General features: G+C 68.4%; 51 protein-coding genes (1 of these 51 cut by a window edge). 42 read left to right on the top strand and 9 right to left on the bottom strand.

Annotation, left to right across the window (positions count from 1 at the left end; genetic code table 11):
* Positions 1-91: 91 nt before the first annotated feature.
* On the bottom strand, positions 92-241 hold the full coding sequence (locus tag LFM09_RS13195) for a hypothetical protein (RefSeq protein WP_414096693.1): 150 nt from the start codon (positions 239-241) through the stop codon (positions 92-94).
* A 51-nt stretch (positions 242-292) separates the two neighbouring features.
* Positions 293-1,027 carry an SDR family NAD(P)-dependent oxidoreductase gene (locus LFM09_RS13190; protein ID WP_414096692.1) on the bottom strand — a complete coding sequence of 245 codons (735 nt, stop codon included), beginning with the start codon at positions 1,025-1,027 and terminating at the stop codon, positions 293-295.
* 93 nt (positions 1,028-1,120) lie between these two features.
* Here LFM09_RS13190 and LFM09_RS13185 point away from each other — a divergent pair, with 93 nt between their 5' ends.
* The 6 genes from LFM09_RS13185 to LFM09_RS13160 all read left to right on the top strand — a co-directional run bounded on the left by LFM09_RS13185 (position 1,121) and on the right by LFM09_RS13160 (position 7,685).
* On the top strand, positions 1,121-2,260 hold the full coding sequence (locus LFM09_RS13185) for a L,D-transpeptidase (RefSeq protein WP_414096691.1): 1,140 nt from the start codon (positions 1,121-1,123) through the stop codon (positions 2,258-2,260).
* A gap of 68 nt (positions 2,261-2,328) precedes the next feature.
* Positions 2,329-3,078 carry an alpha/beta fold hydrolase gene (locus tag LFM09_RS13180; RefSeq protein ID WP_414096690.1) on the top strand — a complete coding sequence of 250 codons (750 nt, stop codon included), beginning with the start codon at positions 2,329-2,331 and terminating at the stop codon, positions 3,076-3,078.
* Positions 3,075-4,322: a D-inositol-3-phosphate glycosyltransferase gene (mshA, locus tag LFM09_RS13175; protein ID WP_414096689.1), complete on the top strand. Its 1,248-nt coding sequence runs from the start codon at positions 3,075-3,077 to the stop codon at positions 4,320-4,322. The genes LFM09_RS13180 and mshA overlap by 4 nt, the downstream gene beginning before the upstream one ends.
* Positions 4,319-4,810: a YbjN domain-containing protein gene (locus tag LFM09_RS13170; RefSeq protein ID WP_414096688.1), complete on the top strand. Its 492-nt coding sequence runs from the start codon at positions 4,319-4,321 to the stop codon at positions 4,808-4,810. The genes mshA and LFM09_RS13170 overlap by 4 nt, the downstream gene beginning before the upstream one ends.
* A 60-nt stretch (positions 4,811-4,870) precedes the next feature.
* Entirely contained in the window at positions 4,871-5,722 is an 852-nt protein-coding gene (locus LFM09_RS13165) for a DUF4349 domain-containing protein (RefSeq protein WP_414096687.1), read from the top strand.
* 397 nt (positions 5,723-6,119) lie between these two features.
* Positions 6,120-7,685 (top strand): AMP-binding protein, encoded by a 1,566-nt coding sequence (locus tag LFM09_RS13160; RefSeq protein ID WP_414096686.1) that lies wholly within the window; start codon positions 6,120-6,122, stop codon positions 7,683-7,685.
* 46 nt (positions 7,686-7,731) lie between these two features.
* On the opposite strand, the gene LFM09_RS13155 is transcribed toward LFM09_RS13160, so the two are convergent.
* A complete protein-coding gene (locus LFM09_RS13155) occupies positions 7,732-8,268 on the bottom strand; it encodes a dihydrofolate reductase family protein (RefSeq protein ID WP_414096685.1) in 537 nt (178 codons plus the stop codon).
* 52 nt (positions 8,269-8,320) lie between these two features.
* Between LFM09_RS13155 and LFM09_RS13150 the strand changes: the two genes are divergently transcribed.
* Entirely contained in the window at positions 8,321-8,539 is a 219-nt protein-coding gene (locus LFM09_RS13150) for a hypothetical protein (RefSeq protein ID WP_414096684.1), read from the top strand.
* Here LFM09_RS13150 and LFM09_RS13145 read toward each other — a convergent pair whose 3' ends face one another.
* On the bottom strand, positions 8,540-9,172 hold the full coding sequence (locus LFM09_RS13145; protein WP_414096683.1) for a TetR/AcrR family transcriptional regulator: 633 nt from the start codon (positions 9,170-9,172) through the stop codon (positions 8,540-8,542).
* Positions 9,173-9,201: 29 nt separating this feature from the next.
* Here LFM09_RS13145 and LFM09_RS13140 point away from each other — a divergent pair, with 29 nt between their 5' ends.
* The 15 genes from LFM09_RS13140 to LFM09_RS13070 all read left to right on the top strand — a co-directional run bounded on the left by LFM09_RS13140 (position 9,202) and on the right by LFM09_RS13070 (position 21,071).
* Positions 9,202-9,381, top strand: coding sequence for a VOC family protein (locus tag LFM09_RS13140; protein WP_414096682.1), 180 nt, complete (start codon positions 9,202-9,204; stop codon positions 9,379-9,381).
* A gap of 82 nt (positions 9,382-9,463) precedes the next feature.
* Positions 9,464-9,673, top strand: a complete 210-nt coding sequence (locus LFM09_RS13135) for a hypothetical protein (protein ID WP_414096681.1) — start codon at positions 9,464-9,466, stop codon at positions 9,671-9,673.
* Positions 9,674-9,678: 5 nt separating this feature from the next.
* Complete coding sequence (locus tag LFM09_RS13130) at positions 9,679-10,425, top strand: phosphoglyceromutase (protein ID WP_414096680.1); 747 nt, start codon at positions 9,679-9,681, stop codon at positions 10,423-10,425.
* A gap of 177 nt (positions 10,426-10,602) precedes the next feature.
* Complete coding sequence (locus LFM09_RS13125; RefSeq protein ID WP_414096679.1) at positions 10,603-11,775, top strand: sensor histidine kinase; 1,173 nt, start codon at positions 10,603-10,605, stop codon at positions 11,773-11,775.
* Positions 11,772-12,452, top strand: coding sequence for a response regulator transcription factor (locus LFM09_RS13120; RefSeq protein ID WP_319989054.1), 681 nt, complete (start codon positions 11,772-11,774; stop codon positions 12,450-12,452). The genes LFM09_RS13125 and LFM09_RS13120 overlap by 4 nt, the downstream gene beginning before the upstream one ends.
* A gap of 27 nt (positions 12,453-12,479) precedes the next feature.
* Positions 12,480-13,460, top strand: a complete 981-nt coding sequence (locus tag LFM09_RS13115) for a hypothetical protein (RefSeq protein WP_414096678.1) — start codon at positions 12,480-12,482, stop codon at positions 13,458-13,460.
* Positions 13,460-14,731, top strand: a complete 1,272-nt coding sequence (locus tag LFM09_RS13110; RefSeq protein ID WP_414096677.1) for a hypothetical protein — start codon at positions 13,460-13,462, stop codon at positions 14,729-14,731. The genes LFM09_RS13115 and LFM09_RS13110 overlap by 1 nt, the downstream gene beginning before the upstream one ends.
* Positions 14,728-15,531, top strand: coding sequence for a sugar phosphate isomerase/epimerase family protein (locus tag LFM09_RS13105; protein ID WP_414096676.1), 804 nt, complete (start codon positions 14,728-14,730; stop codon positions 15,529-15,531). The genes LFM09_RS13110 and LFM09_RS13105 overlap by 4 nt, the downstream gene beginning before the upstream one ends.
* Positions 15,532-15,712: 181 nt before the next feature.
* Positions 15,713-16,609 carry a proline dehydrogenase family protein gene (locus LFM09_RS13100; RefSeq protein WP_414096675.1) on the top strand — a complete coding sequence of 299 codons (897 nt, stop codon included), beginning with the start codon at positions 15,713-15,715 and terminating at the stop codon, positions 16,607-16,609.
* Positions 16,606-17,388: a thioesterase family protein gene (locus LFM09_RS13095; RefSeq protein WP_414096674.1), complete on the top strand. Its 783-nt coding sequence runs from the start codon at positions 16,606-16,608 to the stop codon at positions 17,386-17,388. The genes LFM09_RS13100 and LFM09_RS13095 overlap by 4 nt, the downstream gene beginning before the upstream one ends.
* Before the next feature lie 23 nt (positions 17,389-17,411).
* Positions 17,412-18,221 (top strand): pyrroline-5-carboxylate reductase, encoded by an 810-nt coding sequence (gene proC / locus LFM09_RS13090; protein ID WP_414096673.1) that lies wholly within the window; start codon positions 17,412-17,414, stop codon positions 18,219-18,221.
* 129 nt (positions 18,222-18,350) lie between these two features.
* A complete protein-coding gene (locus LFM09_RS13085; RefSeq protein ID WP_030477960.1) occupies positions 18,351-18,563 on the top strand; it encodes a helix-turn-helix domain-containing protein in 213 nt (70 codons plus the stop codon).
* A 130-nt stretch (positions 18,564-18,693) separates the two neighbouring features.
* The gene (locus tag LFM09_RS13080) at positions 18,694-18,795 is read left to right on the top strand and encodes a 30S ribosomal protein bS22 (protein WP_015105422.1); all 102 of its coding nucleotides are present in this window, start codon (positions 18,694-18,696) and stop codon (positions 18,793-18,795) included.
* Positions 18,796-19,057: 262 nt separating this feature from the next.
* Positions 19,058-20,095, top strand: a complete 1,038-nt coding sequence (locus LFM09_RS13075; protein WP_414096672.1) for an NAD-dependent epimerase/dehydratase family protein — start codon at positions 19,058-19,060, stop codon at positions 20,093-20,095.
* A gap of 16 nt (positions 20,096-20,111) precedes the next feature.
* Positions 20,112-21,071, top strand: coding sequence for a lysophospholipid acyltransferase family protein (locus LFM09_RS13070; protein ID WP_414096671.1), 960 nt, complete (start codon positions 20,112-20,114; stop codon positions 21,069-21,071).
* Here the strand turns inward: LFM09_RS13070 and LFM09_RS13065 are convergent.
* Complete coding sequence (locus LFM09_RS13065) at positions 21,068-22,303, bottom strand: isocitrate lyase/phosphoenolpyruvate mutase family protein (RefSeq protein WP_414096670.1); 1,236 nt, start codon at positions 22,301-22,303, stop codon at positions 21,068-21,070. The genes LFM09_RS13070 and LFM09_RS13065 overlap by 4 nt on opposite strands.
* Before the next feature lie 65 nt (positions 22,304-22,368).
* Here LFM09_RS13065 and LFM09_RS13060 point away from each other — a divergent pair, with 65 nt between their 5' ends.
* Positions 22,369-23,022 (top strand): ArsR/SmtB family transcription factor, encoded by a 654-nt coding sequence (locus LFM09_RS13060; protein WP_414096669.1) that lies wholly within the window; start codon positions 22,369-22,371, stop codon positions 23,020-23,022.
* Here LFM09_RS13060 and LFM09_RS13055 read toward each other — a convergent pair.
* From LFM09_RS13055 to LFM09_RS13045, 3 genes are all read right to left on the bottom strand, one after another.
* A complete protein-coding gene (locus tag LFM09_RS13055; RefSeq protein WP_414096668.1) occupies positions 23,019-23,516 on the bottom strand; it encodes a DUF4232 domain-containing protein in 498 nt (165 codons plus the stop codon). The genes LFM09_RS13060 and LFM09_RS13055 overlap by 4 nt on opposite strands.
* Before the next feature lie 87 nt (positions 23,517-23,603).
* The gene (locus tag LFM09_RS13050) at positions 23,604-23,840 is read right to left on the bottom strand and encodes a glutaredoxin family protein (protein WP_414096667.1); all 237 of its coding nucleotides are present in this window, start codon (positions 23,838-23,840) and stop codon (positions 23,604-23,606) included.
* A 3-nt stretch (positions 23,841-23,843) separates the two neighbouring features.
* Entirely contained in the window at positions 23,844-25,319 is a 1,476-nt protein-coding gene (locus tag LFM09_RS13045; RefSeq protein WP_414096666.1) for an AMP-binding protein, read from the bottom strand.
* Positions 25,320-25,512: 193 nt separating this feature from the next.
* On the opposite strand from LFM09_RS13045, the gene LFM09_RS13040 reads away from it, so the two are divergent.
* The 19 genes from LFM09_RS13040 (at position 25,513) to LFM09_RS12950 (ending at position 41,428) form a co-directional block, all read left to right on the top strand.
* Entirely contained in the window at positions 25,513-26,106 is a 594-nt protein-coding gene (locus LFM09_RS13040) for a sigma-70 family RNA polymerase sigma factor (RefSeq protein ID WP_414096665.1), read from the top strand.
* A gap of 54 nt (positions 26,107-26,160) precedes the next feature.
* Complete coding sequence (locus LFM09_RS13035) at positions 26,161-27,249, top strand: DUF5667 domain-containing protein (RefSeq protein WP_414096664.1); 1,089 nt, start codon at positions 26,161-26,163, stop codon at positions 27,247-27,249.
* A gap of 41 nt (positions 27,250-27,290) precedes the next feature.
* Positions 27,291-28,187, top strand: coding sequence for an HAD family hydrolase (locus tag LFM09_RS13030; protein WP_414096663.1), 897 nt, complete (start codon positions 27,291-27,293; stop codon positions 28,185-28,187).
* Positions 28,188-28,244: 57 nt separating this feature from the next.
* On the top strand, positions 28,245-29,714 hold the full coding sequence (locus tag LFM09_RS13025; RefSeq protein WP_414096662.1) for a molybdopterin-dependent oxidoreductase: 1,470 nt from the start codon (positions 28,245-28,247) through the stop codon (positions 29,712-29,714).
* A gap of 130 nt (positions 29,715-29,844) precedes the next feature.
* Positions 29,845-30,402 carry a fasciclin domain-containing protein gene (locus LFM09_RS13020; protein WP_414096661.1) on the top strand — a complete coding sequence of 186 codons (558 nt, stop codon included), beginning with the start codon at positions 29,845-29,847 and terminating at the stop codon, positions 30,400-30,402.
* A 164-nt stretch (positions 30,403-30,566) separates the two neighbouring features.
* A complete protein-coding gene (locus tag LFM09_RS13015) occupies positions 30,567-31,322 on the top strand; it encodes a redox-sensing transcriptional repressor Rex (protein WP_414096660.1) in 756 nt (251 codons plus the stop codon).
* Positions 31,323-31,359: 37 nt separating this feature from the next.
* Positions 31,360-32,676 (top strand): glutamyl-tRNA reductase, encoded by a 1,317-nt coding sequence (locus LFM09_RS13010; protein WP_414096659.1) that lies wholly within the window; start codon positions 31,360-31,362, stop codon positions 32,674-32,676.
* The gene (gene hemC, locus LFM09_RS13005) at positions 32,673-33,608 is read left to right on the top strand and encodes a hydroxymethylbilane synthase (RefSeq protein WP_414096658.1); all 936 of its coding nucleotides are present in this window, start codon (positions 32,673-32,675) and stop codon (positions 33,606-33,608) included. Before LFM09_RS13010 ends, hemC begins: the two co-directional genes overlap by 4 nt.
* 18 nt (positions 33,609-33,626) lie before the next feature.
* Positions 33,627-35,159, top strand: a complete 1,533-nt coding sequence (locus LFM09_RS13000; protein WP_414096657.1) for a uroporphyrinogen-III synthase — start codon at positions 33,627-33,629, stop codon at positions 35,157-35,159.
* Between the two features lie 73 nt (positions 35,160-35,232).
* Positions 35,233-36,207: a porphobilinogen synthase gene (gene hemB / locus LFM09_RS12995; protein WP_414096656.1), complete on the top strand. Its 975-nt coding sequence runs from the start codon at positions 35,233-35,235 to the stop codon at positions 36,205-36,207.
* Positions 36,192-36,710: a hypothetical protein gene (locus tag LFM09_RS12990; RefSeq protein WP_414096655.1), complete on the top strand. Its 519-nt coding sequence runs from the start codon at positions 36,192-36,194 to the stop codon at positions 36,708-36,710. Before hemB ends, LFM09_RS12990 begins: the two co-directional genes overlap by 16 nt.
* 9 nt (positions 36,711-36,719) lie before the next feature.
* Positions 36,720-37,163, top strand: coding sequence for a hypothetical protein (locus LFM09_RS12985; RefSeq protein ID WP_414096654.1), 444 nt, complete (start codon positions 36,720-36,722; stop codon positions 37,161-37,163).
* Complete coding sequence (locus LFM09_RS12980) at positions 37,160-37,558, top strand: hypothetical protein (RefSeq protein WP_414096653.1); 399 nt, start codon at positions 37,160-37,162, stop codon at positions 37,556-37,558. Before LFM09_RS12985 ends, LFM09_RS12980 begins: the two co-directional genes overlap by 4 nt.
* Positions 37,555-38,163 carry a hypothetical protein gene (locus LFM09_RS12975; RefSeq protein ID WP_414096652.1) on the top strand — a complete coding sequence of 203 codons (609 nt, stop codon included), beginning with the start codon at positions 37,555-37,557 and terminating at the stop codon, positions 38,161-38,163. Before LFM09_RS12980 ends, LFM09_RS12975 begins: the two co-directional genes overlap by 4 nt.
* Entirely contained in the window at positions 38,163-38,582 is a 420-nt protein-coding gene (locus tag LFM09_RS12970; protein ID WP_414096651.1) for a hypothetical protein, read from the top strand. The genes LFM09_RS12975 and LFM09_RS12970 overlap by 1 nt, the downstream gene beginning before the upstream one ends.
* A gap of 5 nt (positions 38,583-38,587) precedes the next feature.
* Positions 38,588-38,941 carry a hypothetical protein gene (locus tag LFM09_RS12965; RefSeq protein ID WP_414096650.1) on the top strand — a complete coding sequence of 118 codons (354 nt, stop codon included), beginning with the start codon at positions 38,588-38,590 and terminating at the stop codon, positions 38,939-38,941.
* An 11-nt stretch (positions 38,942-38,952) separates the two neighbouring features.
* Positions 38,953-40,248, top strand: coding sequence for a glutamate-1-semialdehyde 2,1-aminomutase (gene hemL, locus LFM09_RS12960; RefSeq protein ID WP_414096649.1), 1,296 nt, complete (start codon positions 38,953-38,955; stop codon positions 40,246-40,248).
* Positions 40,245-40,874, top strand: a complete 630-nt coding sequence (locus LFM09_RS12955) for a histidine phosphatase family protein (protein WP_414096648.1) — start codon at positions 40,245-40,247, stop codon at positions 40,872-40,874. The genes hemL and LFM09_RS12955 overlap by 4 nt, the downstream gene beginning before the upstream one ends.
* Entirely contained in the window at positions 40,871-41,428 is a 558-nt protein-coding gene (locus LFM09_RS12950) for a TlpA family protein disulfide reductase (RefSeq protein ID WP_414096647.1), read from the top strand. The genes LFM09_RS12955 and LFM09_RS12950 overlap by 4 nt, the downstream gene beginning before the upstream one ends.
* Positions 41,429-41,933: 505 nt before the next feature.
* Here the strand turns inward: LFM09_RS12950 and LFM09_RS12945 are convergent.
* Positions 41,934-42,138, bottom strand: the final stretch of a protein-coding gene (locus LFM09_RS12945; protein ID WP_414096646.1) for a M64 family metallopeptidase. The gene runs 776 nt beyond the window's last position; the window shows 205 of its 981 coding nt (coding positions 777-981); its start codon lies beyond the right edge, outside the window; the stop codon is at positions 41,934-41,936.

The following is a 42,138-nucleotide window of genomic DNA, read 5'->3' as shown; positions in this document are numbered from 1 at the left end:
CGACGGGGTTCGCGAACCCCGTCGCGCCCGTCCTGCGTCAGCTGGACGTGGACCTGCTCACACCAGGTGTGCCCGAGTCACGGAAGCCTCACTAGCCCTCGCAGTCGGGAAGGGCCTGCGGAATACCGCACTCGGACACCGCCGCCGCACCCGTGTGCGCATCGCCCGCGGATGCGGCCGGCGCGAACGCGAGCACCAACACTGCCGCGGCCGCAACGGCCGCCGCGATCTTCCTGATCATGTTTCCCCCGAGGAACTCCCGGCGGAGCCCCCTGCCCCGCCAAGATCCACCCTAGAGATCGCGGTGCGCCCGCGTCGCCGAAGCTTGGGCCCTCGGCTTGAGCACGATCGTGTCGAGGTTCACGTGCGACGGCCGGGTGACCGCGAATGAGATCACGTCCGCCACGTCGTCGGCGGTCAGCGGCGTGATGCCTTCGTAGACCTTCGCCGCGCGCTCGGTGTCGCCACCGAACCGGTTCGCGGAGAAGTCCGTCTGGACCATGCCCGGCTGGATCTCGGTGATCCGCACCGGCTGCCCCAGCAGTTCGCCCCTCAGCGTTCGATGCAGCGCCGACTGGGCGTGCTTGGCGCTGGTGTACCCAGAACCGTTGTCATAGGCCTCATACGCGGCAACTGACGTCACGGAAACGATGTGCCCGTCCCCGGAGGCGATCAGCTTCGGGATGAAGGCCTTGGTGACCAGCAGGGTGCCGAGGACGTTCGCCTCCCACATCCACCGCCACTCCTCGGGATCACCCTCGGCCACGGTCGAAAGTCCGCGGGCACCACCGGCGTTGTTCACGAGCACGTTCGCCTGGGGTACCCCGTCGGCGAAAGCGGCGACGGAGGCCTCGTCGGTGACGTCCAGCTCGATGGCCGTCCCGTCGATCTCCTTCGCGATAACGTGGAGACGGTCCAGACGGCGTGCGCCGAGCACGACGTGGAAGCCCTCGGCGGCCAATCGCCGGGCGGTGGCCTCGCCGATGCCCGCGCTGGCTCCGGTCACTACTGCGACAGGTCGATTCACGATCTCGATCGTAGGCCGCCGAACCGGGTGTGACCGACGTCACCCACACCCGAGTGGGGTTCTGGACGTCCACCATGGTGGGAGGTCGAAACCGTGAAGAGAACACTTGTCGCGCTGGTCGCCGGGCTGACGCTGCTGACCGGCTGCTCGAGTGTCGAGGCGGGGTCACCGAAGGCGGACAGCTCGTTGCCGTCCGCGAAGGTCACGCTGTCCCCGGTCGACGGCACCAAGGACGTGCAGGTCACGAGTCCGGTGCAGGTCACCGTGGTGGACGGGAAGATCGAGTCCGTCGCGGTGAAGTCGCCGGAGGGCAAAGACGTCAAGGGCACGCTGACCGAGGACAAGTCGGGTTGGACCGCCTCCGAGCCGCTGGGCTACGGCAAGACGTACAGCTACTCCGGCAAGGTCGTCGGCACCGATGGCAAACCGGTCGAGATCAAGGGCTCGTTCACCACCGTCGCGCCCGGTTCGCAGACCCGAGCGACGCTCTGGCCGGGTGACAACCAGACCGTCGGCGTCGCGGCGCCGATCATGGTCAAGTTCGAGGCGCCGGTCCAGGACAAGGCGACCGTCGAGAAGGCGTTGAAGGTCACCAACTCCGCGAACGTCACGGGCACCTGGGCGTGGCTGAACGACCAGGAAGTGCACTACCGGCCGGAGAAGTACTGGCCGGCGAACACCACGATCAAGGTCGAGGCCAAGCTCTACGGCGTGAACTACGGCGGTGGCGCGTTCGGCCGGGCCGACGTGACCAGCGACTTCACCATCGGTCGCAACCAGGTCGTCAAGATCGACAACCCGACGCACCGCCTCAAGGTGCTGCGGGACGGCCAGCAGGTCGCGGACTACCCGGCGTCGTTCGGCAAGGACGCCGACCCCGAGCTGACCACGCCGAACGGCACGTTCGTCGTGATGTCGAAGCACGACACGTTCTCGTTCGACAACCCGCGCTACGGCTACACGAACGTCGTGAAGAAGTGGGCCGTCCGGTTCTCGAACCACGGCGAGTTCATCCACGAGAACAACGACAACGCGGGCAACATCGGCTCGAACAACACCTCGCACGGCTGCGCGAACCTGCTGGAGGCCGACGCGAAGGCGTACTTCGACTCGGCTCTGGTGGGCGACCCGGTCGAGGTGACCGGCTCCATCACCACGTTGCCGGCGCAGTTCGACTGGTACGACTGGCAGCTGTCCTGGGACCAGTGGAAGAGCAAGTCCGCCATCAAGTAGGACCAAGTAGGACCGGCGGGAATGCGTCCCCCGACCAGGTCGTTTGCACGTGTGTGCACCTAACACACGTGACGGCGGCCGGCGGGGGACGACTGGCCGTCCGTGAGGCAGGACCACTCGACGCGCCGTCGGTGGTGCTGATCCACGGCTGGGCGCAGACGGGCGAGGTCTGGGACCTGCCCGGTTTTCGGACTTACGCCGTTGACCTGCGTGGACACGGCGAGTCCGACGACTTCGGCGACTACCGCGATTCCGCCCAGTGGGCCGCGGATCTCAAATCCGTGCTGGACCACACCGGACCGGCGACCGTGCTGGGCTGGTCCTACGGCGGCCTCGTGATCGCCGACTACCTCCGCTTCCACGGCACCGCGAAGATCAACGCGCTGGTGTTCGTGAGCGCCGTCACCGAGATCGGCCGAGGACGCCCCGGCGGCGAGACCGGCCCCGTGATGCGCGCGGCGCTGCCCGCCGCGATCACCGACGACGAGGTGATGGCCGAGTTCTGCCGCAACATGGCACCCGCGCTACCTGCTGAGACGGTCGCCGAACTCACAGCCTCGGCGACCTCGGTGAGCCATAAAGTGCGAGGTGAGCTGTTCCGCAGGGATGTGGGCAGCGCTGACGTGTTGAAGGCCGTCGACGTGCCGACCCTGGTCGTGCACGGGACTCAAGACGAGGTGGTGGCCCCTGCCGCCGCCGAGTACTCCGCCGCCCTGATCCCCGGAGCCGAGTTGAGCCTCTACCCCGACACCGCGCATGCGCCGTTCCTGGAGCGAACGGCGCAGTTCGCCGACGACTTGAAGCGAGTCGCCCGATGAAGCGCGTCGCGGTGCTCTCGGTGCACACGTCGCCGCTGGAGCAGCCGGGCACGGGTGACGCGGGCGGGATGAACGTCTACATCGTGCAGACGGCCACGCGGATGGCGCAGCGCGACGTCGAGGTGGAGATCTTCACCCGTGCCACGTCGTCGGAGCTGCCGCCGGTCGCGGAGCTGGCGCCAGGCGTGCACGTCCGGCACATCGCCGCGGGACCGTTCGAGGGCCTGGGCAAGGAGGAGCTGCCCGGCCAGCTCTGTGCGTTCACGGCGGGTGTCTTACGCGCTGAGGCACGGCACGAGCCCGGCTACTACGACGCGATCCACTCGCACTACTGGTTGTCCGGGCAGGTCGGCTGGCTGGCACGGGAACGGTGGGGCGTGCCGCTCGTGCACACCGCGCACACGCTGGCCAAGGTCAAGAACCTGGCGCTGGCCGAGGGCGACACACCGGAGCCGCGGATGCGGGTGATCGGTGAGGAGCAGGTGGTCAACGAGTCGGACCGGCTGGTGGCCAACACCGACATCGAGGCCAGCGAGCTGATCAAGCTCTACGACGCGGAACCGTCCAAGGTCGTCGTGGTGCCGCCCGGTGTCGATCTCGACAGGTTCACGCCCGGCGATCGCGACAAGGCCCGGCACTGGTTCGGCATCCCGCGGGACGCGATCGTGCTGGCGTTCGTCGGCCGGATCCAGCCGTTGAAGGCTCCGGACGTGTTGCTGCGCGCCGCCGCCGAGATGCTGGTCCGCGATCCGGGGCTGCGGTCCCGGCTGGTCGTGCTGATCGTCGGCGGGCCGTCCGGCAGCGGCATGGAACAGCCGAAGGCGCTGGAAGAACTGGCCGTGCAGCTGGGGATCACGGACGTGGTGCGGTTCCTGCCACCGCAGCCGGGGCCGACGCTGGCCGCGGTCTACCGCGCGGCGGATCTCGTGGCGGTGCCGAGCTACAACGAGTCGTTCGGGCTGGTGGCGCTGGAGGCCCAGGCCTGCGGGACGCCGGTGGTCGCGGCGGCGGTCGGCGGGTTGCCGGTCGCGGTCAACGACGGCGTGTCCGGCGTTCTGGTGCACGGCCACGAGCCGGCGGCGTGGGCTGCGGCGATCAGCGGAGTCGCGTTGCCGCAGAGGGAGCACCTGGCGAGCAACGCCGTCGGGCATGCGCGACGCTTCTCCTGGGACCGCACGACTGACGCCCTGCTGTCGGGGTATCAAGAGGCGGCAGATGTGTTCCGCCGGGAGGTTTTCGCTTGAGTGTCGACCCGAACGTAGATGCGGTCATCAAGGCTTTCCTCGACGAACGGGAGCTGAAGTACGACCGCCGTGAGCCCGGCAAGTTCTTCGTGACGCTGCCGGGGACCAAGAAGCTGCAGACCAACGTGTGGCTGGTCGAGACGGCGCACGCGCTGGTGGTCGAGGCGTTCGTGTGCCGGCGGCCCGACCAGTCGTTCGAAGAGGTCTACCGGTTCCTGTTGCGGCGCAACGCCCGGCTCTACGGCGTGCACTACACGATCGACGCCGAGGGTGACATCTACCTGGTCGGACGGGTCGGCAAGCACGCCGTGACCGCCGACGAGCTGGACCGCGTGCTCGGGCAGGTGCTGGAGGCGGCCGACGGCGACTTCAACCCGTTGCTGGAGATCGGGTTCGCCGACGCGATCCGGCGGGAGTGGGCGTGGCGGGTGTCGCGCGGCGAGTCGCTGGCGAACCTGGCGGCCTTCCAACATCTCGTTTCGGAGTAGGCGGCAACTCGTTTCGGCCTCCCCGGCAACCCCTGGTCCGCTCGAAACCGTCCGACTGGCATGGGCAGACCAGTGCTGTGGGTGGGAGTCGCGTTGCTGGCCCTGGTTTCAGCGGGGTGTGGCAGCAGCATGCGGGACATGGGCGGTTCGGCGAACAACGCCGCACCGGAGGCGGCCGTGGCGCCGCAGCAGAAGCCGGGGCAGCAGCAGGAGAACGCTCCTGCTGCCGTGCAGTCGGTGCAGCAGGAACGTCAGTTGGTGCGCACGGCGACCGTTGACCTGCGCAGCGATGACGTGCTGAGGGCCATCGGTGAGGTCAAGAACCGGGCGCAGCGCGTCGGTGGGTTCGCGGGACAGGAGAACTCCACCAAGGAACGCGGAACCGTGACGGTCCGCGTGCCGTCCGCCGAGCTGGACAACGTCGTGCGGGACCTCGGCCAGGTCGGTGAGGTCACGCGCAGCGAGGTGCGCAGTGAGGACGTCACCGACCAACTGGTCGACGTCGAGGCGCGGATCGCGACGCAGAAGGCCAGCGTGGAGCGGCTGCGGGTGCTGTTCGAGCGGGCCGGGTCGACCTCGGAGGTCGCGCAGGTCGAGGCGGAGCTGACCAAGCGGCAGGCGGAGCTGGAGTCGATGCAGCGGCGCAGTGCTCAGCTCAAGGGCCAGGTCACGTTGGCGACGTTGACGGTGCAGGTCGCCACCGTTCCGATCGCGGCGCCCGAACCGGAAGAGCTCGGCTTCCTCGGCGCGCTGCAGGGTGGCTGGAACGCGTTCACCGGCACGGTGAACGTGATCTTGATCGGGGTCGGCGCGATGCTGCCGTTCCTGGTGGCGCTCGGAGTGCCCGCGGCGGCGGTGATCTACGTACTGCGTCGACGGCGGCGTGTCACCCAAACGAACGAAGCCGCGTGATCAAGTTCTACTGAGAGTGGTCCTTTGTGAAGCGCGGAACGGCTCGGGAGAGAGGGGGAGTCGCATCGAGCCGTCCCGCGTCAAAGGTCCCCGCTGCATGGGTCCGTGGACGGGGGGAGCCTCCGGATCCCAAGCGGGACACGCGATCCGACGGGGGATGACGAACCGCGCGAGTGCCTCGCGCTTGTCGAGTAAGCGTGGGAGCCGACTCGCGGAGGCGGTATCAACTTCCCAGATACATCCTTGCGTTCACAAGTGCTTGTATTACTCCATTCGAGTGTAATTAGACGCGCTAAGTAACGTATCTGTAGCGATTGAGCAGTCCTTGACCTGTTCAGTGGGCTGGATCACGATGACCCCACAGGCTGGGTGTTCAGCGAGTGAATGAGGTCGCCGCATGGTCTTTCGCAGTCCGTTCCCCGATGTCGAGATCCCTGACGTGTCGCTGCACCAGCTGTTGTTCGGCGACATCGCCGATCGGGTGGACAGGGTTGCGTTGATCGACGGCATGTCCGGTGCCTCGATCACGTACGGCCGGCTCGCCGGCATGATCGACCGGATGGCCGCCGCACTGGCCGCGCGCGGCATCGGCAAGGGCGACGTGGTCGGCATTCTCAGCCCGAACACGCCGTACTACGCCGTCGTGTTCCACGGCATCCTGCGCGCGGGAGCCACCGCGACCACGATCAACGCCCTCTACACACCCGACGAGGTCGCGCACCAGCTGCACGACGCGGGCGCGAAGATGCTGTTCACGGTGTCCGTGCTGCTGCCGAACGCCGCTCCTGGTGCCACGAAGGCCGGTGTGACCGACGTCGTGGTGCTGGACGGTGCCGAGGGCTACCCGTCGCTGCAGGAACTGCTGGCGAACGACCACCCGGTGCCGGACGTGGAGATCAACCCGGCCGAGGACATCGCGGTGCTGCCGTACTCGTCCGGCACGACCGCGTTGCCCAAGGGCGTGATGCTGACGCACCGCAATCTCGTCGCAAATCTCGTGCAGTGCGGCCCAATTCTTTCGGATGTCGGCCCGCATACGCGAATTCTTGCTGTGCTGCCGTTCTTCCACATCTACGGCATGCAGGTGTTGATGAACAACGGCCTGTACATCGGCGGTGTCGTCGTGACGCTGCCGAAGTTCGAACTGCCGGAGTTCCTGCGCGTGATCGCCGAGCACAAGACCGACCGCGTCTACATCGCGCCGCCGGTCGCCGTGGCGCTCGCCAAGCACCCGATCGTCGACAACTACGACCTGTCCGCGATGAAGATGCTCTTCTCCGGCGCCGCCCCGCTGGACGAGGACCTCGCCGACGCGGTGAAGAAGCGCATCGGCTGCAAGGTCGCGCAGGGCTACGGCATGACCGAGATGTCGCCGGTCAGCCACGCCATCCCGGACAGCCGCGAGGACATCTCGATCGGCACCGTCGGGGTGATCATCCCGAACCTCGAGTGCCGCCTGGTCGACCCGGCCACCGGCGCCGACGTCGGCGTGGGCGAGCGCGGCGAACTGTGGTGCAAGGGCCCGAACATCATGAAGGGCTACCTGAACAACCCCGACGCCACCGCCGCCACCATCGACGACGAGGGCTGGCTGCACACCGGCGACGTGGCCGTGATCGACGCCGACGGCATCGTCTCGATCGTCGACCGGGTCAAGGAACTGATCAAGTACAAGGGCTACCAGGTCCCGCCGGCCGAGCTCGAAGCCGTGCTGCTGACCCACGACGAGATCGCGGACGCCGCGGTCATCGGCGTGAAGGACGCGGACGGCGAGGAGGTGCCGAAGGCGTTCGTGGTGCTGCAGGCGGGCTCTTCGCTGGACGCCGACGCGGTGATGGCGCACGTGGCGGCACATGTGGCGCCGCACAAGAAGGTCCGCGTGGTCGAGTTCATCGAGGCGATCCCCAAGTCCGCCGCGGGCAAGATCCTCCGCAAGGACCTCAGGGCCCGCGAACAGGCCTGATCTTCTCGAGGCCCCGGCACACCACGCAGGTGTGCCGGGGCCTTCGTCACTTCCGCACGCGGAACCGGAGCATGGTGATGGGTCCCGACTGCGTGTTGCTCAACGGTTCCAGGTCGACCTTGCCGAGGCCCGAGGTCGAGAAGCGCACGCCGTCGCCGAACAGCACCGGCAGGACGTAAACCAGGACCTCGTCGACGAGCCCCCGCTGCAGGCACTGGGTGGCCAGGTCGGCACCCAGGATCTCCAGGTTCTTCCCTCCCGCGGCGGCGCCTGCCGTGGCGACGGCCTCCGCGAGATCGCAGGTGAGGAACGTGATCCCCGGCTCCGGCTCGTCCGGCGGCCGGTGCGTCAGGACGAACACCGGCCCGCCGTCGTACTCGGTGTCCTCCGCGCGCATCCGCTTGGCGACCTCGTGCGTGCCCCGGCCGACGAGCATGGCGCCCGTTGCGTCCATGACCTCGGGAAACGGGTTGTCCCTCATGTGCTCGAGGATCCAGTCCATCGCGTGCCCGGGGCCGGCGATGAAGCCGTCCAGCGACATCGACCTGTTCACGACGACCTTGCCTGCGTTCACTTCACTCATACTGGGTCAGACCCGGCACACGCCGTGAACTAATCGGTGTGAGGAGTTGAACGTGGGCGACACGGACGACGTGGACCAGCTCGTGGAACTGGCCGGTGAACGAGGCGACTTCGACGAGCTGCGCAGGCTCGCCGCCGCCGGTTCGTCCGACGCGGAGGACGTGCTCGTGGAGCTGGCCGCAGAACGCGGTGACCTCGACGAGCTGCGCCGCCTCGCCGACAGCGGCAACAGCGACGCCGCGGACGTCCTGGAGGAGCTGGCCGAGGAGTAGTCAGGCCTGCAGCAGCGTCGCTCGCAACGAGTCCGCGAGCCAGGCCTGGTAGCGGTCCGCCGGCCAGCCCAGCACCTGGTGCACGTGCGGCGACATCATCGTCACCAGCACGTCCGCCACCCGCTCGGTGTCGAAGCTCGGCCGCACCTGACCGGTCGCGATCAACGCCTCCGCGAGCGCCAGGCAGTTCGCCCGCATCGCGTGCTCACCCTCGTGCGAGATCCGCCGCACGTCCGCGTCGGCTCCGGACGACTCGATGCCCGCCATGATCAGCGCGCCGGCCCGTTCCAGCACGGCACCGTTGCGCCGCACCATCTCCACGATCATGTCCTGGGCCGTCGGGGTGGTGAGCACCTCCTCGAACACCGGCCGGTCCCGCATCGCGACCGGCTCCTCGTCTCCCGCGATCGCCACGTTCAGGGCGTCCTGGAAGATCTCGACCTTGTTCTTGTAGTGCGTGTACACGGTCCGCTCGGACACGCCCGCCTCGTACGCGATCTTGCGCATCGACGTCGCCACGAACCCGTCCCGCGCGAACAGCCGGTGGCCCGCGTCGCGCACCAGCAGGCGCGTGTAGGCGGCCCCCTGCTCCCGCAGCGGTGAGCTGTACGAACGCTTGACGTCCTCACTCATCGAGCGCAGTGTACCTGTATTCGTTGCGGATGCTCTGCAATCAACTGGACGAACCCGAGATGGCGCAGCTCAGAGGAATTAGAGGCGTGAAGATTCCGGTGACAGACCTCGACCGCAGCATCGAGTGGTACGCCGAGGTCTTCGGGTTCGAAGTCGAGTGGGAGTTCGAGGACGCGGACGGCGTCGTCCGGGTGTCGCGGGCTACGTGAGCAACGGGCCGCCGGCCTCAGTCTCAGGCTCGACCCGGACACCGCGAAGGCGATCGCGGGCTTCGACCCGGTCAACTTCGCCGTGGAGACCCGCGAGGACCTCCAGGAGTGGATCGCGCACCTCGACGAGCTGGGCGTCGGCCACTCGCCCGAGATCGAGGCGAGCACGGGCTGGCTGCTGGTCTTCAACGACCCGGACGGGCTGGAGATCCACGTCTACACCGACGAGGAACATGGCGTGGATCACGGTGACCGGCCGGGGTACGGCAGGAGGGTCGGCATGGCAGGCTAGCTGCCATGTCTGTCGGAACCTTGGTGCTGCTCCGCCACGGCGAGAGCACGTGGAACGCGGAGAACCTGTTCACCGGCTGGGTGGACGTTCCCCTGTCGGAGAAGGGCGAGCGGGAGGCCCGCCGCGGTGGAGTGCTTCTCAAAGAAGCCGGTGTGCTGCCGGAGATCCTGCACACCAGCCTCATGCGCCGGGCGATCATGACCGCGAACCTGGCGCTCGACGCCGCCGACCGGCACTGGATCCCGGTCAAGCGCGACTGGCGCCTCAACGAGCGCCACTACGGCGCGTTGCAGGGCAAGAACAAGAAGCAGACGCTCGAGGAGTTCGGCGAGGAGCAGTTCATGCTCTGGCGCCGGTCCTACGACACCCCGCCGCCGCCCATCGAGCCCGGCAGCGAGTTCTCCCAGGACACCGACCCGCGCTACGCGGACCTCGGCCCGGACCTGCCGCTGACCGAGTGCCTGCTGGACGTCGTCAAGCGCATGCTCCCGTACTGGGACGAGGCGATCGTGCCGGACCTGCGCACCGGCAAGACCGTGCTCGTGGCGGCGCACGGCAACTCGCTGCGCGCGCTCGTGAAGCACCTCGACGGCATCTCGGACGAGGCCATCGCGGGGCTGAACATCCCGACCGGCATCCCGCTGCGCTACGACCTCGACGAGGACCTGAAGCCGCTCAAGCCGGGTGGCGAATACCTCGACCCCGAGGCCGCGAAGGACGCGATTGCGGCCGTCGCGAACCAGGGTCGCTGACCGCATTTCGCGAAAGGCGCACCCGCTGTTCGGGTGCGCCTTTCGCGCGTTAGGACACGGTTGGGTGAACACGGGCTGACCAGGGACGGAACAACCGTCCACTGAGGTGTCGCGGGTATCACGGTTCACGCTTCCGCACTAGGCCAAGACACCTCTGAGCTGCTTACCATTCGCCTCGTGACCACAACGGGTTACCTCGCTGTGTCGATCGGCCTCGCGCTCATCGGCGTGATCGCCGCTTTCTTCATCGGCCGGCTCACCGCTCCACGCCACCCCCGCAAGCCGGAAGGCCTCACGGTCGCCGAGCTGATCCAGCAGATCATTCACGACTCGCACGACGGCATCGTGGTGCTGAACCACTTCGGTGACGTGGTGCTGCACAACCCCCGTGCCGAAGAGCTCGGGATCGTCCGCAACAACCGGGTCGACGACCGTGCGCGCAAGGCCGCCGAGGGCGTCCGCAACAGCAACGAGGTCGTGTACGTCGACCTCTCGCCGTTGGACGGATATCGCACCGGACGCCAGCCGGAGGCCGTGCACGCCGAGGTCCGGCTGCTGATCGAGAACTTCACCGTCGTGGACGCGACCGACGAGTCCGAGGCCGTGCGGCTGGAGAAGACGCGGCGCGACTTCGTGGCGAACGTCAGTCACGAGCTGAAGACCCCCGTCGGCGCTCTCGCACTGCTGGCGGAGGCCGTGCTGGACGCGAGCGACGACCAGGAGGAGGTCCGCCGCTTCAGCGCGAAGATCATGCAGGAGGCCACCCGCCTCGGCACGCTCGTCACCGAGCTGATCGCGCTGTCGCGCCTGCAGGGCGCGGAGAAGCTGCCGGAGCTCAGCGACACCGAGATCGACGTCGTGATCAACGAGGCGCTGTCGCGGTCCAAGCTCGCCGCCGAGTCGGTCAACATCTCGATCACCACCGACGAGCCGAGCGGGTTCGTCGTGCCGGGTGACCGGTCGTTGCTGGTCACGGCACTGACGAACCTGCTGGACAACGCGGTCGCGTACTCGCCTCCCGGCAGTCCCGTGTCAGTCAGCAGGAGACTGGTGGACGGGCACGTCGAGATCGCCGTGACCGACCGCGGCATCGGCATCGCCGAGGACCAGCAGACGCGGGTCTTCGAGCGGTTCTACCGCGTCGACAAGGCTCGATCGCGCGCGACCGGAGGCACCGGTCTCGGGCTCGCGATCGTCAAGCACGTCGCCGCCAACCACGGCGGCGAGGTGAAGCTGTGGAGCCTGCCAGGAACGGGGTCCACCTTCACGCTGCGGCTTCCGGCCGCGGCGACCGAACCCAACCCGACTCTCGTGCCCACTGGCGCGGGTGACTCAGGAGGAGAGCTGTGACCAGGGTGCTCATCGTGGAGGACGAGGAGTCCTTCGCCGATCCGCTCGCCTTCCTGCTGCGCAAGGAGGGGTTCACCGCGGCGCTCGCGGCCACCGGCCAGGAGGCGCTGGAGGAGTTCGACCGCAACGGTGCCGACATCGTGCTGCTCGACCTCATGCTCCCCGGCATGAGCGGCACCGACGTCTGCAAGCAGCTGCGGCAGCGCTCCGCCGTGCCCGTGATCATGGTGACCGCGCGTGACAGCGAGATCGACAAGGTCGTCGGCCTGGAACTGGGCGCGGACGACTACGTCACCAAGCCGTACTCGGCCCGTGAGCTCATCGCCCGCATCCGCGCGGTGCTGCGCCGCGGCGGCGAGTCCGAGGACCTGCTCCCGCAGATCCTGGAGGCCGGTCCGGTGCGGATGGACGTGGAACGCCACGTCGTCACCGTCGCCGGTCAGGACATCAGCCTGCCGCTCAAGGAGTTCGACCTCCTGGAGTACCTGCTCCGCAACGTGGGAAGGGTGCTCACCCGCGGTCAGCTCATCGATCGCGTGTGGGGAGCGGACTACGTCGGCGACACGAAGACGCTGGACGTGCACGTCAAGCGGCTGCGGTCGAAGATCGAACCGGACCCCTCGACCCCGCGGCATCTGGTGACCGTCAGGGGTCTCGGTTACAAGTTCGAGTCCTGACGGACACGACCAGGTACCGTTTCCGGCGTGCGCCTGGGCGTTCTCGACGTGGGTTCCAACACCGTCCACCTACTCGTGGTGGACGCGCATCGTGGTGCCCACCCCATCCCGATGACGTCCGAGAAGACGATCCTGCGCCTCGCGGAGCAGCTCGACCCAAAAGGTCAGCTGACCAAGTCGGGTGCTGACCAGCTGGTCAGGGCCGTCGCCGCCGCCAAGGCGTCGGCCAAGCGGTCGGGCTGCGAGGACCTCATGGCGTTCGCGACCTCGGCGGTGCGCGAGGCGGGCAACTCCTCGGAGGTGCTCGACCGGGTGCGCACCGAGACCGGGGTCGACCTCAAGGTCCTGTCCGGCGAGGACGAGGCCCGCTACACCTTTCTCGCGGTCCGCCGCTGGTACGGCTGGTCCGCGGGCAAGCTGTTGTGCCTCGACATCGGCGGCGGCTCGCTTGAGCTTGCTGTCGGTCGCGACGAGAACCCCGACATGGCCTTCTCCGTGCCGCTGGGCGCGGGCCGGTTGACGAGAACCCGGTTCAAGAAGGACCCGCCCCGGCGCTCGGAGGTCCGCGAGACCTCCGACTGGCTGGCCGAGCAGCTCGCGCCCGTCGCGCGGAAGCTGAAACGCGCGGGTGAACCCGATCGGGTGGTTGCGACCTCAAAAACCTTCCGAACGCTGGCGCGGCTCACCGGGGCCGCGCCATCGTCTGCCGGGCCCAGGGCACGTCGCGTGCTCACCGACGCTGGCCTGCGGCAGCTGATCGCGTTCATTTCCCGGATGTCGGCCGGCGACCTCGCCGAGCTGGAAGGCGTGAGCACGTCACGCGCCCACCAGCTCGTGGCGGGCGCGCTGGTCGCGGAGGCAACGATGCGAGCCCTGTCACTCACGCAGCTGGAGATTTGCCCCTGGGCACTCCGGGAGGGTGTCATCCTCCGGCGGCTGGACCACACTGATGGGACGGACCAGAGCGATACTGGACGTACTGGCCAGACCGGGGCACGGTGGAGTTGATGAGTCGAGAGAGCGGATCGGAGCACACGCAGCGCACAGTCGCTGAACTGCTCGCCCAGTACGGCGGCAGCTCAGAGGCGGCGCCACGTCGGCGACGCCGCCGCGCGGCCGACGACGAGGACGACGTCCAGCAGCCGGAGACCGCGCCCCAGACGATCATCGAGCGGGTCCTGTCCGACAGCGGCCGGCTGATGGCCATCCGCGACGACGAGGCCCCGTCGGGTCGTCGTGCGGCCCCCGAACCGCCCCCGGTCGCCCCGCCGCCTCCTCCTCCCGCCCCCGAGCGCACGGCGTACCAGCCGAAGCCGCCGGTGGCGCCACCCGCGCAGCCGCCGCAGGTCCGCAGACCCGGGCCCACGCCTCCGCCGGCCGCTGCCGCCGAGCAGACCCGCCAGGTGCCGCAGGTCCGCGACCAGCCGTCGCGCTCGGACCTGCCGCGTCCCGAGGCCCCGTCGCGCCCGGACATGCCGAGGCCCGAGATGCCGCGCCCGGACGCGGTCGCGTCGCGCCTCGAAGCCGGTGGCCCGCCCGCGCCGACCCCGTCGCGCCCGAACCTCACCCGGCCGCCGAAGCCGGTGCCGCCGTCGGTGCAGCTGCCGACGCCGGTCCAGAAGCCCGGTGTGCCGCCGCGTGAGGCGATGACCGAGCAGCTTCCGCGCATCCCGGCCAAGGCACCGGTGGACCAGATCGCCGCGCTCGAGACCGAGTCCGTGCTGATCGTGCCGCCGGCCCCGCCGCGGCTGCCGGAGCCGTTGCCGAACAACCAGCCCGACGCCTGGTTCGCCGACGACGAGATGGACGTCAAGACGGACCTGTCCATGCCGCCGATGGAGTCGACCGCGGCCCATGCCGGCCCGTACGTGGACGACGACGACTCGCAGGAGTACGCCGTCTACCGCGCCGAGGACGACTACCTCGCCGACGAGGACGAGGAGTCCGACGAGGGCCCGGCCGGTCTCGACGACGCCGACGAGGCGTCTGAAGAGCCCGAGGAGGAACCGGCTCGCTCGCCCGGCAAGGAGTGGCTGGTCATGATCGGCCAGCTCGCTGTCGGCGTGCTCGGCGGTGCGGCCCTGTGGCTCGCGTTCAACTACCTGTGGCGCGCGATACCCGCCGCCGCACTCGTGGTGGCGCTTGCGGTTACCGTGGGTCTGGTGTTGCTGGTTCGCAAGATCCGCCGAGCGGACGACCTCCAAACCACCGTGCTGGCCGTGCTCGTAGGCCTCATCGTCACCGTTTCACCAGCGGCGATGCTGCTGGTGAAGAGTTGACGGGCCGCATCCCGGTCGGGCTTTCCACGGCGTCGGTCTACCCGCAGCCCGCCGGAGCGGCGTTCGAGATCGCCGCCGAACTGGGCTACGACGGCGTCGAGCTGATGGTGTGGGCCGACCCGGTGTCGCAGGACATCCGGGCCGTCGACCGCCTGTCGACCCGATCGGGCATGCCCGTCCTCGCCGTGCACGCGCCGTGCCTGCTGATCTCGCAGCGGGTGTGGTCGCCGGACCCGGTCGAGAGACTGCGCAAGTCCGTCCAGGCGGCCCAGGACCTGGGCGCGCCGACCGTCGTGCTGCACCCGCCGTTCCGGTGGCAGCGCAAGTACGCGGACGGCTTCGCCGAGCTGGTCTCCTCGCTGGAGGACGAGAGCGGCATCGCGATCGCGGTCGAGAACATGTTCCCGGTGCGGCGGCCGTTGGGCCGCGGGCGTTCTGTGCAGATGACCGCGTTCAAGCCGTCGATCGACCCGACCGACGTGGGGCACAGCAACTACACGCTGGACCTGTCGCACTCGGCGGCCGCGCACGTGGACGCCCTGGAGCTGGCCAAGCGGATGGGCGACGGGCTGCGGCACATCCACCTCGCCGACGGCTCCGGCGCGCCCAAGGACGAGCACATGGTGCCGGGGCGCGGGACGCAGCCGTGCGCCGAGCTGTGCGAGATGCTGGCGCGCGGCGGGTTCGACGGTCAGGTCGTGCTGGAGGTCAACACCCGGCGGGCGCCGACTCCGGCGGCGCGGCGGGAGATGCTCGCCGAGTCACTGCTGTTCGCGCGCTTGCACTTGGACTGGCCCTAGTGGCGCGACCCAGAACGCGGCCGGGTGATTCACGCTCAGCAGGGCGCCTCGCGGCGCCGCCCCAGCGCCCCCACACGTCCACCACGAGGACGCGGGGGCGGCACCACGATGCACCCGTCTGACCGCGAATTCGCCTGGCAACGTTCTGGGCCACGCCACCAGCCGGGTTAGGGTTCGTGCTGTGAACCCGCTGCGAGCGTTGATCATGGCCGCGTCTCGCAACGAGACTGTCCGCCACCTCGTCGCCAACGCACCCATCAGCCGTGACGTCGTGAAGCGCTTCGTCGCGGGGGAGACCACCCGCGACGCCGTCGAGGTGGTGCGCGGCCTGGGTCTGCCGGTCACGCTCGACTACCTCGGCGAGGACACCACCGACAAGGCGCAGGCCGAGAAGATCGTGCAGGCGTACCTGGAACTGCTCGACGCGCTGCACGCCGCCGGTCTGGCCCAAGACGCAGAGGTGAGCGTCAAGCTGTCCGCGGTCGGGCAGGCGCTGGACGAGTCGCTCGCCCTGACGAATGCCTCCAGGATCTGCGCCGCCGCCGAGCAGTGCGGCACGACCGTGACGCTCGACATGGAAGACCACACGACGACGGACTCGACCCTGCGGGTGCTGCACGAGCTGCGGCGTACGTGGCCCTGGGTCGGCGCGGTGCTGCAGTCGTACCTGCACCGCACGTTGGACGACTGCAAGGCGCTGGCCGGGCCGGGATCACGGGTCCGGCTGGTCAAGGGCGCCTACGCGGAGCCGCCGGACGTGGCCATCCAAGACCCGCACGAGGTCGACCTGAACTACGTGCGATGCCTGAACGTGCTCCTCGCGGGCGAGGGCTACCCGATGTTCGCGACCCACGATCCGAGGTTGATCGAAATCATTGGCGAGCGGGCTCGCTGGTATGACAAAACCGACTTCGAGTACCAGATGCTCTACGGCATCAGGCCGGAGGAGCAGAGGCGCCTCGGAACCCGGGTTTATGTCCCCTACGGCGAGCAGTGGTACGGATATCTCATGCGGCGACTAGCAGAACGGCCTGCCAACGTGACTTTCTTCTTGCGGTCGCTGGCCAGCCGCTCATGACCTTCACTAAGTCCAGCGCGGTGCGGTCGCTCGGTGACGGAACCTTCACCGCGTCCCTGCCCGCCGAGTGGACCGTCGGCCCCAAGCCTCACGGCGGGTTCCTGCTGGCGGTGATGACCCGCGCGGCCGCTGAGGTGGCGGCCGGTGATCCGCTGGTGGTCTCCGCCCAGTTCCTGCGGGCCCCCGAGGTCGGGCCGGTGCTGGTCAGGACCGACATCCGCAAGGCGGGACGCACGGCCACGGTGGTCGCGGTGACGCTGGAACAGCGCGGTCAGGTGTGCGTCGAGGCCTCGGTGACCACGGGACGGATTCCCGACCACCGGGCCGACTACGTGAACCTGCCGTCGCTCCCGGCCGCGCCGCCGCCCGGTTCGGTGGAGCTGGCGACGTTCCCGACCGGCGGCACGTACAAGGTCGGCAACCTGTGCGATCTGCGGATCGACCGGGAGTCGGCGACGTTCCTCGACCGGCGCACGGACGGGCCGCTGACGTTGAAGCTCTGGGCGCGGCCGATCGACGAGCAGCCCGACCCGTACTTCGCGCTGCTCGCGGGAGACCTGTCGATGCCGGTGACGTTCAACCTCGGCCGTTTCGGCTGGTCGCCGACGGTGCAGCTGACCGCGTTGCTGCGGGCCAGGCCTGCGCCGGGGTGGCTGCGGATCCACGTCACCTGCCAGGCGGTGCACGGGCAGTGGTTCGACGAGGACGCCACGGTGATCGACTCGGCGGGCCGGCTGGTGTGCCAGGCGAGGCAGTTGGCGCTGACACCTGCCGTTTGAGCGCACTGTGTGAGACTTGACCGATGACGAAGATCGCGGTGCTCGGCGCGGGCAAGATCGGTGAGGCGCTGCTGTCCGGGCTTCTGCAGGGCGGCCGGGCGGCCACCGATCTGATGTTCACCGAGAAGCACGAGGAGCGCTCGGCCTCGCTCACGGCGCAGTACGGCATCGAGGCCACGACGATCGCGGGTGCGGCCGCCAAGGCGGACGTGCTGATCGTGGCGGTCAAGCCGCAGGACATCGAGCCGTTGCTGACGGAGCTGAAGCCGGTTCTGAAGGCCGGCACGCTCATCGTCTCGCTGTGCGCGGGCCTGCCGACGTCCCTGTACGAACGCAGGCTGCCCGCGGGCACCCCGGTCGTGCGGGTCATGCCGAACACGCCGATGGTCGTCGGTGAGGCCATGAGCGCGGTCTCCGGCGGCTCCAACGCCACGCCCGAGCACCTCAAGGTCGTCGAGGAGCTCCTGTCGACCGTGGGCAAGGTCGCGGTCGTGCCGGAGTCGCAGCAGGACGCGGTGACGGCGCTGTCCGGCTCGGGTCCCGCGTACTTCTTCTTCCTCGTCGAGGCGATGATCGACGCGGGCATCCTGCTCGGCATCCCGCGCGACCTGGCGTCGACGTTGATCATCCAGTCCGCCGTGGGTGCGGCAACGATGCTGGCAGAGGGCTCTTCGCACCCCGTGATCCTGCGCGAGGCGGTCACCTCCCCCGCGGGAACGACGATCATGGCGATCCGCGAGCTGGAGAAGCACGGCGTCCGTGCGGCGCTCCTCGCTGCCATCGAATCGGCGCGTGACCGCTCCGTCGAACTGGGCAGGCAACACGAGGACTGAGCAAAGCTCACCTCGCTTGGACGTCGCAGGAGTCACACCAGTCCCGCTACTCTCAAGAGAGCACGTGCGTGTCGAACCGTCGGTGGGGAAGACCGACGGCACGACACGTGTCGAAGGATGCGGTGATACATGCCTGCGAAGGAGAACGAACGAACAGGTCTCGCTCAGGTCCAGTTCCTGACCGTGGCTGAAGTGGCCTCGATGATGCGGGTCTCGAAGATGACCGTGTACCGCCTGGTGCACTCCGGTGAGCTGCCCGCGGTGCGGGTCGGCAAGTCGTTCCGGGTGCCCGAGAAGGCGGTGCACGCCTACCTCGAGAACGCGTACTTCGACGCTGGCTGACGGCGGCTGAAGACTGGCGAACCCCAGCGGGTAGACTGGTAGGCCGATCGTGCTTACCGGCGCGCCGTGCTTGACACGGCCAAGGCTGGGGCGCGCCAGTCAAAGCAACGTCTAGAGCTAAGGATCCCGCATGGGCTCGGTCATCAAGAAGCGCCGCAAGCGCATGTCGAAGAAGAAGCACCGCAAGCTGCTGCGCAAGACCAGGGTTCAGCGTAGGAAGCGCGGCAAGTAAGCCCGCTTGCGCTCTCACCGCCGCTGGTTCCCTCTCGGGGGCCGGCGGCGGTTGCGTTTCTCCGGACTGTCACGGTGGTTGCACAGGCACGGATATCACCCTTTGAGACGCTTCCCCGGAACCACGGGAACGGGGGCCGCCGAACGGGTGATTAGCCGGTAAAGCCTGCGTGACCTGCGTCAAGACGGCGTTCCGGCCCCCTCCGGTTTCCGATTGGGCTTGTAGCATCGACCAATCGCAACGCCCTTCAGCTTGGAGTCGCATGACGCCCAAGGTCGTCCTCGTCACCGGAGTCAGCCGCTTCCTCGGCGGTCATCTCGCCGCGCGGTTCGCCGCCAACCCGGACATCGAGCGCGTGCTCGGTGTGGACACCGAGCCGCCGCCACGTGACCTCCTGCGCCGGATGGGCCGGGCGGAGTTCGTGCGTGCGGACATCCGCAACCCGTTGATCAGCAAGGTCATCTCCACCGCGAACGTGGACACGGTCGTCCACGCCTCGGTCACCGCCAACCCGGCCGGGCCCACCGGTCGCACGGTGATGAAGGAGATGAACGTCATCGGCACCATGCAGCTGCTGGCCGCGTGCCAGAAGTCGCCCAAGGTGCAGAAGCTCGTCGTGAAGTCCACCAGCGCCGTGTACGGGTCCAGCTCGCGCGACCCGGCGGTGTTCACCGAGGACATGGGCCCGAAGGACCTGCCGTCGTCCGGCTACGCCAAGGACGCCGTCGAGGTCGAGGGGTACGTGCGCGGGTTCGGCCGCCGCAGGCCGGACGTGAACGTCACGACGTTGCGCTTCACGAACTTCATCGGGCCGCGCATCGACACGGTGCTGACGCGTTACTTCGCGCTCCCGGTGGTACCCACTGTGTTGGGCTACGACGCTCGCGTGCAGCTGCTGCACTCCGAGGACGCGCTCGCTGTCCTCGAACGCGCGACGCTGCACGACCTGCCAGGTGTCTTCAACGTGGGCGGCGACGGCGTGCTGCTGCTGTCGCAGGCCATTCGCCGGGCGGGCAGGCTGAACCTGCCGGTGCCCAGCATGGCCGTGCCCACGGTCGGCGGCTTCTTCCGGAGCGCCCGGCTCGTCGACTTCTCGCCCGACCAGATGAGGTTCCTCAACTGGGGGCGCGTGGTCGACACCACCCTGCTGCAGAAGGACTTCGGGTTCACGCCGCGGTGGACCACCCAGCAGGCGTTCGACGACTACGTGAGCGGCCGTGGCTTGAGGCCGCTCATCGACCCAGAAACGATCGCTTCCGCGGAACGGGGAATCCTCGACGCGGCCGCTCGTTTCCGCTGATCTTGTATTTGAGGAGATGAACGCAGTGGCAGGAGCACGCGTTATCCCGCTGCACGACCCGGAACGCGACGCCGCGCGCAGATCGCGCCACGTCGAGGTGGTCCCCGAGCCGGCGCAGCAGCAGTCCGAGACACCGGACTGGGAACGCAGGCTGGCAGACCTGCTGTCGTTCGCGCGCAGGCGGATCGCCGGCGACTACCAGATCGACGAGTTCGGCTTCGACCGCGACCTCACCGAGAACGTCTTGATGCCGCCGCTCAAGCCGCTCTACGAGAAGTGGTTCCGCGTCGAGACCATCGGCCTGCAGAACATCCCGATGGCCGGTGGCGCGCTGATCGTGGCGAACCACTCCGGCACGTTGCCGCTCGACGCCCTGATGACCTCCTACGGCATCGCGTCCGAGCACCCGGCCCAGCGCCACATGCGCATGCTCGGCGCGGACCTGGTCTTCCGCACGCCGCTGCTCGGCGCCCTGGCCCGCAAGTCCGGTCAGACCCTGGCCTGCAACCCGGACGCCGAACGGCTGCTGTCCTCCGGCGAGCTCGTCGGCGTGTGGCCGGAGGGCTTCAAGGGCATCGGCAAGCCGTTCAAGGACCGCTACAAGCTGCAGCGCTTCGGCCGCGGCGGCTTCGTCTCCGCGGCGCTGAAGACCGGCGTGCCGATCATCCCGTGCTCGATCGTCGGGGCCGAGGAGATCTACCCGATGATCGGCGACATCAAGGCGTTGGCGCGCCTGTTCGGCTTCCCGTACTTCCCGGTGACGCCGTTCTTCCCGCTGCTGGGGCCGCTGGGAGCCATCCCGCTGCCGTCGAAGTGGTACATCGAGTTCGGTGAGCCGATCCAGACCAACGTGTTCGGCGACAACCCGGCCGACGACCCGATGCTGGTCTTCAACCTCACCGACCAGATCCGCGAGACGATCCAGCAGACCCTGTACCGCCTGCTGACCCAGCGCCGCAACGTCTTCCTGGGCTAGATCAACTCCTGCACCTCGGCACAGCCGAACACCTTCCCGACAGGTTCACCGTCGCGCACCGCCTCAGCGGTCGCGACGGCGTGCCGCAGCGCTGCCCGGAACAGCAACGACCCGGTGCTGATCCTCTTCACGCCGAGATTCCCGAGCTCCTTCGGCGTGCGCTGCTGCGCGAGCACGTTCAACGGCGCCAGCCTCGCGAGCTTCTCGATGTCACGCGGCTCGGTCAGCCCAGGCACGAAGATCCCGTCCGCCCCGGCGTCGACGTACCTCCTCGCGCGCTCCTCGGTCTCCTCGATGGCGACGCCGTGCCAGTGCGTGTCGATACGAGCGTTCAGGAACACCCCCGGCGCACGTTCCTTGACCCTGCTGATGATCAGCGCCTGCTCCTCCGGCGCAGCCAGCCCGTGCGGCCGCCCGTCCTCCAGGTTCACGCCCGCCGCGTCCAGCCCGGCAACCAACTCGGCGGGGTCCTGCCCGAATCCCGACTCCAGGTCGACGGTGACCGGGCAGGGCAGGTCCTTCAACAGCGCCGCGAGCGCGGTCGCCTGCGCCCCGGCCAGCCCCATGCCGTCGGGAATCCCGTGCGTGGCCGCAACCCCGAGGCTGGTCGTGCCGATCGCCTTGAACCCGGCCGCGTGCAGCGCCGCCGCCGAGGTGTAGTCCCAGGCGTTGGGGAGGACCAGCGGTTCGTCCTGGCGGTGCATGGCCCGGAACGCCATGTTCTTGGCGATCCGGATGCCTAGCTCGCGGCCTGGGCAGGCGTGCGCGCCGAACCCGAACGGGTGGTTCTCCAAGCTGACCTCGATCACGCCGTTGGAGGTCGCTCGGCGCGTGATCGGAACCGGCGGCGCGGGATCCCCGGCTTCGAGGTTCTTAGCGAGGGCGTGCGTGGCCGCCCAGGCCTGCACGAGCAGCCCGATCCGCGCCGCAGTCTCCTCGTCGTGGCTGCCAGCAAGTCGTTCCACCGCCGCATCAGCTTCCGCCGTGATCGGCTCGTGCGGCTGGTAGCAGGGCGCGATCCTGGCGATGTCGTCGAGCGAGCCCGGTAGTCCCAGCGCCCGCGCGAGTTCGTCGAGCGTGGTGACGTTCTCGATGAGCTTGGTAGTGAGCGCACGCCTGCGCACGTGCTCGGCCCCGTTGCTGAAGCGGACGACGTTGGCACGCAGCCACGCCACCCCGCGTTCGCCGGCGGGGACAGTCGGAACGGGAAGGCTCAGCAGCTCTTCGGTCATGCCCCGACGCTAGGCCCGCAACGTTTCGGCGCGGACCGAAGCGTTCGGCCCGCAGAATGGTCGTCATGGAGGCTCTGGCCCAGGTAGCCGCCCTGCTGGCGGACAAGACGCGAGCGGCGTTCTGCGGCGCCCTGCTGGACGGCAGAGCCTGGACCGCCACCGAACTGGCCAACCACGCCCGCGTGGCCCCCTCAACAGCCAGCGAGCACCTGACCCGCCTGATCGAGGGCGGCGTCCTGACCGAGCACCGCCAAGGCCGCCACCGCTACGTCTGTCTTGCGGGCCCGCACGTGGCCGAACTCCTGGAAACCATGACCGCCTTCGCGGGCCCAGGCCCCAAACCGCGCGGCCTGCGGGCGGCCTCCGCCTCGGAAGCCATGACCCGAGGCCGCACCTGCTACGACCACCTCGCGGGAAAACTGGGCATCGCCCTGAAGACCGGCCTGTTGGAGCTGGGCGTGGTGACCACCGACCTGGCAATCACCGAGCCGGGCCTGGTCTGGCTGAAGGAACTCGGCTTCGAACCCTCGAAACGCCAGCTGAGCCGAGCCTGCCTGGACTGGACCGAACGCGTCCCGCACCTGGCGGGCGCCGCCGGAGCCCACCTCTGCGAGGTGTTCTTCACCCGCGACTGGCTCCGCCGAATCGGCACCAGCCGTGCGGTGGTGCTCACGCCAGCCGGTGAGCAGGGCTGGCGTGAGCTGGGCCTGACCGACTAGCTCTGAAGAACCGCCGTGACGCTCAGCGGAGTGATCGAAGTCCCGCCGCACCCCACCTCGTCGACATATCCGACGTACAGCGGCACGAACTCGTCCGGCGGGAAGACCTTGATGCCCCACACCGGCTGCGGCTGACAGACCTCCGGGTCGTAGTTGCCCGGATTGGCGAACCCGACGGTGGCGGACACGGACGCGCCGTACGCCAACGTGATCAGGTCGCCGGCCGCCCCGATGCGCCTGGCCGGGTTGCCAACCTGGGCGTCAGCCCGGTCCACGTAGGACACGCCGGGGAACCCCTTCAGCACACAGGCGCCAAGCCGACGCATGGTGAACTTGATCTCCCGGTAGGACGTCCCCGCGGCGGCACCCCTGTCGATGGACGTGATGTCCAGGTCAACCGACTTGCACGTGGGCAACGCCGCCGCGCTGGCCACGACAGTCCCGCCGGCCACGAACGTGATCACCAGCAAAACCGTTCCGATGAATCTCCTCATGTCGTCTCCCCCGAGACGTTGGAGTCATGACATGAAGGACACGCCCGCCACACCGGACGCGTTGCCGTGCCAAAACGGGACGAAAGGTCAGGCGAGGGCCGCCCGCAGGCGGTCCTCCTCCACCTTCCAGTACCCGTGCTCGGCCCCGTCCACCAGGAACACCGGCACCTGGTCGCCGTACTCCGCACGCCACTCCGGATCCGAGTCGACGTCCTCCACCGACCAGGTGGCGCCGACGTCCCGGCAGATCCGTTCGACCTCGACCTTCGCGACGTCGCAGAGGTGGCAGTTCGCGCGGCTCATGATGGTCACGTGGTGCGCCACGGTTCAGGCTCCCAACGGCTTGCGCAACACGGCACGAGCCAGCTTCCCGGTGGGCGAGTGCGGCAACGCCGGCGCGAACTCCACCGACGTCGGCACCTTGAACTTGGCCAGCCGCGCCGCGCAGTGCGCCACAACGTCGTCCGACGAAACCGACTGCCCCTCGCGCAGCACGACCACGACCTTCACCGACTCACCGGTCTTCTCGTCCGGCACGCCGACGGCCGCGGCTTCGAGCACCGCGGACATCTCGCCGATGACCTGCTCGACCTCGTGCGGGTAGACGTTGAACCCGTTGACGATGATCAGGTCGCCCGCGCGGTCCACCAGGTGCAGATCACCGTCAGCATCGATGAACCCGACATCACCAGTCCGGAACCACCCAGAAGAGTCCGGCCCGTGCGCCCCGTCCGGCCAGTAGCCGCTGAAGAGGTTGTCGCCCTTCGCGGACACGAGTCCGGTCCCCGGTTCGTCCTCGTCGATGTCCAACACCGACCCGTCGGTGTCGACCAGCCGAATCTCCACTCCAGGCAACGCCTGCCCGACCGACCCGGGCTTGGGCACCCCACCAACCAGCGTCGACGTCAAAACCGGTCCCGTCTCGGTGAGCCCGTACCCCTCGAAGATCGGAATCCCGATAGCCCCGCGCATCTCGGCGATGACCCCCGCCGGCAGCGGCGCAGCCCCGGACGTGAAGAGTCGAACCGTGGCCAGCTTCTCCCGCAGCACCTCGACCGGGTTGGCCAGCAGCGCCCGGTACATGGGCGGCACGCCGACCATGGTGGTCACACGGTGCTCTTCGATCACGTCCAGCGCGTTGGCCGGCTCGAAGCGCTCCAACAACACCGCGGTCGCCCCAGCACCGGCGACCTGCAGCAGTCCAGGCCCGAGGCCGTAGACGTGGAACAACGGCAGCGCGAGCAACACCCGGTCACCAGCCGTCACAGGCGCGGGCCGCAACGAAGCACACTGCGAGACGTTCGCCAGCAAAGCCCGATGCGACAGCATCGCGCCGCGCGGCACGCCGGACGTGCCGGAGGTGTAGCCGAGCACGGCGAGGTCCTCGCCGCCGCGAACGGCCTCGAAGGGCTCGCCAACAGCAGAAACGTCCGGAACGTCCAGAACGGTCGCGTCGGAGCCCTCGCCGTCGCCCACCAGGAAGGTGGCGCCGGAGTCGGCCAGGATGCGCTGGAGTTCGCGCGGCGGGTTGCCGGGACCGGTGGGCACGACGACGCCGCCGGCGCGCAGCACGCCGAACACGGCGACCACGAACTCGGGCGACGTGGGGAGCCGTACCGCCACTCGGTCGCCCGGTTCGAGACCGGAATCGGCCAAACGGCGGGCGAAAGCATCGATCGCACCGTCGATGGTTTCCCAGGTGAGGCTCACACCGCTCGCGACGTCGACCAGTGCGACGTGGCTTGGCCCCCGCTGTGCCGAAGCACGGACCAGATCTGCGACATTGCGAGCGGAAGTCAACATGGCCTCCTCATGAACAACTGGACGCTTCGAGCAGTCTTCCACGCGTGGCCAGCGTCACGAAGCCGTGGTTCGTACGTCTCCACATCGCAACCCCGTCCGCTACCTACTACGGAGTAACAAGACGTATGCTGCCGCCACGGCGACTCTGTGGAGGTGCCGCCAGCCGATGACCGCGCGGGCACGACCGAACACGATGAGGACCACCCGGACCATGACGGGAGGTCAGCACGACAACGCAGGCGACGAGCCCTGGCTGCTCGTCAAGGCCGCCCAGGAGGGTGACACCGAGGCGTTCGGCGTGCTCTACGACCAATACGTCGACATGGTGTTCCGCTATGTCCTCTTCCGGGTGGGCGGAGATCGCGCGTTCGCCGAGGACGTGACCAGCGAGACGTTCCTCCGCGCGCTGCGCAGCATCGGTTCGGTCAGCTATCAGGGGCGCGACGTCGGCGCGTGGTTCGTCACGATCGCCCGCAACATCGTGTTCGACCACGTGAAGTCGAGTCGCTACCGGCTCGAGGTCACGACGGCCGAGCTCCAGGACAACCGCGAGGAGACCGGCGGTCCCGAGCAGGAAGTCATGACCGAGGCGACCAACGCGGAGCTGCTCCGCTGCGTTTCCCAGTTGGGTGACGACCAGCGCGAGTGCATCGTGCTGAGGTTCATCGAGGGCAAGTCGGTGTCCGAGGTCGCGCAGCTCATGGACCGCAACGAGGGCGCCGTGAAGGCGTTGCAACACCGGGCCGTCCGACGGCTCGCGCAGATCCTCCCGTCGTGGTTGCGGTGATCACGATCGCAACCGCGTAACCCAAAGCAGATCAACTTCGTTACTCGGGCTGAGATGGACGGTAAGGGAAGCACACCGCGGTGGCGGCACACAGAGCACGAGCGCTTCGCTCGTGCGGTGGAAGGCGGTCCGCAGCCGGTCGGCGGCCCCGATTCCAAGGACGACTTCGCTGACGACCTCGCGATCGTCGAACTGCTCCGGAGCATGGACGTCGGACCCGACGCCGAGACCCGCGCGCGCATGAAACAGCGCGTCCTCACCGCGCCGCCGCCCGAGAAGCCCCTGGTCCTCTCGTCGGTAAGACGGGTGGGAGCGCGCGCACGATTAGCAGTCGCAGCGGCCGCCGTGCTCTGCCTGCTGATGTCGCTCGCCGGCATGAGTGTGCTGCTCAGCCGTGACGCGCTCCCGGGAGACCCGCTCTACGGCATCAAGCGCACCGCGGAAGGCGCCTCGCTCGGCCTGACCTTCGACGAGGAGTCGCGGGCCCTCAAGCACCTGGAGTTCGCCGCCTCGCGCGTGACCGAGATGGAGACCCTGGCCGAACGCTCCTCCGCGCCCGCCGACCACCTGACCGCGCTGGCCGATCTGCGCGCCGACGCGGTGGAGGGCTCCCGCCAGTTCACCGAGTACGCGACCTCGTCCGACGAGAAGGCGCTGCCGTCGTTGCGCGACTGGGCGCTGGGCCAGTACATGAAGCTCGGCACGCTGCGCCCTCGCCTGCCCGGCGAGGCCGGCGCGCACGCCGACACCACGATGTGGCTGCTCGCGAGCATCGCCCAGCGCGCCCACGACCTGGCCGTCCGGTCCGGTTGCAGCGCGGTGGTCAGCGGTCAGTCCGACCCGCTCGGCCCGCTGCCGGCGAAGGACGCGTGCGCCTCGGCCGAGACGGATCCGAACTCGTCGTCCGGCCGCGACCCGGCCTCGGTGAAGCCGACGCCGTCCGGTCTGCCCGGCCAGTCGGGCTCCGCGACGCCTCCGGTGCAGCCGACCCAGTCGGTCGCTCCCGGCGCCTCGAACCCCGGCGGGACGCAGCCCGGAACCTCCACGCCGCCCTCGTCCGACAAGCCCGGGATCACGATCCCGCTGCCGTTGCCGCTGCCCAGCATCTCGCTGCCGCTGCTGCCCGGTATCAGCTTCGGCTGAGTCGAGGGTTTCCTGTCCGACCTGATCGCTAGGCTTGTCACATGGCAGGCAAGCGTGAGTTGGAGAGCGACCGGCTGGCCGAGCTCGCCGGCGAAGCATCGGCTGAGGCGGCGATCCAGGCTGCCGCGATGGCGCCCGAGCTCGAAGCCTCGCTCGCGGTGCCCACGGACCTGACGGCGGCCGCGTTCTTCGACGTCGACAACACGATGATGATGGGCGCGTCGATCTTCCACTTCGCCCGCGGCCTCGCCGCGCGCAAGTACTTCTCGTCCTCCGACCTCGCGGGCTTCGTCTGGCAGCAGCTGAAGTTCCGCGTCGGCGGCCGCGAGGACCCGGAGTCGGTGAAGGCCTCACGCGAGCAGGCGCTGTCCTTCGTGGCCGGCCGCAGCGTCGCCGAGCTGGTCTCGCTCGGCGAGGAGATCTACGACGAGCTGATGGCCGACCGCATCTGGAAGGGCACCCAGGCCCTCGCCCAGATGCACCTCGACGCAGGTCAGCGCGTGTGGCTGGTCACCGCGACGCCGGTCGAGCTCGCCCAGATCATCGCGCGCCGCCTCGGCCTGACCGGCGCGCTGGGCACCGTCTCGGAGTCCGAGAACGGCGTCTACACCGGCCGGCTGGTCGGCGACCTGCTGCACGGCAAGGCCAAGGCGCAGGCCGTCCGGTCGCTCGCCGCCAAGGAAGGCCTCGACCTGCGCAGATGCACCGCGTACTCGGACTCGTCGAACGACGTCCCGATGCTCTCGGTCGTGGGCACGGCGGTGGCGGTGAACCCGGACTCGCAGCTGCGGGAGATCTCGCGGCGCAAGGGCTGGGAGATCCGCGACTTCCGCACCGGGCGCAAGGCCGCCAAGATCGGCGTCCCGTCGGTGCTGGGCGCGGGTGCGCTCGCGGGGGCGGTCGCGGCGACGCTCGCGTACCGCCGCAGGCTGAAGTGATTACCGGGGCCTTACGGCTCAGGCGAACCAACGGCCCATCGGTGTCGAATTAGACATATGAAGCCCGCCAAGGCAGCACTCACCGGACTGCTCGCACTCGTCGCCGCGCTCGCGGCCGGGCACCTGGTGGCCGCCTTCGTGGGCCTGAGCTCCTCGCCCTACCTGGCTGTCGGCAACGCCGCGATCGACCTCACCCCGTCGTGGCTGAAGGACTTCGCGGTCACCACGTTCGGCACCTACGACAAGCTCGTGCTGCTGATCGGCATGGGACTCGTCCTGCTCGGCATCGGCATCGCGTCCGGCCTGGCGAGCCGCACCAGCCCCACACCGGGGACGGTGGTGGCCGTCCTGCTCGGGCTCGTCGGCATCGCGGCCGTCCTGAGCAGGCCGGACGTCGGCCAGCTCAGCGTGCTGGCCCCGCTCGCCAGCCTCGCCGCCGGCGTCTACGTGTTCCGCTACCTGCACCGGGAGACCGAGCCGAGCGAGACCCGGCGCGACTTCCTGGTCACGGCCGGGCTCGCGGCCGTGGCGGGCGTCGCGGGCCAGTTGTTCGGCAGCCGGACCGACGTCGAGGGCTCGCGCCAGGCGGTCGGTGAGCTGGTCCCGAAGACCAAGGCGCCCGAGGTCCCGATCAACGCCGACTTCGTCAAGGACGGCACCCCGAGCTTCATCACGGCCAACAAGGACTTCTACCGGATCGACACGGCGCTGAGCGTGCCGCGGATCCGCGCCGAGGAGTGGACGCTGCGGATCCACGGCATGGTCGAGCGGCCGACCGTGCTGACGTTCGACGAGATCCGCAAGCGCGACCTGATCGAGGAGACCGTCACCCTCACCTGCGTCTCCAACGAGGTCGGCGGCCCGTACATCTCCACCGCGAACTTCATCGGTGTCAAGATCGGCGACGTGCTCCGGGAGGCCGGCGTGAAGTCCGGCGCCGACCAGCTGTTCAGCACCAGCGACGACGGCTTCACCGCGGGCAGCCCGCTCGACTACGTCCTCGAACGCGGGCTGATCGCCATCGGCATGAACGGCGAACCACTGCCCGCCGAGCACGGGTTCCCGGCGCGGCTCGTGGTGCCCGGCCTGTACGGCTACGTTTCCGCCACCAAATGGGTGACGGACCTCAACGTCACCACGTTCGAGAAAGACCAGGGCTACTGGATCCCGCGCGGCTGGTCGACCAGGGCGCCGATCAAAACAATGTCACGGATCGACCGGCCCAAAGGCCTGAGCAAAATCCAGGGCAAGACGGTCGTCGCGGGTACCGCTTGGGCGCAGCCGAAGGGCGTGGCCAAGGTCGAGGTCAGGGCGGACGGCGGCCCGTGGCAGGAAACCGAGCTGGGCACGGACGTCAGCGACAGCACGTGGCGGATGTGGCGGATCGAGCTGGATCTCAAGCCCGGAAGTCACACGGTCGAGTGTCGTGCCACCGACAAAAGCGGTTACACCCAGGATCAGGCGCGGCTCGACCCGGTTCCCGACGGCGCAACCGGGTGGCATTCGATTTCTTTCACCGTCGAGTAGAACCGAATCAACATCCGTCCCGAATGTTCAGGCAGACAGGTCGAGAACATTCAGGGAGTGATCGAAAGTGCGAAAGACCCTCGCAGGTGTATTTGCGATCGCAATTGCGGGTCTGACCGCGTGCAGCGGCATGGATCAGGCGAGCACCACCACGAACACCCCGACGAGCACGCCGACCAGCACGACCGAGGCGGCGAGCAACGGCATGACGAAGACGGGCGACGTGTTCGGGCCGGGCTGCGCCGGTGTCCCGCAGGACGGCAAGGGCTCGCTGCTGGGCATGGCCGAGGACCCGGTGGCCACCGCCGCGAGCAACAACCCGCTGCTCACCAAGCTGGTGGCCGCGGTCAAGGCGGCCAACCTCGTCGACACGCTGAACTCGCAGCAGGCGATCACCGTGTTCGCGCCGGCCGACCCCGCGTTCGCCGAGCTCGGTGACGCGAAGTTCCAGGAGCTCGCGAACAACCCGGCGATGCTCACGCCTGTCCTGCAGTACCACGTCGTCCCGATGCGGTACGACGCGAAAGGCCTCGTAGCTGCCAAAACGGTCAAGACGCTCGCGGGCCAGGACGTCACCATCGCGGGATCCGGTGACAACCTGACGGTGAACGGCGCACCGGTCCTGTGCGGCAACATCCCGACCAAGAACGCCACCGTGTTCGTGATCGGCAAGGTCCTCACCCCGTAGTGATCAAGAACCGATCCAGCGCTGGTCACGCCCTGTGACCAGCGCTGTCACGCTCTCAGGACTCTTTTCGGCCGACTTTGTGCATGCGTTCACAAGCGGTACGGTGTGGGTATCACCAGCGCCGCGGGGTCCCTGCGGTGAAGCACACCCGGAGGTCGGAGAGCGTGGCATCACAGCGGGGCGAAGGTGAGACGACCACCACCGCTGCGGAGCCTGCCGACAGGGATCGCGCTCGTGCGATCCCGGAGGCGGCGGTGGCCAGGCTCGCCGTGTACCTCCGCGTCCTGTCCGGCATGGCCGACCAGGGTGTGAACGCTGTTTCGAGCGAGGAGCTCAGCCAGGCCGCCGGCGTCAACGCGGCCAAGCTCCGCAAGGACCTGAGCTACATCGGCTCGTACGGCACGAGGGGCGTCGGCTACGACGTCGAGGTCCTCGTCAGCCACATCGAGCGCATCCTCGGGCTCACCCGCAACCACTCCGTGGCCGTCGTCGGCATCGGTAACCTTGGTCACGCTCTGGCCAACTACGGCGGGTTCCCCGGTCGTGGTTTCCCGGTCACCGCGTTGTTCGACGTGGACGCCGATCTCATCGGAATCCCTGTTGGGGGCATCCCCGTCAGTCACATCGACGACATCACCGCGGTCTGCCTGGAACGCGAGGTCTCGATCGGTGTGATCGCGACCCCACCGCCCGCCGCTCAGTCGGTTTGCGACCGTTTGGTATCTGCGGGCGTCCAGTGCATTCTGAACTTTGCACCAGTTGTCCTTCAGGTTCCAGACAACGTCGAGGTGCGCAAGGTTGACTTGGCGGTCGAGATGCAGATCCTGTCGTTCCACGTCGCTCGACGTGCGGACGAGGCTGCCAGCGTCTCGGTCGGCAACAACGGACTCGGTGTGGACGGGATGGTGATTCGCCCGTGAGCGTGAGCCAGACGGCTCCGGCAGACGTGGTGAGTGCATGAGCGTGCTCGTAGTCGGTCTGTCGCACCGCACCGCACCCGTCCCGGTCCTCGAACGCGTCACCGTGGCCGAGCCGAACCTGCCCAAGGTTCTCGGTCAGCTGCTCGCCGCCCCCAGCGTCTCCGAGGCGATGGTCCTGTCGACCTGCAACAGGGTCGAGGTCTACGCCGTCGTCGAGTCGTTCCACGGCGGTATGTCCGAGGTCGTCGAGGTGCTGGCGCAGCACGCCCAGGTCGACCCGCAGTCGCTGTACGAGAACTTTTACGTGCATTACGCCGCCGCTGCCGTGGAACACCTGTTCTCGGTCGCCGCGGGCCTCGACTCGATGGTCGTCGGCGAGTCCCAGATCCTCGGTCAGCTGCGCGGTGCGTACGCGGCGGCGGACGAGGCGGGCACCGTCGGCAAGACCGTTCACGAGCTCACGCAGAACGCGCTGCGCGTCGGCAAGCGCGTGCACGCCGAGACCGGTATCGACCACGCGGGCGCGTCGGTCGTGTCCGAGGCGCTCGGTGACGCCGAGACCGAGCTGGGCACCCTCGTCGGCAAGCGCGCGCTGCTCGTCGGCGCGGGCGCCATGGGTGGTCTCGCCGCCGCGCACCTGCGCAGGGCGGGCATCGGCGAGGTCGTCATCGCGAACCGGACGCAGGCCAACGGTGTGCGGTTGGCCACGTCGCTGAAGGCGGAGGGCGTCCCCGCGACGGCCGTCGACCTCACCGCGCTGGCCGTCGAGATCGATCTCGCGGACATCGTCTTCGCGTGCACCGGGTCGGTCGACACGGTGGTCCGCGCGGACATGATCAGCACGCGGTCGCGCCCGCTCGTCGTGTGCGACCTCGGCCTGCCCAAGGACGTCGACCCGGCCGCGGCCGAACTGCCGAACGTTCGTGTGGTGGACCTGGAAACGCTCCAGCGCCGTCTCTCGGACGCCCCGGCGGGCCAGGACGCCAGGCTGGCCGCCCAGCTCGTCGCCGACGAGGTGAAGGCGTACCTGGCGGGCCAGCGCTCCGCCGAGGTCACGCCGACCGTCACGGCCCTGCGCAAGCGCGCGGCCGAGGTGGTCGACGCCGAGCTGCTCCGTCTTGATTCGCGACTTCCCGAACTGGACCCCGCGACACGCGGTGAATTGGCCAAGACGGTGCGCCGCGTTGTAGACAAGCTCCTGCACACGCCGACCGTCAGGGTGAAGGAGCTCGCCTCCGCGCCTGGTGGTACCGGCTACGCGGAGGCTCTCCGCGAACTGTTCGGGTTGGACCCCCAGACCCCTGGTGCGGTCAGCCAGACCAAGAAGTCTTCTGTGGATGGTGAAACGCGGTGACCCGCACCCTACGGATCGGTACCCGAGGCAGCGCACTGGCGCTCGCTCAGACGGGGACCGTGGCCGAGGCGCTCAAGGCTGCCGGAGCGCAGGTCGAGATCGTCGTCATCAAGACGCCGGGTGACCTGTCCGACGCCCCGATCGCGCAGATCGGCATCGGCGTGTTCACGTCGGCTCTCCGCGACGCGCTCGCGAACGACGAGATCGACATCGCCGTCCACTCCTACAAGGACCTCCCGACCGCGCCGGACAAGCGTCTGGTGCTCGCGGCAGTGCCCCAGCGGGAAGACCCGCGCGACGCTCTCGTGGCGCGCGACGGTCTCACGCTCGGCGAGCTGCCGGCGGGGTCCACTGTGGGCACCGGTTCCCCGCGCCGTGCGGCCCAGCTGGAGGCTCTCGGCCTCGGGCTGAACATCGTTCCGTTGCGCGGCAACGTGGACACCCGCATCGGCAAGGTTCGCAACGGCGAGCTCGACGCCGTCGTGCTGGCTCGCGCCGGCATCGCGCGCCTCGGTCGCACGAGCGAGATCACCGAGAACCTGGAGCCCATCCAGATGCTTCCCGCGCCCGCACAGGGCGCGTTGGCAGTCGAGTGCCGGGTCGACGACGTCGACGCCGAGCACCTGATCCAGTCCACTTTGGACGATTCGGCCAGCCGGGCCGCTGTGACCGCTGAGCGCGCCATGCTGGCCGCGCTCGAGGCGGGCTGCAGCGCGCCGGTCGGCGCGCTGGCCGATGTGGTGGAAGACCTCGATGACGAGGGGAAGGTCGTGTATCGGCTTTCCCTGCGCGGGGTCGCAGCGACGCCGGAGAACGATCTCCTCCGTGCGTCCGCCACCGGTGACTTGACCGAAGCTGAGGGACTTGGCCGGGCGCTGGCCGCCGAGTTGCTCGACCTCGGGGCCGCCGTGCTCAGCGGCCCAGAGGCGTAATCGATGGGGAGTGCCCTGATGACCCGCGCACGCAAGACCCCCGGACGCATCGCTTTCGTGGGCTCCGGCCCCGGCGACACCGGGCTGCTCACGGTCCGGGCCCACGACTTGCTCACCAGGGCTGAACTCGTGGTCACCGACCCGGACGTCCCCGCGGACGTCCTCGCGACCGTGGCCGAGGGAGTCGAGGTCCGCCCCGCTGTCGGGGAAGCCGCCGACGTGGCCAAGGACCTGGTGACGGAGGCGAAGAACGGCGCGACCGTCGTTCGTCTCGTCGCCGGCGACCCGCTGACGCTCGACTCGGTCGTGAAGGAAGCGCAGGCCGTCGCGAAGTCGACGATCCCGTTCGACGTCGTTCCGGGTGTGCCCTCGGGCACCGCGGTTCCGGCGTACGCGGGTGTCGCGCTCGGTGGCGTGCACACCGAGGTCGACGTGCGCGCGGTCAGCGACTGGGCAGGCCTCGCGGCCGCGCCCGGCACGCTGGTCCTGCACGCGACCGGTTCGCACCTGGCCGAGGCCGCGTCCAACCTGGTGGAGAACGGCCTCGCGTCCCAGACGCCGGTCGCCGTGACCGCCGAGGGCACGGGCTTCCAGCAGCGCACCATCGACACCACGCTGGCCTCCCTGGCAGCCGACGCCGGCGAGCTCAACGGCCCGCTGGTCGTCACGGTCGGTGCCGCCGCCGCCGCGCGTTCGAAGCTCTCCTGGTGGGAGTCGCGGGCGCTCTACGGCTGGCGCGTGCTGGTCCCGCGGACCAAGGAGCAGGCCGGCGCGATGTCCGAGCGTCTGCACTCGCACGGCGCGATCGCCGTCGAGGTGCCGACGATCTCGGTCGAGCCGCCGCGCAGCCCCGCGCAGATGGAGCGTTCGGTCAAGGGTCTGGTCGACGGCCGCTACCAGTGGGTCGTCTTCACCTCGACGAACGCCGTTCGCGCCGTGTGGGAGAAGTTCCGCGAGTTCGGTCTGGACGCCCGCGCGTTCTCCGGCGTGAAGATCGCCTGCGTCGGCGAGGCCACGGCCGCGAAGGTGCGCTCGTTCGGCATCATCCCCGAGCTCGTGCCGTCCGGTGAGCAGTCGTCCGAGGGTCTCCTCAACGACTTCCCGCCCTACGACGACATCCTGGACCCGGTCGACCGCGTGCTGCTGCCGCGGGCCGACATCGCCACCGAGACGCTGGCCGCCGGCCTGCGCGAACGTGGCTGGGAGATCGACGACGTGACGGCGTACCGCACCGTGCGTGCGGCCCCGCCGCCCGCCGAGACCCGCGAGATGATCAAGTCCGGTGGCTTCGACGCGGTGTGCTTCACCTCGTCGTCGACCGTGCGGAACCTGGTCGGCATCGCGGGCAAGCCGCACGCCCGCACGCTCGTCGCGTGCATCGGCCCGCAGACCGCCGAGACGGCGCGGGAGTTCGGCCTCCGGGTCGACGTGCAGCCCGAGGAGGCGAACGTGCCCGCGCTGGTAGACGCGCTGGCCGCCCACGCCGCCCGGTTGCGCGCCGAGGGAGCGCTGCCTCCTCCGCGCAAGACCAAGCGCCTGCGCAGGAGCTAAAAGACAGAAGCCGTCGGGGCCACTCAAGTAAACTTTGAGTGGCCCCTTCGACTCTCTCCACAGGGAGTCCGCGATGTACCCACTTCACCGGCCGAGGCGTCTGCGCACGACGCCCGCCATGCGCCGCCTGGTCAGCGAGACCGAGGTGCGCCCGAGGCAGCTCGTGCTGCCCATGTTCGTCAAGGAAGGCCTGGGCGAGCCCGCGGAGATCGCGAGCATGCCCGGCGTCCTGCAGCACACCCGTGACTCGTTGCGGAAGGCCGCGGTCGAGGCCGTGCAGGCAGGTGTCGGCGGCATCATGCTGTTCGGCGTGCCCGCCGAGCGCGACGCCGTGGGCTCCGGCGGGACCGACCCGGACGGCATCCTCAACGCCGCACTGGGCGACCTCCGTGCGGAGCTGGGCGACAGCACCGTGCTGATGTCGGACTGCTGCCTCGACGAGTTCACCGACCACGGTCACTGCGGCGTGCTCGCCGCGGACGGCACGGTCGACAACGACGCGACGCTGGAGGTCTACGGCGAGATGGCCGTGGCTCAGGCGCGCGCCGGTGCTCACGTCGTCGGCCCCAGCGGCATGATGGACGGCCAGATCGCCTTCATCCGCAACGCTCTGGACCAGGCCGGCCTGAACGACACCGGCATCCTCGCCTACTCGGCCAAGTACGCCTCGGCGTTCTACGGGCCGTTCCGCGACGCGGTCGAGTCGCAGCTCTCCGGTGACCGCAAGACCTACCAGCAGGACCCCGCGAACGCCCGCGAGGCGATCCGCGAGGTGCAGCTGGACCTCGCCGAGGGCGCGGACATGGTCATGGTCAAGCCGGCGCTGCTGTACCTGGACGTGCTGCGGTCCGTCGCCGAGATCTCTGACGTTCCCGTTGCGGCGTACCAGATCTCCGGTGAGTACGCGATGATCGAGGCCGCCGCTCAGAACGGCTGGATCGAGCGCGAGCGTTCGATCCTGGAGTCGCTCACGTCGATTCGCCGGGCCGGTGCGGACATCGTGCTGACCTACTGGGCCGTGGAAGCCGCGCGGTGGCTGGACCGGTAAAAGCCCCGCCCGTCGAGGTCCCGAAGCTGATCAACATCTCGCGCTGGCTGTGGATCGCCAGCGCGTTGGTGACCATGGTCGGGTTCGTGGCGCAGCTGTTCGACCGCGAGACGATCATCGCCGAGGTGCGCCGGGCCAACCCGGCGCTCGGGCAGGACCAGATCGACGCCGGCGTCAACGGCTCGATCCTGTTCGTACTGCTCATGTCGACGGCGATCCTCCTCGCGTACGTGCGGCTGGCGAACGCGATGGCGCGCGGGCGCAACTGGGCCAGGATCGTGCTGGCCGTGATCGGCGTCCTGTCCGTCGTGTTCGGACTGTTCCGGTTGGTCGCGTGGGCCAGCGGGGTCGCCGCGGCGTTCGGAGTGGAGATCCGCCCGATCGCCCTGGCCGTCGCCGCGGTCACCACGGTGCTGGAAGTGATCGCGTTCGTGCTGATGTTCCGGGTGTCCGCGCACTTCAGGAAGCGCGTCACGGTGGACAGCACCTTCCTGCGGTCCTAAGTTCCGACCGTGACTTCTCCGAAGGAATCGGGCGCTCCGGGCACCATCACCGCGGGCTACTGGCTCGTGGTGACCGGCGCCGTGCTCGGCGTGCTGGTCGCGGTGTTCGTGCTGTTCAACAAGCAGCCGTTGATCGACGCCAGCGTCAAGGTGAACAAGGATCCGAACATCACCCCGGAAATGATCGCCGCGACGCTCAACGCCGTGTTGATCGTCGCGCTGGTGGTCACGGTGGTGGTCGCCGGTCTCTCGATCTGGTTCGCCGGCAAGGTGCGGGCGGGACTGCGCAAGCCCCGGACGGGACTGATGATCACGTTGCTGATCAACCTGTTCTTCCAGCTGCTCACCAACACCCTCGGTGTCGTCGTGGCGCTGGTCGCCATCGCGGGCCTGGTGCTCTTCTACTTCCGGCAGTCGAGCGACTACCTGACCCAGCGCGAGCAGCTGACGTGAACGACGCTCCTCGGCCGGTGCGCATCGCGACCGGGCTGTGGCTGGCCATCGCGGTGTTCGTGCTGTTCACGGCCGTCGGTCTGTGGTTCCAGCGCGGCGAGATCGAGCGGATGAGCGGGCGGCCGTCCGGTGAGGTGACGAACTTCCTGATCGCGCTGACCGTGGTCTCGGTCATCTTCGCGGCGCTCTACGGCTGGCTGACCCGGTTGTTCCTGAAGCGGAAGAACTGGGCGCGGATCGCGCTGTCGCTGGTCTCGATCGGCCACATGCTGTGGCTGCTGATCGTCGGTGTCAGCGCGGCGAACCTGGTCACGCTTCTGCTCATCTGTGTCGCAATCGTCTTCACGTGGCAGCGCGCTGCGGCACAGTGGATGACGGAGGTGCGTGAGCCGTGACCGATCCCCAGAACCCGAGTCCGTGGCAGAACCCGGGCAACGCCCAGGACATGTCGCAGTGGCAGCAGTTCCCGGTGGCCCCGGAGCCTACCTCGCCGTACCAGGTGAGCCACATGGGCCAGGCGAGCTTCTCGATGGCGCCGCTGAGCCCGGTGCTGCCGCAGGAGATGCCGCCGCAGCGACCGTCCACGATCACCGCGGCGATGTGGATCTGGATCGCCGGCGCGGTGCTCTCCGTCGCCGTGATCCCGCTGCTGATGTTCGCCAACGTCGACGCCATGATCGCCGGGGAGACCGGGAGCGATCGGCAGGCGGCCGAGCTGGGCGTGCAGGCCACGGCGATCATGGCGGGCTTCGGCATGCTCGTGGCCGCCTCGCCGTACGTCGCGTTCGCCATCGTGCTGCGCAACGGGCACAACTGGGCGCGCATCGTGCTCACGCTCCTCGGCATGCTGGGGATCGTGACGATGATCTCGATCACCATCGTCGGCCTGCAGGCACCGGTCTGGCAGGTGGGTGTGGCGATGAGCATCGTGGTGATCGGGCTGACCGTCGCGGCCGTCGTTCTGCAGTTCCTCCCGGCGTCGAACAAGTACGTGCGGTAGTGCTCTACCGGGAGTCCGGCAGCAGCTGGTGGCCGGTGCTGTGGGGACCCGCGTTCGCGGTCGCCGGCTACCTGGTCGAACTGATCACCGGGCCAGCTTCCGCGGCCCTGTGGACGATCGTGGGACTCGGACTGACGCTCGGTGCGGTGTTGTGGGTGTACGGCCGGGTGAAGACCGGCAGCGTCGTGCTGACGGCCGAAGAAGCCCAGTTCGGACGGGAGAAGCTGCCGGTCGCGATGATCGAGGCGTGCCGGGAGGTCGGTGCGCCGACCGGGGCACGGGTGCTCGGGGGCGGCTGGTCGGTGCCCAAGGGGACGACCGCGGTGCCGTTGCGACTCCTGGACGGGACCGTCGTGCTGGGGTGGGCGCGCGACCCCGAAGCCTTGCTCGCGGGGCTGCGGCGGGTCGTGAGAGGGTGAGCAACGTGACAGAGGCCGCGACCGAGCCGGAGACCGTGGTGGAGGAGCCGGAAGAGCAGGTACCGCCCGCCGGCCCGAGCCTGCACCAGCCCAAGCGCGCGTTGATCGCCGCGGGTGAGGTCGTCGTGGTCGTGGCGCTGGCGATCGTCGCCGTCTGGTGCTGGAACCGCGGTGTCGTGAAGCTCGCGTACCCGATCGAGGGCCGCGAGCCGTTGATCTCCACGCGGTACCACGGCAACTGGCTGGGTACGGCCGTCGGCGCCGTGACGCTCGCCGCGATCCTCTTGCTCGACGCGGTGCGGCAGGTCGTGCTGGCCGTGCGCACCCGGCCGCAGAAAGCCGCCGACCCCGACATGTGAGACTGGGGTACGTGACTGCGAGTCGATCCCAGGCCCTGTTCGAGCGCGCGTCGACGCTGACCCCCGGTGGGGTCAACTCGCCGGTGCGGGCGTTCCACTCCGTCGGCGGCACCCCGCGGTTCATGGTCCGCGGCGAAGGTCCGCACCTGTGGGACGCGGACGGCAACCGCTACGTCGACCTGGTCGCGTCGTGGGGGCCGATGATCCTCGGGCACGCCCACCCGGATGTGGTGTCGGCGGTGCAGAAGGCGGCGGCTTTCGGTCTGTCTTTTGGGACCCCGACCGAGGGTGAGATCGAGCTCGCGGCTGAGCTTGTTGATCGCGTCGAGCCGGTTCGGCAGGTTCGGCTGGTCAACTCCGGTACCGAGGCGACGATGAGCGCCATTCGGTTGGCGCGTGGGTTCACCGAGCGGCGCAAGGTCATCAAGTTCGCCGGGTGCTATCACGGGCATGTCGACGCGTTGCTGGCTCAAGCCGGGTCCGGGGTGGCGACGTTGGGGCTGCCCACGTCGCCCGGTGTCACCGGTGCGCAGGCTGCGGACACGATTGTGTTGCCGTACAACGATGTTGACGCTGTGCGGAAGGCGTTTGAGGACAACGCCGGTGAGATCGCCTGTGTGATCACCGAGGCTGCTGCGGGGAACATGGGGGCCGTTGCGCCTTCGGCCGACTTCAACTCGTCGTTGCGCGAGATCTGTGACGCCGACGGGGCGTTGCTGATCATGGATGAGGTCATGACCGGGTTCCGGGTTTCGCGGGCCGGGTGGTTCGGGCTGGAGCGCGTCGCCGGCGACCTCTACACGTTCGGCAAGGTCATGTCGGGTGGGTTGCCGGCTGCCGCGTTCGGTGGTCGGGCGGATGTGATGGCTCGGTTGGCGCCGTCCGGGCCCGTTTATCAGGCTGGGACGTTGTCCGGGAATCCTGTGGCTGTCGCTGCTGGTCTTGCCACGTTGCGGGCTGCCGATGATGAGGTTTATGCGGCTTTGAACCGGAACGCCACGCGGCTTGGGGCGTTGTTCACTTCGGCGTTGACCGAGGCCGGGGTCGAGCACCGGGTGCAGTTCGCTGGGAACCTGGTGAGCGTGTTCTTCGGTTCTGAGGAAGTGAAGGACTACGCGGGGGCGCAAGCTTGTGAGACGTGGCGGTTCCCGCCGTTTTTCCACGCGTTGTTGGAGCGAGGGGTTTATGCCCCGCCGTCGGCGTTCGAGGCATGGTTCGTGAACGCTGCGATGGGGGAAGAGGAGTTTGCTGTGATCGCTGATGCGTTGCCGCACGCGGCTCGCGCCGCCAAGGAGGCTCGCCGGTGACCCGCACGGTTGTTCATTTGCTTCGTCACGGTGAGGTGCACAACCCGACCGGGATCCTCTACGGGCGCATTCCTGGCTTCAAGCTGTCTGAGCGCGGGCAGAAGCAGGCGCTCACCGTGGCTGAGCACCTTGCTGATCATGACATCGTGCATGTTGTGGCTTCGCCGTTGGACCGTGCGCAGCAGACTGCCGCGCCTATCGCTGACTCGCATCGGTTGGAGCTTGCCACCGATGAGCGGTTGATCGAGGCGGACAACCAGTTCGAAGGCTTGAAGGTTGCTGTTGGGGATGGGGCGTTGAGGTCTCCTCAGCACTGGCCCAAGTTGGTCAACCCGTTCAAGCCTTCCTGGGGGGAGCCTTACATCGAGATTGCTCATCGGATGCTTGGGGCCGTGCAGAAGGCTCGGGCGGCTGCTGAGGGGCATGAAGCTGTTTGTGTGTCGCATCAGTTGCCTATTTGGACTGTGCGGCGGTTCCTTGAAGGTAAGCGGATGTGGCATGACCCGCGTAAGCGGGAGTGTTCGCTTGCCTCGTTGACCTCCTTGATTTTTGAGGGGGAGCAGTTGGTTCGGATTGCTTACTCGGAGCCTGTTGGGGCTACCAACCCGCGGGTGACCGGGGCATGAAGAGGCTGCTTGTTCTGTTGTTGCTCGTTTCGGGGTGCACTGTTGGGAAGGATGCTGCTCAGGTTGGGGCTGGGGATTTTTATCTCGTGGCGCCTGGGGGGCAGGTCAAGCTTCGGTATTCCGGGGCTGATCGGAAGCAGTTGGTGGGGCTTGAGGGTGAGTCCCTGATGGAGGACGGGAAGACGATCAAGCTCTCTGATTACTCGGGGAAGCCCGTTGTGATCAACATTTGGGGAGCTTGGTGTGGGCCTTGTCGGACTGAGGCTCCTGAGATGCAGAAGTTGTTTGATGCTGGTACTCAGGTGCTTGGGGTTGATGTCAAGGAGACTGCCAAGGATCATCCTCGGGATTTTATGAAGGATCGGTCGTTGACTTATCCTTCTATTTATGACGCGTCCTCGCGGTCGTTTATCAACGTGTTCAAGGGGCTTCCGGCTAATACTGTTCCGTCTACCTTTGTGGTTGATAAGGATCACAAGGTTGCTGCGGTGTTCTTGTTGCCGGTGTTGGCTTCTGATGTTCAGCCGGTTTTGGATGAGTTGGCTAAAGAGTGATTTTTGAGTCGCCTGGTCCGTAGGTGGTTACTTTGCGGGCGGCGACCGTGCGTTGCGTGCTTTCCCTGGGGGCTCTGCCCCCAGACCCCCGGCAATCTGATCAGGGGGCTAGCGCCGCGGGCGGGTTGATGGCACGCCTGTTGCGTTGGGCGGCCGTCGGTTGCGTAGGTGGGTTGCGTTTGTTGGTGGCTGTGTGGGCGGGGATCCCCACCGCCGGGACCGCTCGGGAAAGGCGGCTCGCCTTCGGCATCGCGTAAGAGCGNTTCCCTGGGGGCTCTGCCCCCAGACCCCCGGCAATCTGATCAGGGGGCTAGCGCCGCGGGCGGGTTGATGGCACGCCTGTTGCGTTGGGCGGCCGTCGGTTGCGTAGGTGGGTTGCGTTTGTTGGTGGCTGTGTGGGCGGGGATCCCCACCGCCGGGACCGCTCGGGAAAGGCGGCTCGCCTTCGGCATCGCGTAAGAGCGTCTGGCTCACTCGGTGCGTAAGGTGGCCGCCTTCGGCGTCGCTATTCGGGGGCCGGTGCGGTGTTCAGGGAGGGGATTTTTGCCTTGAAGGCCTTGATCATGGCGTCTCGGCCGATTGAGTTGAATTCCTTGCCCAGGGTTCGCATGATTGAGTTTGCGGTTGGGCGGTACAGGCCGTTTTTGTAGTAACGCGCGCCCTCCACTGGGGCGATCACGCCGCCGTCTGGGGACGGTTGGCCCAGGTAT

The organism is Lentzea alba, assembly GCF_047445655.1.
GTDB lineage: Bacteria > Actinomycetota > Actinomycetes > Mycobacteriales > Pseudonocardiaceae > Lentzea > Lentzea alba_A.
This window is presented reverse-complemented; position numbering and strand designations above follow the sequence as displayed.

Bases quoted from the DNA above. Each gene is read 5' to 3' on its own strand.
- LFM09_RS13195 (WP_414096693.1), bottom strand. From the start codon at position 241: ATGATCAGGAAGATCGCGGCGGCCGTTGCGGCCGCGGCAGTGTTGGTG.
- mshA (WP_414096689.1), top strand. From the start codon at position 3,075: ATGAAGCGCGTCGCGGTGCTCTCGGTGCACACGTCGCCGCTGGAGCAG.
- LFM09_RS13165 (WP_414096687.1), top strand. From the start codon at position 4,871: ATGGGCAGACCAGTGCTGTGGGTGGGAGTCGCGTTGCTGGCCCTGGTT.
- LFM09_RS13160 (WP_414096686.1), top strand. From the start codon at position 6,120: ATGGTCTTTCGCAGTCCGTTCCCCGATGTCGAGATCCCTGACGTGTCG.
- LFM09_RS13155 (WP_414096685.1), bottom strand. From the start codon at position 8,268: ATGAGTGAAGTGAACGCAGGCAAGGTCGTCGTGAACAGGTCGATGTCG.
- LFM09_RS13145 (WP_414096683.1), bottom strand. From the start codon at position 9,172: ATGAGTGAGGACGTCAAGCGTTCGTACAGCTCACCGCTGCGGGAGCAG.
- LFM09_RS13140 (WP_414096682.1), top strand. From the start codon at position 9,202: ATGCTCTGCAATCAACTGGACGAACCCGAGATGGCGCAGCTCAGAGGA.
- LFM09_RS13130 (WP_414096680.1), top strand. From the start codon at position 9,679: ATGTCTGTCGGAACCTTGGTGCTGCTCCGCCACGGCGAGAGCACGTGG.
- LFM09_RS13110 (WP_414096677.1), top strand. From the start codon at position 13,460: ATGAGTCGAGAGAGCGGATCGGAGCACACGCAGCGCACAGTCGCTGAA.
- LFM09_RS13095 (WP_414096674.1), top strand. From the start codon at position 16,606: ATGACCTTCACTAAGTCCAGCGCGGTGCGGTCGCTCGGTGACGGAACC.
- proC (WP_414096673.1), top strand. From the start codon at position 17,412: ATGACGAAGATCGCGGTGCTCGGCGCGGGCAAGATCGGTGAGGCGCTG.
- LFM09_RS13085 (WP_030477960.1), top strand. From the start codon at position 18,351: ATGCCTGCGAAGGAGAACGAACGAACAGGTCTCGCTCAGGTCCAGTTC.
- LFM09_RS13080 (WP_015105422.1), top strand. From the start codon at position 18,694: ATGGGCTCGGTCATCAAGAAGCGCCGCAAGCGCATGTCGAAGAAGAAG.
- LFM09_RS13075 (WP_414096672.1), top strand. From the start codon at position 19,058: ATGACGCCCAAGGTCGTCCTCGTCACCGGAGTCAGCCGCTTCCTCGGC.
- LFM09_RS13070 (WP_414096671.1), top strand. From the start codon at position 20,112: ATGAACGCAGTGGCAGGAGCACGCGTTATCCCGCTGCACGACCCGGAA.
- LFM09_RS13065 (WP_414096670.1), bottom strand. From the start codon at position 22,303: ATGACCGAAGAGCTGCTGAGCCTTCCCGTTCCGACTGTCCCCGCCGGC.
- LFM09_RS13060 (WP_414096669.1), top strand. From the start codon at position 22,369: ATGGAGGCTCTGGCCCAGGTAGCCGCCCTGCTGGCGGACAAGACGCGA.
- LFM09_RS13055 (WP_414096668.1), bottom strand. From the start codon at position 23,516: ATGAGGAGATTCATCGGAACGGTTTTGCTGGTGATCACGTTCGTGGCC.
- LFM09_RS13045 (WP_414096666.1), bottom strand. From the start codon at position 25,319: ATGTTGACTTCCGCTCGCAATGTCGCAGATCTGGTCCGTGCTTCGGCA.
- LFM09_RS13040 (WP_414096665.1), top strand. From the start codon at position 25,513: ATGAGGACCACCCGGACCATGACGGGAGGTCAGCACGACAACGCAGGC.
- LFM09_RS13035 (WP_414096664.1), top strand. From the start codon at position 26,161: ATGGACGGTAAGGGAAGCACACCGCGGTGGCGGCACACAGAGCACGAG.
- LFM09_RS13030 (WP_414096663.1), top strand. From the start codon at position 27,291: ATGGCAGGCAAGCGTGAGTTGGAGAGCGACCGGCTGGCCGAGCTCGCC.
- LFM09_RS13025 (WP_414096662.1), top strand. From the start codon at position 28,245: ATGAAGCCCGCCAAGGCAGCACTCACCGGACTGCTCGCACTCGTCGCC.
- LFM09_RS13020 (WP_414096661.1), top strand. From the start codon at position 29,845: ATGGATCAGGCGAGCACCACCACGAACACCCCGACGAGCACGCCGACC.
- LFM09_RS13010 (WP_414096659.1), top strand. From the start codon at position 31,360: ATGAGCGTGCTCGTAGTCGGTCTGTCGCACCGCACCGCACCCGTCCCG.
- LFM09_RS13000 (WP_414096657.1), top strand. From the start codon at position 33,627: ATGACCCGCGCACGCAAGACCCCCGGACGCATCGCTTTCGTGGGCTCC.
- hemB (WP_414096656.1), top strand. From the start codon at position 35,233: ATGTACCCACTTCACCGGCCGAGGCGTCTGCGCACGACGCCCGCCATG.
- LFM09_RS12950 (WP_414096647.1), top strand. From the start codon at position 40,871: ATGAAGAGGCTGCTTGTTCTGTTGTTGCTCGTTTCGGGGTGCACTGTT.